We start from the raw sequence: 56,353 nt of genomic DNA, 5'->3' as shown, positions 1-56,353 counted from the left end.
CACAGAGGCTGGGAAGAGCAGTGGACGTCGCCCGAGCCGAGGAAGGAATACGACGTCATCATCGTCGGCGCCGGCGGACACGGCCTGGCGACGGCCTATTATCTGGCGAGCGAGCACGGCATCACCAACATCGCGGTGCTGGAAAAGGGCTGGCTCGGCGGCGGCAACACCGGCCGCAACACCACCATCATCCGCTCCAACTACCTCTATGACGAAAGCGCCGGCATCTACGACCATGCGCTGAAGCTGTGGGACGGGCTCAGTCAGGAACTCAACTACAACGTCATGTATTCGCCGCGCGGCGTCATGATGCTGGCGCACAACGTGCATGACGTCCAGGTGTTCAAGCGCCACATCCATGCCAACCGCCTCAACGGCATCGACAATGAATGGCTGACGCCGGAAGAGGCGAAGGAATTCTGTCCGCCGCTCAATATCTCCAGGGAGGCGCGCTATCCGGTGATGGGTGCCGCGCTGCAGCGTCGCGGCGGCACGGCGCGTCATGACGCGGTCGCCTGGGGCTATGCGCGCGGCGCTTCGGCGCGCGGCGTGCACATCATCCAGAATTGCGAGGTCACCGGTATCAAGCGCGCGGCCAATGGCGCTGTGAGCGGGGTAGAGACGACGCGCGGCTTCATCGGCGCCAAGAAGGTCGGCGTGGTCGCCGCCGGCCATTCCTCCGTCATCATGAGCATGGCGGGCGTGCGCATGCCGCTCGAAAGCTATCCGCTGCAGGCGCTGGTCTCGGAGCCGGTCAAGCCGGTGGTGCCCTGTGTGGTGATGTCGAACACGGTGCACGCCTATATCTCGCAGTCGGACAAAGGCGAGCTGGTGATCGGCGCAGGCACCGACCAGTATGTCTCCTATTCGCAAACCGGCGGCCTGCACATATTGCAGCACACGCTCGACGCCATCTGCGAGATGTTCCCGATCTTCACCCGCATGAAGATGCTGCGCTCCTGGGGCGGCATCGTCGACGTTACCCCCGACCGTTCGCCGATCCTGGCGAAGACACCGGTCCAGGGCCTCTACGTCAATTGCGGCTGGGGCACCGGTGGCTTCAAGGCGACGCCCGGCTCGGGCAATGTCTTCGCGCATACGATCGCGAGGGACGAGCCGCACCCGATCAACGCGCCCTTCACGCTTGAGCGCTTCCGCACGGGGCGTCTCATCGACGAGGCCGCCGCGGCGGCTGTGGCGCACTGACGATGGGCCAAATGACCCTTAAGCCGCTTTGCGATCAACCGGCCGGCGCCTGCGTCGGCCATGGCGAGTTGTAGGATCCACCGAAAATGCTTCTCATCCGCTGCCCCTATTGCGAGGAAGAGCGCCCGGAACTCGAGTTCCGCAATGCCGGCGAGGCGCATATTGCGCGCCCGACCAACATCGCCGCCGAGAGCGACGACGATTTCGAGAAATTCTTCTTCATCCGCGCCAACCCGAAGGGCGTCATCTATGAGCGCTGGCGGCACATCCATGGCTGCGCCCGCTTCTTCAACGCGGTGCGCGATACGGTCACCGACAGGTTCGTCATGACCTACAAGGCCGGCGAGCCGAAGCCCGCGAAGCTGCCGGGAGCCCCGAAATGAACGCCGCCTTCCGCATTTCCGGCGCCGGTCGCCTCAGCCAGGCGAAGACTGCCTCCTTCAGCTTCGACGACAAGCCGTATATCGGCATCGAGGGCGACACGCTGGCCTCGGCGCTGCTCGCCAACGGCGTGCACCTGGTCGGCCGCTCGTTCAAATATCACCGTCCGCGCGGCTTCCTGTCGGCCGGCGCGGAAGAACCCAACGCGCTGGTGCAGATCGTGCGCGACGATGCGCGCAAGACGCCGAATGTGCGGGCGACAGTGCAGGAGCTCTATGACGGGCTGACGGCCAACTCGCAGAACCGCTGGCCGTCGCTTGCCTTCGACGTCGGCGCCGTCAACGACATCGCATCACCGATGTTTTCGGCCGGCTTCTACTACAAGACCTTCATGTGGCCGAAATGGGCCTGGAAGGACCTCTACGAGCCGAAGATCCGCGCTGCCGCGGGCCTCGGCGTTTCGCCGGACAAGCCGGATCCCGACCACTATGCCGCGCGCTACGCGCATTGCGAGGTGCTGGTGCTGGGCGGCGGCGCCGCCGGCATCGCGGCCGCGCTCGCCGCGGCCGAAACGGGCGTGCGGGTGATCGTCGCCGACGAGCAAGCCGAATTCGGCGGCAGCCTGCGCTTCGAGAGCGGCGCCAGGATCGACGGCCAGGACGGCTATGCGTGGGCGCAAGCGGCGATCGCGAAGCTCAAGGTGATGGACAATGTGCGCGTGCTGTCGCGCACGACCGCCTTCGGCTATTACGCGCAGAATTTCGTCGGACTGGTCGAGCGAGTCAGCGACCATCTCAAGAGCCCGGGCCGGGAGCTTGCGCGAGAACGCCTGTGGCAGGTTCGCGCCAAGCGCGTCGTGATCGCCACTGGCGCCATCGAGCGCCACATGGTGTTTGCCAACAACGACCGTCCGGGTGTGATGCTCGCTTCGGCGGCGCGCACCTACCTCAACCATTACGGCGTCGCGGTCGGCAGGAATATCGGCGTCTATACGGCCAACGATTCCGCCTACGCCGCCGCGATCGACCTCAAGAAGGCCGGCATCAACATCGCGGCGATCGTCGACCTGCGCGACAACCCGGCCGGACCGGTGATCGACGAGGCGAGGGCGCTCGGCATCGAGATCAATTTTGGCCGTGCGGTGGTCAGCGCCGGCGGCAAATTGCGTGTGTCGTCAATGAGCGTGCAGCCGAAGAATGGTGGCGGCGAGCGGTCCATCCCGGTTGACGCGATCCTGATGTCGGCCGGCTGGACGCCATCGGTGCATCTGTTCTCGCAATCGCGCGGCAAGGTCGCCTTCAACGACGAGACCAAGCGCTTCGTGCCGGGCACCTACGCGCAGGACTGCGTCTCGGTCGGCGCCTGCAACGGTACCGACGGGCTGGCCGCCTCAGTTGACGAGGCTTACGCGGCGGGCGCCAAGGCGGCGAAGGAGGCCGACGGCAAGGTTGGCAAGGGCGCCAAGCCCAAGGTCGACGCCGGCGAGAACTGGTCGCGCGGTATGTTGGGCGCCGCGCCCGGTGCCGGCCCGGGCACGACGGTCAAGGCCTTTGTCGATTTCCAGAACGACGTCACTGCCAAGGACATCCGCCAGGCGGTGCATGAAGGCATGCACTCGATCGAGCACGTCAAGCGCTTCACCACCAACGGTATGGCGACCGACCAGGGCAAGACGTCGAACATGCACGGCCTGGCGATCGCCGCCGAGACGCTCGGCAAGCCGATCCCGCAGGTCGGCCTCACCACCTTCCGGGCACCTTACACGCCGGTGACGTTCGGCTCGATCGTCGGCCACGCGCGCGGCGCCTTGTTCGACCCGACCCGCCGCACGGCAACGCATGGCTGGGCCGCGTCGCAAGGTGCGGTGTTCGAGGATGTCGGCCACTGGAAGCGCGCCTGGTATTTCCCCAAAGCGGGAGAGGACATGCATGCCGCCGTCGACCGCGAATGCGTGACGGTGCGCAAGGCCGCCGGCCTGTTCGACGCCTCCACGCTCGGCAAGATCGAGGTGGTCGGGCCGGACGCGGCGAAGTTCATGGAACTGCTCTACACCAATCCCTGGGAGAAGCTGGAAACCGGCCGCTGCCGTTACGGCATCATGCTGCGCGAGGACGGCTTCATCTATGACGACGGCGTCGTCGGCAGGCTGGCGCCGGACCGCTTCCACGTGACGACGACCACCGGCGGCGCGCCGCGCGTCATGAACCACATGGAGGATTACCTCCAGACCGAGTTCCCGCATCTCAATGTGTGGCTGACCTCGATCACCGAGCAATGGGCTGTCATTGCCGTGCAGGGGCCCAAGTCGCGCGACATCATCGCGCCGCTGATCGAGGGCATCGACATGTCGGACGAAGCGATGCCGCATATGTCGGTGCGCGAGGGCAAGATCTGCGGCGTGCCGACGAGGCTGTTCCGCATGTCCTTCACCGGCGAGCGCGGCTTCGAGGTCAACGTGCCGGCCGATTACGGCGAGGCTGTGTGGGAAGCGCTGTGGGCCGAAGGCCAGAAGCATGGCGCGACTGCTTACGGCACCGAGACGATGCACGTGCTGCGCGCCGAAAAGGGCTACATCATCGTCGGCCAGGATACCGACGGCACGGTGACGCCGAACGATGCAGGGCTCGACTGGGCGGTCGGCAAGAAGAAGACCGATTTCGTCGGTATCCGCGGCCTGACCCGGCCGGACCTTGTAGCCAAGGGCCGCAAGCAGCTGGTCGGCCTGAAGACCAAGGACCCGAAGGTCGTGCTGGAAGAGGGCGCGCAGATCGTCGCCGACCCGAAGCAGGCGATCCCGATGAAGATGATCGGCCACGTCACCTCCAGCTATTGGTCGGAGAATTGCGGACGCTCGATCGCGCTGGCGCTCGTCGCCGGCGGCCGCGACCGCATGGGCCAGACGCTCTATGTGCCGATGCCGAACGGCACGATCGAGGTGGAAGTCACCGGCATGGTGTTCGTCGACGAGAAGGGAGAACGCCTCAATGGCTAAAGCCGCCGCCAAGACAAAAGTCGCTGCTGCTTCCACCTCCGTCGAGCGTCGGCCCGCGCTTGCCGGCCGCACGCTGTCGGCGCCGGGCGTCAAGGTCGAGATGATGCCGCCGGCTGAACGCATCTCGCTGCGCGCCCCGCAGGCGTCGCTTGCCGCGCTTTCCAAGGCGCTCGGCCTCACACTGCCGACAAAGCCCAAGACTTTGGCGACCAAGGACGGGCGCACGGCGCTTTGGCTCGGGCCCGACGAATGGATGATCATCGACGAGGCGGGCAAGGATCCGCTCGCCGACTGCGCCAAGGTGACAATGCTGCATTCGGCGGTCGGCATCTCGCACCGCAATGTCGGGATTTCCCTTGTCGGACCTGCCGCCGCGGCGACGGTCAATTCGGGTTGCCCGCAGGACCTGTCGCTCGAGGCTTTCCCGGTGGGTGCTGCCTCGCGCACCATCCTCGGCAAATCCGAGATCGTGCTGCTGCGCAGCGCGGCCGATGCGTTCCGGGTGGAATGCTGGCGTTCCTTCTCTGACTATGTCTTTACTCTGCTGTCGGAAGCGGCGGGCGACGCGGCGAACTGAGCTTCGCGGCGTCGGTTTCAAGGAACCATCGCCAGTCCATGCCGTTTCTGCGGCTTGCGAGGGAGATTGCCCGATGTCGTCCAAATCCGCGCCGAAGTCGTCCAAGAAGACAGCTGCAGTCCGCTCGCTGGAGCAGGAGCGGCGCCATGAGGTCGAGGAAGAGGAACTCGAGGAAGGCCTCGAGGACACATTTCCGGCCAGCGACCCGGTATCGATCACCAGCACTTCCATTCCCGGCGGACCGGCAAAGCAGAATAAGGCCAGGACCGCGGCAGGAACGAAACCGCGCAAGAAATAGTCTCGAGCAGGTCCTCAGGGGCGCGGGCAGAAACGAAAAAGGGCGGCCAAATGCCGCCCGTTTTCATTCGAAGTCTTGCCAATAGTGCTCAGAGGCCGGGCACGAACCAGGGGCTGACATCGATGCCGAGCCGCGGGCTCTTCGTCGTCTTGTTGGCGTCGGCCTTTTCCACCGAACCGGTCGGGGTGCAATCGAGCTTCACGCTGGCGTTGGTCTGAGCGCAAGCCGCGGGGGCATGCTTGGCCGGCTGGCTTGCGCCAGCGAAAGCGGTGCCCGAGAAAGCCAGCACGGTGGCGAGAGCAAGGATGGTGTTCTTCATTTTCCGGCTCCAGTCAATCTTTTCGTACATGTACGATACAGCGTACAAATACGGTTAATGAAGCCGGAATTCAAGGAGGAATCTGTACATGTACAACAAATTTTTTTGAACACAGGAATTCGGCGCCGCAAATCAAGCGAAGCGGTGCAAGCCGACGATCAAAGAGATTAGCAGTTGACGGGCGTTGCGGTCAGCGGCGGAATATCCTGCGCCTGCAACCCCGTCAGCGTGAAATCGCACATGCGCTTCACATAGGCCTGGGCGTCGCCGAATGGATAGAAGGGAAAGGTAATCAACAGCGAAATCGTGCCGTGGCCCACGGTCCACAGCATGGTGGCGATGGCGCGCGGGTCGCCCTTGAGCCTGCCGGCGGCCACGCACGCCTCGACGCGTTTGATCAGCACCTTCATGGCCGGATTGCCTTCTTCCATGTCCGCGTAGCTGCGTCCTTCAGGCAGCTTGGTCTTCTCGGTCATAAAGACGGTGCGGTATTCATTGGGATTGCCGAGCCCGAAGGCGGCATATTCGGTCATCACCGCCTTGAGCGCCTCGATCGGATCGTCGGCGGGGTGCTCCTCGATGCGGCGGGCGAGCGTTTCGAAGGCGTCCTCGGCGAGGGCGAACAGAATGTCCTGCTTGTCGGCGAAATAGGAATAGACCGACATCGGCGCATAGCCGACCCGCTTGGCCAGCTTTCGGATGGTCAGGCCCTCATAGCCTTCTTCCTGAACCAGCTTGTGAGCCGCCGCGACCAGTTCGGAGCGAAGCTCCGCCTTCTGTTTTTCGCGGCGCTTCTGAACGCTTAGCGCCAATATATGCTTGCCTTTGTGATTGGTTGCCTGACGAAATTATATACGCCGTACGGAAACGGACAAGGGCGCCTCCAGTTCCCTTGCGTGCGCTCTGCGTTTTAACGCAATTGCGGACGAAAAACCGCTAAGGCACTTTTCCTGAAATTGCTCAGATAGCGCCAATGCCGCCGTCGAGCGCCAGAGCGTGGCCGGTCATGAAGGAATTGGCCGGGTCGGCGAGGAACAGGATGCCGGTGGTGATCTCGTCGACCTCGCCGACACGCTTCATCGGCACGCCGCGCGTGAGCTCGGCCATCGCTTCGGCTTCGGGCGCTCCGGTGAAACGCACGAAGCCGTCGACCATCGCGGTGCGGGTGTGAGCCGGGCAGACCGCGTTGATGCGTATGCCCTTGCTGGCGTATTCCACGGCAGCCGAGCGCGTCAGCCCGACGACGCCGTGCTTGGCGGCGGCATAGACCGAAAGCTTCGGCGCGCCTGAGAGGCCGGCGACCGAGGCGATGTTGACGATGACGCCGCCCTTGCCGCTTTCCCTGAATTGCCGTTCCAACTGAGGAATCTGGTGTTTCATGGCATAGAAGACGCCGAGCAGGTCGACCTCCACCACGCGGCGCGCTTCCTCCGAGGTGACCTGCGGCAGGCGTACGAAGGAGTGGACGATGCCGGCATTGTTGACGGCGATGTCGAGCCGGCCGAACTTTTGAACGGCAAGCTCCACAAGATCCTCCGAGAGTTTTTCGTCGGCGATGTTGCCGGCAAGGTGAGCGGTCTCGGTGTCGAGCGTTGCGGCGAAACTTCCGAGCGCAGCCTCGTCGAGATCGGAGAGCACCAGCCGTGCCCCTTCCGCGGCGAAGGCCTTTGCCGCGCCGCTGCCGAGACCGCCGGTCGCGCCGGTGATCAGCACCGTCATCCCATCGAAACGGCCCATTGCTCGGCTTCTCCGCGTTCAGCTGTTCTCGTCAATCAGTTCCACCGCGAGCGCGGCGAGCAGTTTTACCGCCTGGCCGTAGGTCCTTGCCTTTTCCGGGTTGGAGGCGTTGCCGTCCAGCGCGCGGCGGTAGACGCCCTGGCAGATCGCCGCCAGCCGGAAGAAGGAGAAGGCGAGGAAGAAGGTCCAGTTGTCGATCTTCTCGATGCCGCGCCGTCTGCAGTAGGCCTCGACATAGGCTTGCTCGGAAGGCAGGCCGGCAGCGGCGCGGTCGATGCCACCGAGGCCGCGAAAGCCCGAGGCATGCGGCAGACGCCACTGCATGCATTGATAGGCAAGGTCGGCGAAGGGATGCCCGAGCGTCGACAGCTCCCAGTCGAGCAGCGCGATGATCTTCGGCGCGCCCGGCGCGAACATCATGTTGTCCAGCCGGTAATCGCCATGGACAAGCGAGACGCGGCCGTCATCGGCAGGCATATGCGTTTCGAGCCAGGCAATCAGCCTGTCCATGTCGGTTATGGTTTCGGTTTCGGAGGCCTTGTACTGGCTGGTCCAGCGCGCGAGCTGGCGCTCGAAATAGCTGCCGGGCCGGCCGAAATCGCCAAGTCCGACGGCGTCCACATCGATATCGTGCAAGGCGGCGAGCGTCGCATTCATGGCATCGTAGATCGCGGCGCGCTCGCCATTGCCGGATGCGTCCGGCAGTGACGGATCCCAGAAGATGCGGCCGTCGAGATATTCCATGACGTAGAACATGCGGCCGATCGGGGAGTCCTCGCCGGAAAGATGCAGCATGCGCGGCACCGGCACCGCCGTGCCGGCAAGCGCCTGCATCACCCGGAATTCCCGGTCGACCTGATGCGCGGATTTCAGCAACTGTCCCGGCGGCTTGGCGCGCAACACATAGCGGCCGCTGGCGGCTGTCAAAAAATAGGTCGGATTGGACTGCCCGGACTTGAATTTTTCAATCGCCGACAGGCCGGCAAAACCCGGGATATGCGCCTCGAGGTAGGGCGCAAGGGCCGCCTGGTCTATGGCGCCGGCCTCGCCGCTCATGCGTTCTCGGGTTGGCGCTCGATCAGCGTCAAGGTCAGCCAGCGCGCCGTCAGCGCCGGCTTCTTCGAGCCTTCGATCTCGATGGTCACGTCATGCGCCGTCTGCACCCAGCCGGACGGCCTGACCTTGACGTCAGCCAGCACGAAGCGGGTGCGGATGCGCGAGCCCGTCTTCACCGGCGCCAGGAAACGCAGCGTGTCGAAGCCGTGGTTGACGCCCATCTTGCTGTTTTCCAGTGGCGGCATGGTCTCGAAGGTCATTGCCGACAAAAGCGACAGCGACAGGAAGCCATGCGCGATGGTGCCGCCAAACGGCGTCTCGCGCGCGGCGCGCTCAGGATCGCAATGGATGAACTGGTGGTCGTCGGTCGCATCGGCGAACTGATCGATCATGCGCTGAGTCACCGTTCGCCAGGGCGAGACGCCGACCTCCTTGCCGACGCTTGCCAGAAGCGTATCGAGACTGATCGGTTCCACACTGATGTCCTCCGCAACCCGCCCGGATCGCGATTCCTCGAACCGGGCACCTTATTCCTTGAACAAAGTCATGCCATGCTGCACCGACTGGCCGCCGTCGATAGGCAGGATGGCGCCAGTGACATAGCTTCCGGCACGGCTGCACAAATAAAGCGTTGCGCCGGCAATGTCATCCGCCGCGCCGATGCGGCCGAGCGGAACATGGTTACCAACATGTTTCGCTTGCTCCTCGGTCGCGGTGGCAAAGGCCGTCATCCGGCTCTGGAAAGGACCGGGCGCAAAGGCGTTGACGGTGATGCGGCGGGCGGCGAACTCGATCGCCAGCGTGCGCGTCAAATGATGCACCGCCGCTTTCGAGGCGGCGTAGGAATAGGCGTCGTCGGCCAACGGCTGGGTGCCCATCACCGAGCCAAGATTGATGACGCGGGCAGGATCCTCGTCGCTCGCGGCGGCATCGAGAAGCGGCAAGAGCTCTCGCGTCAGGTGGAAGACGGCGGTGACGTTGACGCCGAACACCTTGGCCCAGGCGTGGTAGGGGAAATCCTGCAGCGGCGCGCCCCAGGAAATGCCGGCATTGTTGACAAGGATGTGCAGGCGTTCCGTGCGCGCCTTGACCTCGGCGACTAAAGCGGCGATGCCAGCTTCGCTGGACACGTCGCCGGCAAAGCCCTCGGCATGGCCGGAGCCGCCGAGCGCGTTCAATTCGTTGGCGACTTTTGCGCAATCCTCGCCCTTGCGCGAGGCGATCATCACCTGAGCGCCGGCGCGCACCAGCCCGGTCGCCACCATGCGGCCGATGCCGGTCGCCGCACCCGTCACCAGCGCAGTCTTGCCGGCGACCGAGAACAGCTTGTCCAGATAGCTCATCGTGTTTCTCCGCATCCGGCCGGCCGGGACTCGCCCAAGGACTCGCGTTGACAAGGCTAGCCGAAGTACGGTCATCCTTGCCACGGGTAAAGGTTTATCTTCGGAAAGGCCGGAAGCGATGGCGGACATGAATCTCGGCATGACCGAGCGGCTGAAGCCGCTCCATCAGCGCGTGGCGGCGATGGTGCGCGACGAGATCGCGCCGCTCGGCGAAGAGTTCCTCGCCGAAGTCGGCAGGAATGGCGACCGCTGGGCCTATACCGCTAGGCAGACGGAAATCCTGGACGGCTTGAAGAAGACGGCGCGCGAGCGCGGCCTGTGGAACTTTTGGCTCACCGATTCCAAGCGCGGCTACGGCCTTTCCACCGTCGAATACGCCTATCTGGCGGAGGAGATGGGCAAGGCGCATCTCGGCGCCGAGACCTTCAACTGCTCGGCGCCTGACACCGGCAACATGGAGGTGCTGGAGCGATACGGCTCGGAAGCGCACAAGCGCGACTGGCTGGAGCCGCTGCTCGAGGGGAAAATACGCTCGGCCTATCTGATGACCGAGCCGGACGTCGCTTCCTCGGACGCCACCAACATTTCGATGCGCTGCGAGCGGCAAGGCGAGGACTATGTGCTGAACGGCGAAAAATGGTGGGCTTCCGGAGCGGGAGATCCGCGCTGCGCCATCTATATCGTCATGGTCAGGACGGGATCGGACGAGGAGCCGCAACATCGCCGGCATTCGATGATCCTGGTGCCCTCCGACAGCAAGGGCATCGCCAAGCTGCGGCCCATGCAGGTCTATGGCGACGACGACGCGCCGCATGGCCACATGCATCTGACATTCGACAATGTACGGGTGCCGGCGACGAACCTGATCCTCGGCGAGGGCAGAGGGTTCGAGATCGCGCAGGGGCGGCTGGGGCCTGGCCGCATCCATCACTGCATGCGCGCGATCGGCCAGGCCGAGATGGCGCTGGAGATGCTCTGCCAACGCTCGGTGCGGCGCGAGGCCTTCGGCCAGCCGCTGGCAAAGCTCGGCGCCAATTTCGACATCATCGCCGAATGCCGGATGGAGATCGAGATGGCGCGGCTCTTATGCCTCAAGGCTGCCTGGATGATCGATCAGGGGGACGCTCGCGCGGCCGCGCCCTGGATCAGCCAGATCAAGGTGGTGGCGCCGCGCGTCGCGCTGAAGGTCACGGACGAGGCAGTCCAGATGTTCGGTGCGCAAGGCATCAGCCAGGACACGCCGCTCGCCCGCTCGTGGACGCATTTGAGGACATTGCGGCTGGCCGACGGGCCGGACGCGGTGCACCGGCGGCAGGTGGCGCGCACGGAACTGAAGAAATACACGCAGGAAAAGGTCTGACGGCCATGACGCTTCCTTCGCAAATGCGGGGTCTGCTGCTTGTCGGCGACGGTTACACCAGGACGCCCTCGGCGGCCGCGCTGGAGGCGATGGAGCCTTACCTCCAGCCCGGCAGCATCGAGGTGCCGGCGCCCGGTCCCTCGCAGGCGCTGATCAAGGTCAGCCTCGCCTCGATCAACCCGTCCGACATCGCCTTCATCAAGGGCCAGTACGGCCAGCCGCGGGTCAAGGGCCGGCCGGCGGGCTTCGAAGGCGTCGGCATCGTCGTCGCCACGGGCGACGATCCCCATGCAAGGAGCCTTGGAGGGAAACGCGTCGCCTTCGCCACCGGCGTGTCGAACTGGGGCGCATGGGCGGATTATGCGGTTGCCGAGGCCGCGTCCTGCATTCCGCTTCTCGACACCGTGCGCGACGAGGACGGCGCCGCGATGATCGTCAATCCGCTGACGGCCTTGGCCATGTTCGACATCGTCAGAGAGGAGGGCGAAAAATCCTTCATCATGACCGCGGGCGCCAGCCAGCTCAGCAAGCTGATCATCGGGCTGGCGAAGGAGGAAGGTTTCCGCCCGATCATCACCGTGCGTCGCGACGAGCAGATTCTCCAGCTGACGGAGGCCGGCGCCGCCCATGTGCTCAACGAGAAAGCGGCGGATTTCGAGACGGCGTTGCGCGAGGCGATGAAGGCCGAGCAGCCGCGCATCTTCCTCGACGCGGTCACCGGCCCGCTGGCTTCGACCATCTTCAATGCCATGCCGAAACGCGCGCGCTGGATCGTCTATGGAAGGCTCGACGCCGAGCCGACGGTGATACGCGAGCCCGGCCAACTGATCTTCCAGCACAAACGCGTCGAAGGGTTCTGGCTGGCCGAATGGATGCGCCAGTTCCGCGACAGGCTGGGCCCGGCGGTGCTGGAAGCGCAGAAGCGCTTTTCCGATGGACGCTGGTCGACCGATGTCACCGCGGTCGTGCCGCTCGACGAAGCGATGGCGAGGCTGCCGGCCGAGCTCGCCAAGCCAAATGGAAAGGTGTTCATCAGGCCGTGAGGCAATCCGAGCGCCGATCGCAGCTGTTCAGACCAGACCAAAGCCTTGAACACAAAGCTGTGATCGACCCGACAGCGGCGGAAAAAAGCCTCTGTTGCGCCGTCATTGCCTCGCGCCGGTACAGCCACGTTCGGATGTTTTATCCCATTCGATGTGATATCTCGCCGGCGGTAAAAAACCAGGCGGCGATGGGAAAGCCGTCCTGGTCGGAATGCGGGGTGCGCTATGATGGTAACCAAGCCGGTTTTTGACCGTTTGGGGCTTTGCCTTTGGGGCGGGTCGTTTCTGCTTGTGCTTGGTCTGGCGCTATGGTCGCCCGATGCGCGTTCGGTGGTCCATATCTACAGGCATGGCAGTGAAGGTTTTCTGGATCGCCAACCGCTGTATCAGGTCGAAGTTGCCATGGGGTATCTATACGCTCCCGCCTTCGCCGTCCTCTATGTTCCCCTGCTGAAGCTCGGGCCCTATCTGGGCAATATTTTGTGGCACATGCTGGGCTTTTCGGTGCTGACCTTTGCCGCAATGCGTCAGGTGCGCAAGCTTGGCGGCCAGGAGCAGACATGGCTGCTGTCCTTGGGTCTTTTTCTTGCCTTGCCGGTGGCGCTGGCAGCGCTTCGCAATGGCCAGGCGACGATCCTGCTCACGGGGGCGTGCTGGTTCCTTACACTGTCGACACTCGAGGGGCGCCGGGCCGAAAGCTTCTTCTGGGCCATGCTTGCGATCATCGCCAAGCCGACCGCGATCATCATGCTGCTTCTGACGGGGGCGCTGCGTCCCCGGCTGATACCGGTGCTGGTGCTGGCGGTGCTGGTCGCGCTCGCGATGCCCTATGGCTTTGCGTCGAGCGACTACGTCAACGCGCAATATCATGATTTCTTCCGGCTTCTGACTTCGATGACGGTGGACCCGACCGGCCCCTTCGTTCCGGCCGACTTCACGGCGCCTTTCATGCGATTTGGCATCCCGATTTCCGAGTTTGACGCGACGATCGTGCGCGTCGTCGCGGGTTTGCTCACGCTTTGGCTGGTGCTCCAGCTCGATCGCAGGCTGGAGGCCAACATCAGCGGACTCGCCATCTTCCTCGCCGCGGCATTCTACATGTGCGTCTTCAATCCGCGGGTCGAGCAGAACACTTACGCCATGGTGGCGGTGCCTGCCGGTCTCTCCATCGCCTTGCTTTGGCGGGAGAAGGGAGCCGGGGCCATGTGCTGGTTCTTGGCGGCGTTCCTCTTCGTCACCGGACTGACCAGTGCCAACCTGCAACTGCACGATCTTTTCCACCCGTGGCTCCGGCCGATCAGCATCACCATAATTGGCTGCGTGCTCGTCGGCTGGTTCTGGACGCAAGACAGACAGAAGGCGCCTGCCGCCGGAGCCGTCGCGCATGGCTGAGATGCTCGACATCATCGCGCCGTTCTTCAACGAGGCCGAATCCGCCATCGCGTTTGTCGGGCTGCTCGACAAGCTGGAAGTGGCCGTGGCGGAGCGCTTCGGCATGACGGTCCGCAAGATACTCGTCGACGACGGCAGCCGCGACGGCAGCGCCGAGACGTTCGCGGCCGCGCTCTCCGGCTCCTGGGAGATCGTGCGGCTCAGCCGTAATTTCGGCAAGGAAGCGGCGGTGCTAGCCGGGCTCGATCATTCCCGTGGCGACATGGTCCTGATCATGGACTCGGACCTCCAGCATTCCATGGATATCAGCCTGAGGATGATCGGCGAGCTGGTCGAGCATCCGCAGATCGATGTCGTCTACGCGCAGAACGACCGGCGCGAGGGGAGCTGGCGGCGCAGCCAGCTGGCGCGGCTCTTCTACAGGCTGATCAACAGCAGCCAGCGCTTCGATATTCCCGAGAATGCCGGAGATTTCCGTGTCATGCGTGGCGCGGTGGCGCGTGCCTTGACCAGCGTGCGCGACAAGCGCCGCTTCAACAAGGGTCTGTTCGCCTGGGCCGGCTTCCGCCAGAAGGCTGTGCTTTACTCGCCGGAAAACCGCGGCGGCGGCACGTCGAAATGGACAAGGTTCAACCTGATCGCGTTCTCGCTTGAAGGGTTCACCTCGTTTTCCGTGATCCCGCTGCGCGTCATCAGCCTCATCGGATTGCTCGCGGCATTCGCAGGCCTGGCCTATGGCGTGAAGGTGCTGTTCGAAGTGCTGTTCTACGGCATCGCCGTGCCTGGCTACCCCAGCATCATGGTCGCCGTCGTGCTTTTTGGAGGCCTCAACCTGGCGCTGCTCGGCCTGATCGGCGAGTATGTCTGGGTCACGCTCAGCGAAAGCAAGGACCGGCCCGTCTATATCGTGCGCGACGTGCTGCATGGCAATGCCGCCGAGCAGGTCGCTCCCGGCAAATGACCCGGCCGATCCGCCTGATCGCCGATGATTACGGGCTTGCGCCGGGGGTATCGAGCGCGATCCTCGACCTCATCGAGCGCGGCCGCCTGACCGGGACCAGTTGCATGACCGGGTTTGCCGAATGGGAAGAGGCGGCGGCGCGCATCAGGCCGTTGCGTCAACAGGCCGCCATCGGGCTGCACCTGACCCTCACCGATCAGACCGCCGCAACCGGCTCGTCCAGCCTGGCGCCAGACGGCAAATTGCCTGGGCTCGCCTCTCTTGCGCTGCCCGTGCGGCGCGGGCGCATCGACGAGCGGGACGTTCATGCCGAGCTCGACGCCCAGTACGACCGCTTCACCGAAGCGCTGGCCGGCCCGCCCGATCACATCGACGGGCACCAGCACGTGCATTTTCTTCCCGTGGTACGGAATTGGTTGCTCGCCCGGTTTGGGGAGAGCGCACACAAGCCGGCGCTGCGCGGCGCGCCCAGCCTTGGCGGCCTGGACGCGGCGGCAAAGATCGCGGCGATCGCCACGCTGGCCGCGGGTTTCAACAGGTCGATGCAGCGGGCCGGCTTTAATGTGATGACGCCGCTCTGCGGCATCTATGACTGGCGGCAGCCGCAAAAATTCGCTCCGACGCTGCGCGCGGCGGTCGACACCTTGCCCGAACAAGGGGTGTTCATGTGTCATCCGGGTCAAGTCGATGACATTTTACGGGCGCGAGACCCGATGCAGGGCGCGCGTGAGGTCGAGTTCACGATTCTCAGTTCTGAGGATTTCGGCGCCAGCCTCGAACGGGCCGGAGTGCGCGTCATGGACGGCAAAGCATGAGCGCCGGTCAGCCGCGGCGTTCGACCGGCAACAAGATCGTCCGCTTCGCCTTGGTCGGGCTGGTCAACACCGGCATCGATCTCACCGCATTCTTCCTGTTGCTCAAGCTCGTGGTGCCGGCTCTGGCCGCCAATGTCGGTGCCTGGTTCGTCGCGGTGCTCTTCTCCTTCGTAGCGAACCGCTTCTGGTCGTTCGAGCGGGACCCGGACATCCGGCTGCATCGGTCCTTCCTGCGTTTCGTCTCGCTCGGGGCGCTGATTTCGCTCGGTGTTTCGAGCCTGTCGATCGCTGTACTGGCGGGGGTTGTCGGCGTCTGGCCGGCCAAGATCGTCGGCGTCATCGTGGCCGCCGTCCTGAATTTCCTGGCGGCGCGCTGGTCGATCGAGGGCAGGATCGTAAAGTAGCTGCTCGGCCGGCTCCGCGTTGATATAGGCGGCTTGGAGTCGGATTCAGATTTCAGGTCTGTCCGACCTGAAATCATTCGGCTCTATCGCAAGCTCTCCAGGTCTCGCATGCGCTTGGCGCCGGCGGCTTCCAATTGCCTCGTCACGGCGGCGATCAGCGTTTCTGCGACGACGAAGAGTGCGGCGGACGAATCCCACGCCGAGGGCACGGCGGTGCGCCCGGCGATCACGTGGCGGGCGAAGCGGGCGATCGGCGAAAGCCACTGGTCGGTAAAGAGAATGATCTGCACGCCGCGGTGGTGAGCCTTCTCGGCAAAGCGCACGAGACTTTCCTGATAGCGGCGGATGTCGAAGATCACCAGGACGTCGCGCTTGCCCATGTCGATCAGCCGGTCGCGCCAGATGCTCTCCTGGCCGGCGAGGTGATAGACATCCGGCTGGATGATGGCCAGGTGAGCGGCCATGTAGCGCGCCAGCGGATCGGTGAAACGGCCGCCGATGAGGAAGGTCTTGCCGCGCCGCTCGGCAAGTCTCGTGGCAATGTCTGCCAGCTGTCTGTCGGTGAGGTGCCGGAAGGTCTCGCGCATGTTGTCGAGCGTTGCCTCAAGCATCGGCGAGACGGCGCCGCCGGCCGAGCTTGGATCGAGCGTGCGCGAAGCGGGCGACTGCAATTGCGCCGCCAGCTCATCCTGCAGCGCCGACTGGAATTCAGGGTAGTTCTGGAAGCCGAGCCTGGCGACGAAGCGCAGGATCGTCGGCGAGGACACACCGGCTGCGGCCGAGAATTCGGCGACCGTCTTCAGCCCGGTCAAGGGATAGTTGGCAATCAGCGTCTGGGCGGCGCGGCGCTCGCCGGCCGGCATCGTCCCGATGCGGTCCGAGATCAGTTCGGCAATGCTGGAAATCATGGTTTTCCCCCGCCCGTTGGCCGCCCGCCGCCGTTTTCCCGAATTCGCGTTTGACAAAGCCGGTCAAACTGTATGAAATCATTCACAGGGACGCAATGAGACAAAATACGTAACATACGATACAGCGCTCCCCAGGGGACGGCAGTATGGAGAGAGCACGGCCCGCCAGCCTTGCACCGTCTGAAACCGTGAGGGTGACGAACCCCGGCGGCTCAAGCCCCTTTGTCTTCACCTGCGACCATGCCTCCAACGTCCTCCCCGCCGAGTTCGGGACGCTCGGCCTGCCGGCCGAGGACCTTTCGCGCCACATCGCCTGGGACCCCGGCGCGCTTCCCGTCGCCCGCCGCATGGCCGAGACGCTCGATGCCACCTTGATCGAGACCCGCGTGTCGCGGCTCGTCATCGATTGCAACCGGCCGCTCGACGCGCCGGACCTCGTGCCGCCGATTAGCGAGACGACGGCCATCCCGGGCAACACAGATCTTTCCGACAAGCAGCGCGCCGCGCGCGTCGACCTTGCCTGGCGCCCGTTCCACGACACAATCGCCCAGATCATCGACGAGCGGCTGGCGCGCGGCCAGGAGACGCGGCTGGTGTCGGTGCACTCCTTCACGCCGGTCTACAAGGGCAAGAGCCGGCCATGGCATATAGGCATCATCCATGACGAGGATCGCCGGTTGGCGGCGCCGCTGATATCGGCGCTGCAGCGGCTCTCCGGCGTCACCGTCGGCGTCAACGAACCCTATTCGCCGGCCGACCGCGTCTATTTCACGCTGGAACGGCACGCGCGTTCGCGCGGCCTTGCCTGCGCGATGATCGAAATCCGCAACGACGAAATCTCCGGCGAGACCGGGCAGCGGAAATGGGCGGACCTGCTCACCGGCATATTCTCGAATCTGGAGCCTGACGAGGCCAGGGGCTCCCGACAACGCGCAATGGGAAAGTCAGTAGGAACGGCCAGCCAAGAACGATAGGGGAACTCCAACATGACAACAGACCACGCAGAGAAATCGGAGGATGTAAAAATCCTTCACAGCATGGGCTATGCCCAGGAATTGGCTCGCCGCATGAGCGGCTTCTCCAACTTCGCCATTTCCTTCTCGATCATTTGCATCCTGGCGGGCGGCATCACGTCGTTCCCGCTGGCCATGGGCACCGGCAGCGGTTTCGAAGCGACCATCGGCTGGGTTATAGGCGGTCTGTTCGCTCTTGTGGTCGCGGCTTCGCTCGGCCAGATCGGTTCGGCCTATCCGACCGCCGGCGGGCTTTACCATTGGTCGTCGATCTTGGGCGGGCGCGGCTGGGGCTGGGCGACGGCCTGGATCAATCTGCTCGGCCTGATCTTCGTCGTCGCTTCGGTCAATGTCGGCGTCTACCTGTTGTTTTCCGGGCTCGTCGCGGGACCGATCCTTGGCCTCGACACATCGACCTGGGGTTTCTGGCAACAGACGACGGCGGTTGTCATCATCACCGTCACCCAAGGCCTGTTCAACCACCTCGGCATCAAGACGACGACGATGTTGACCGACTTTTCAGGTTACCTCATCCTCGTTGTTGCGGTCGTGCTGACGCTGACCTTCCTGATCTGGGGCGCGCATGGCTTCGAGCTGTCGCGGTTCACGACCTTCGTCAACACGACCGGCGATCCCGGCGGCGGCTATGTTCCGACAGCCCGCACGGCGTTCGTGGCCTTCCTGATCGGCCTGCTTTACCCGCTTTACACGATCACCGGCTTTGACGCCTCCGCGCACACTGCCGAGGAGACGCACAATGCCCGCGTCGCAGTGCCCAGGGGCATGATCCACGCGGTTCTGTGGTCTCTCGTCTTCGGTTTCGTCATGGCGGTCTCCTTCGTTGTCGCGAGTCCCGATCTCGTGGCGACAGCCAAGGACGGCGGCAATGCCTGGTTCAACCTCTTCAACAACCTGCCCGCGCCGACCTGGCTGAAGGATCTGCTCGGCATCTGCATCGTGGTGTCGAATTATCTGTGCGCGCTGGCCGGACTCACGTCGACCTCGCGTATGATCTTCGCCTTCTCGCGTGACGGAGGTCTGCCGGGGTCGTCTTTGTGGAAGCAGGTTTCGCCGACCTGGCGCACGCCCGTTCCGGCCATCTGGCTCGGCGTCGTGCTGTCGATCGCGGCCACGCTCTATTCGCCGGCCTTCGCGGCGTTGGCAGCAGGCTGCGCTCTCTTCCTCTACGTCTCCTATGCGATGCCGGTGGCGGCTGGCTTGCTTGCGGAAGGCAAGACCTGGACGGAGTTCGGCCCGTTCCGTCTCGGCGTATGGTCAAAGCCTTTCGCCATCGTCACCGTGCTCGGCGTTCTGGTGCTGATGTATGCCGGCATCCAGCCGCCCTTCGACATCCTGATCAACTATGCCATCGGTTTGATCATTCTGCTGGTGGTTCTGTGGTTCGGTATCGAATCGCGGCGCTTCAAGGGGCCGCCGATCGGTGCAGACATTGCTCGTCGCGCGGCGGAGATCGCGGCCGCGGAAAAAGCAGTCGGCCAGACAGCGGGCTAACGGCAAACACAATATCGCCCGGTCGGCTCAGGTCGATCGGGCATCAAGGCGCAGGACCGGCCAGCCAAGAACCATAGGGGAATTCCAAATGACGACACCGGGTTATACAGACGTCGACAAGGCGGAGGACGTGAAAGCCCTCCACAGCATGGGCTATGCCCAGGAACTGGAGCGGCGGCTCAGCCGCTTCTCGAATTTCGCGGTTTCCTTCTCGATTATCTGCATCCTGTCCGGCGGCATCAATTCGCTGGCCCAGGCAACGTCGGGCGCCGGCGGCATCGGCATCGGCATCGGCTGGCTGGTCGGCTGTTTCGTGTCGCTCACCTTCGCGGTTGCCATGTCGCAGATCAGCTCGGCCTATCCGACGGCCGGCGGCCTCTATCACTGGGGCTCGATCCTCGGCAATCGCGGCACCGGCTGGGTGACGGCATGGCTCAACCTGCTTGGCCTGATCACCGTGCTGGGAGCCATTAATGTCGGCACCTGGACCTTCTTCGTCGGCGCCTTCGGACCGGCTCTCGGCATCGAGGGCACGCTGACCAACCAGATGATCTTCCTGGTCGTCATCACCGGCGCCCAGGCGCTGATCAACCATCTCGGCATCAAGCTGACAGCGAAACTGACCGATTTCTCGGGCTATCTCATCTTCTTCGGCTCGATCCTGATCGCAGTGGTCTGCCTGCTTTCGGCCGAGACCTGGGATTTCAGCCGCCTCTTCACCTTCCATAACTACTCCGGCGACGCCGGCGGCGGTGTGTGGCCATCGGTTTCGAACGCCTGGGTGTTCGCGCTCGGCCTCCTGCTGCCGATCTACACGATCACCGGCTATGACGCCTCGGCGCATACGTCGGAAGAGACCATCAAGGCGGCCTCTTCGGTGCCGCGCGCGATGGTGATGTCGGTCGTCTGGTCGGCGCTGTTCGGCTACCTGTTCCTGGCTGCCTTCGTGCTGATGATCCCGAACATGGACGACGCCGCCAAGCAGGGCTGGAACGTGTTCTTCTGGGCTTTCGACCAGCGCGTCAGCCCCGGCCTCAAGGAGTTCGTCTACCTCGTGGTGTTCATCGCGCAACTGCTGTGCGGTCTTGCCACCGTCACCTCGGCCTCGCGCATGATCTTCGCCTTCTCGCGTGACGGCGGCCTGCCGGGCTCGGCAGCGCTTGCCAAGGTCAGCCCGACCTACCGCACGCCGGTGGCGGCGATCTGGACGGCCTCGATCCTGTCGGTGCTGTTCGTGTGGGGTTCGACCCTGGTTTCGGTCGCCGGCACCTCGGCCTATACGATCGTTGTGTCCTGCACGGTCATCTTCCTGTTTCTGTCCTTCATTGTGCCTATCGTGCTCGGCATGATGGCCTGGGGAACGCCGAAGTGGGACAAGATGGGCCCGTGGAACATGGGGCGCGCCGTGTTCATGCTGTTCGGCGTTCTCTCGATCGTGTCGATGATGCTGATCTTCGTCATCGGCATCCAGCCGCCGAACGACTGGGCGCTCTACATAACCGTCAGTTTCTTCATCCTGACGGCGATCGTCTGGTTCGCCTTCGAGCGCAACCGCTTCCAAGGCCCGCCGCTTGGCGACATCATCGCGGCGCGCCAGGCAGCGATCAAGGCGGCCGAACAGGCGGTCGGCGAGACCGGCCACTGATACTTCGCTTCATGACCATGGCCGGCGCAACGCCGGCCATGGTTTGTTCTCCCTTTCAATCGACAAGCGCTGGAGTGCCAAAGGAATGGCCGGGAATTTTTCGTTCGATCAGTTGAAGAAAGCGGTCTCTAACGGCGAGATCGACACGGTGCTGGCCTGCATCGTCGATATGCAGGGCCGGCTCTCGGGCAAACGCTTCCTGGCTCAGTATTTCGTCGATTCCGCGCATGGCGAGACGCATGGCTGCAACTATCTCTTGGCCTGCGACATCGATATGGAGCCGGTGCCGGGCTACAAAGCGGCGAGCTGGTCAAAGGGCTATGGCGACTTCGTCATGAAGCCGGACCTGTCGACGCTGCGGCGCATTCCCTGGCTGGAGAAGACGGCGCTGGTCATCTGCGACGTGCTCGACCATCACGACCATGAGGATTTGGCACACTCACCCCGCGCGATCCTGAAGAAGCAGGTCAAGCGCCTGCAGGAGCGCGGCTATATCGGCTATTTCGCCTCCGAGCTCGAATTCTATTTGTTCAGCGAAACCTACGATTCCGCGCGCAAGAAGCACTGGCAGGGGCTCGACAGCGCCTCGCCCTATATCGGCGACTACCAGATCGGCATCACCAGCAAGGAAGAGGGCGTCATGCGCCGGCTTCGCAACGAGATGGAAGCCGCCGGCATTCCGATCGAGAATTCCAAGGGCGAGTGGGGTCCCGGCCAGGAAGAGATCAACGTGCGCTATGCCGAAGCGCTCGAGATGGCCGACCGCCACGTCATCCTGAAGAACGGCGCCAAGGAGATCGCCGATTCCGAGGGCAAGGCGATCTCCTTCATGGCAAAGTACAATTACGGGCTGGCCGGCAATTCCAGCCATATCCACAATTCGCTGTGGAGCGCGGACGGCAAGACGCCGCTGTTCTTCGACAAGACGGCCGACTGGACGCTGTCGAGCCTCGGCCAACAATGGGCGGCCGGGCAGCTCAAATACGCCAAGGAATTCACCTGGTTCCTGGCGCCCTACATCAACTCCTATAAGCGCTTCCAGGCCGGCACCTTCGCGCCGACCAAGATCATGTGGAGCGAAGACAACCGCACCGCCGGCTTCCGGCTGTGCGGCGAAGGCACCAAGGGCATCCGCATGGAATGCCGCATCGGCGGCGCCGATCTCAATCCGTATCTCGCCTTCGCCGCCCTGATCGCGTCCGGCCTTGCCGGCATCGACGAGAAGCTGGAGCTGCAGAAGCCGTTCGTCGGCGACGCCTATCAGGCCTCGCGTCTGCCCGAGATCCCGAAGACGCTGCGCGACGCCACCGAGACACTTTCGAAGTCGAAGATGCTGAAGCAGGCCTTCGGCGACGACGTGATCGAGCACTATGTGCACACCGCCCGCTGGGAGCAGTTCGAATATGACCGCCGCATCACGGATTGGGAGCTGCACAGGGGCTTTGAGAGGTACTAGGAGGCTGGGTTAGCGTCGGCGCCGCCCTCACCCTTACCCTTCCCCCGTGAAGAACGGGGAGAGGGGGTCGCCCGCGCAGGAGCTTCTCCCTTCTCTCCGTCACTATACGGGGAGAAGGTGCCGGCAGGCGCATGAGGGGCGGCGCCAAGCCAAGTGATTTTCGATTGTTGTAAAACTGCGAGGAAGAAATGACCGAAACGGTCAAACTCAAATCCCCCATCGACGGCTCGATCTATGCCGAGCGGCCGGTCGCGAGTGATCAGGCGATCAACGCGGCGGTCGAACGCGCCAGGGCGGCGCAAGAAAAATGGGGCGAGACGCCGGTCGTCGAGCGCGGCAAATACGTGTTGGCAATGCTGGAAGCCCTGGTTGCGATGACTGACGAGATCGTGCCCGAGATCGCCTGGCAGATGGGTCGGCCGGTGCGTTATGGCGGCGAGTTCGGCGGCGTCAAGGAACGCACCAACTATATGGTCGAGATCGCCGAAGCCGCGCTGAAGCCGGTGCTGGCCTCCAACCCGAAGGACGGCTTCCGCCGCTATGTGAAGAAGGTGCCGCTCGGGGTCGTGCTGGTGATCGCGCCTTGGAACTATCCGTATCTCACCGCGGTCAATACGATCGTGCCGGCGTTGATGGCGGGCAGTGCCGTTATCCTAAAGCATGCCGCGCAGACGTTGCTGGTCGGCGAGCGCTTCCAGCAGGCTTTCGACAAGGCCGGCCTGCCAAAGGGGCTGTTCCAGAACCTGGTCATGAACCACGCCCAGACCGAGAAGCTGCTCGGCTCCGGCAAGATCGACCATGCCAATTTCACCGGCTCGGTCGGCGGCGGCCGCGCCATCGAGAAGGCCGCGGCCGGCACCTTCATGACGCTCGGCCTCGAGCTCGGCGGCAAGGACCCCGCCTATGTGTTGCCCGACGCCAAGATGGATCATGCGGTCGCCAATCTGGTCGACGGCGCTTTCTTCAATTCCGGCCAGTGCTGCTGCGGCATCGAGCGCGTCTATGTGCACGAAAAGGTCTATGACGAGTTCGTCGAGGGTTTTGTCGCAGAGACCAGGAATTATGTCGTCGGCAATCCGCTGGAGCAGGCGACGACCATGGGACCGATGGCGCAGGCGCGTTTCGCCGATCTGATCCGCGAGCAAAAGGCCGAGGCGCTGCGCAAGGGCGCCAAGGCGCACATCGGCACGAAGGTCGAGAACGACAGGCCAGGCTCGCCCTATCTGGCGCCGGAAGTGCTGACCGGGGTGGACCACCAGATGAGCGTCATGCGCGAGGAAAGTTTTGGGCCGATCGTCGGCATCATGAAGGTGCGCAATGACGAGGAGGCGATCGCGCTGATGAACGACAGCCCCTACGGACTGACGGCGTCGATCTGGACGCGCGACACGGAGCGCGCGGTGGCCATCGGCGACCGCGTCGAGACCGGCACGGTGTTCATGAACCGCTGCGACTATCTCGACCCGGCGCTGGTCTGGACCGGCGTCAAGGACACCGGCAAGGGCGCCGCGCTCTCGGCCATCGGCTATGACAATCTGACCCGGCCGAAATCCTATCACCTGCGCGAAGCAATCTGACTTTTTGAAAGACAAGACATGTCCAAGCTGATCTCCAAATGGAACTACCCCACCACCGTCCGTTTCGGCGCCGGACGTATCAAGGAACTGCCGGACGTGCTGGCTGCCGCGGGCATCAAGCGCCCGCTCTTCGTCACCGACCCGGGCCTGGCAAAACTCCCGGTCGTCGCATCGACGCTGAAGATCCTTGACGACGCCAAGGTCCCTTACGGCGTTTTTTCGGAGGTGAAGCCGAACCCGGTCGAGTCCAACCTCACCGCCGGCATCGCCGTGTTCAAGAAGGGCAAGCATGACGGCGTCATCGCCTTCGGCGGCGGCTCGGCGCTCGACCTCGGCAAGCTGATCGCCTTCCAGGCCGGGCAAACGCGCCCAGTATGGGATTTCGAGGATGTCGGCGACTGGTGGACCAGGGCCAATTCGGACGCGATCGCGCCGATCATCGCGGTGCCGACCACGGCGGGAACCGGCTCCGAGGTCGGCCGCGCCGGCGTCATCACCAATGAGGAGACCCACACCAAGAAGGTCATCTTCCATCCGAAGCTTCTGCCGGCGATCGTCATTGCCGATCCGGAGCTGTCGGTCGGCATGCCGGCCTTCATCACTGCCGGCACCGGCATGGACGCGCTTGCGCATTGCCTGGAGGCCTATTGCGCGCCGGGCTACCACCCGATGGCCGACGGCATCGCGGTGGAAGGCATCCGTCTGGTGTTCGAGAACCTGCCCAAGGCCTTTGCCAACGGCAAGGATCTGGTCGCCCGCGCCCATATGATGAGCGCCGCCGCCATGGGCGCCGCCGCCTTCCAGAAGGGGCTGGGCGCAATCCATTCGCTGTCGCACCCGATCGGCGCGCTCTACGACACCCATCATGGCATGACCAATGCCGTGTTCATGCCTTATGTGCTGGCCTTCAACCGCGAGGCGATCGACGAGCGTATCGCCAGGCTCGCCGCCTATTGCGGCATCAAGGGCGGCTTCGACGGCTTCGCCAAGGCGATCGTCAAGCTGCGCAAGGAGCTCAAGGTGCCGCATGCGTTGCCCGGCCTGATCAAGGGCCTCGACATGGACAAGAAGCGCAAGACGCTGATCGCCGACATGGCGGTAGTCGACCCGACCGCCGGCGGCAACCCGGTCAAGCTCACCAAGAAGGCGGCGCTGACGCTGCTCGAAAATGCGATCGCCGGCTCCGTCTGAGAGCCGGCTTTCAATGCCGAAGAGTTGACTGAAGAGGCGTTCCAAAGGGGAAGGGAGAGGGCAAAGGGCAAGGTGAATAACCATTAGCCGGAAAATTAAGCGCGGGCTAATTGCTACAGTCCGTTAAAAAGAGTTAACTTTTTTTGCCGCGGGGATCGGGTTTCAAAAAGCCTTCATCCGGCTGTCACACGAAAACGATACCCGCATCGCAGGCGCTTAAACGCGCCAGTTCAACGGAGAGAACACATGTTCAAGTTCACGGGGAAAGTGCTTTCCCTCTCGGCCGCGGCGCTCTTTGCGTCGACGGTGATTTCGTCCGCGGATTCGCTGGACGATCTCGTCAAGGCCGCGAAGGCTGAAGGCCAGCTCACCACCATCGCGCTTCCGCATGACTGGTGTGGCTACGGGGCAGTGATCGACGGTTTCAAGGCTAAGTATCCGGGGATCACCATCAACGAGCTCAATCCCGACGCCGGCTCGGGCGACGAGGTCGAGGCGATCAAGGCCAACAAGGACAACAAGGGCCCGCAGGCGCCCGACGTCATCGACGTCGGCCTGTCCTTCGGCCCGACCGCCAAGGCCGACGGCCTGCTGATGCCTTACAAGGTGTCGACCTGGGACTCGATCCCGGACAGCGCCAAGGATGCCGATGGTGCCTGGTATGGCGATTATTACGGCGTGCTGTCGTTCATGGTGAACAAGGACCTGGTCAAGGAATCGCCGACCGACTGGGCCGACCTGCAGAAGCCGGAATTCGCCAATTCGGTCGCGCTCGCCGGTGACCCGCGCGCGTCGAACCAGGCCATCCAGGCGGTCTATGCCTCCGGCCTGTCGTCGGGTGCCGCCGCTGGCGAAGCTGCCGGGAAAGCCGGCCTCGAGTTCTTCAAGAAGCTCAACGCCGCCGGCAACTTCGTTCCGGTCGTCGGCAAGCCGGCGACGCTGGCCCAGGGCCAGACGCCGATCCTGATCAACTGGGACTACAACGCGCTCGCCGGCCGCGACACGCTGAAGGGCAACCCGCCCGTCGACGTGATCGTGCCGAAGACCGGCGTCGTCGCCGGCGTCTATGTGCAGGCGATCAGCGCCTTCGCGCCGCATCCGAATGCCGCGAAGCTGTGGATGGAATACCTCTATTCCGACGAAGGCCAGATCGGCTGGCTGAAGGGCTATTGCCACCCGATCCGTTTCAACGATCTCGCCAAGAACGGCAAGATCCCGGCGGACGTGCTGGCCAAGCTGCCGCCGGCTGAGTCCTATGCCTCGGCGGCTTTCCCGACGCTCGACGAGCAGGGCAAGGCCAAGGAAGCCATCAGCAAGAACTGGGACGCCACTGTCGGCGCCAACGTCAAGTAAGACTTGAAATGCACCGGGCGGCCGTCTGGCCGCCCGGCTTTCCCTCGAAGACGGTGCCGGGCACATGACCGATCTATCGCTTTCAAATCAGTCTATTGCCACCAAGCCCGCGCCGCCGACCGAAGCGACTGCTTTCCGCCTGCCGACGCAATGGATCGGCGTGGCGCCGTTCTTCGTCTTCGCCCTTATGTTCCTGATCATGCCGACGCTTTATCTCGTCATCGGCGCGTTTCAGACCGGGGAAGGCGGGTTTACGCTCGACAACGTCCTGCAGTTGGTCAGCGATCCTTCGATCGCCAATTCCTATTGGGTTTCGATCAAGATCAGCTTCTGGTCGGCCATCGTCGGCGCTTTTGCCGGACTGGCGATTGCCGTGGCCATCGTGCGCGGCGGCCTGCCCAGCTGGGTTCGCTCCGCGACGCTGACCTTCTCGGGCGTCGCCTCGAATTTTGCCGGCTTGCCGCTTGCCTTTGCGTTCATCGCAACGCTCGGCCGCGTCGGCATCGTGACGGTGCTGCTGCGCGACATATTCAACCTCAACATCTATGCCCTGGGGTTCAATTTCCTGACCACGTGGGGGCTGATCGTCGTCTATCTCTTCTTTCAGATCCCGCTGATGGTGGTGATCATCGTGCCGGCGATCGACGGCTTGAAGAAGGAATGGAACGAGGCGGCCGCCACGCTTGGCGCCACCCAGTGGCAGTACTGGCGCATGGTGGTGATACCGGTGCTGTTTCCGAGTTTCCTCGGCACCGTTATCCTTCTGTTCGCCAACGCCTTCGGCGCCATCGCAACGGCCTATGCGTTCGCCGGCCCGCAGCTCAACATCGTTCCCATCAAGCTCTATTCGCAGATCAACGGCGACGTGCTGCACAACCCGCAACTCGGTTACGCGATCGCCTTCGGCATGATCGTCATCACCGGACTGGCGAATGTCTTCTACATCTGGTTCCGGACCCGTTCCGAGAGGTGGCTGAAATGAAGTCGGGCAAATTCTGGGCCTGGGTCGTCTTCGGTATTGGCACGGCCTATTTCTTCATTCCGCTGCTGGCAACGTTCGAGTTTTCGTTGCGCATGCGGCGCGGCGTCCATTCCTTCGACGCCTATCAAGTCGTGCTCGGCGATCCGCGCTTCCAAGCGACGTTCCTGTATTCGGTGGTCGCCGCGATCTTCACCATCATTCTCGGCGTGCTGATCGTGGTGCCGGCCGCCTACTGGATCCGTCTCCGATTGCCTCAAATCAGGCCGATCGTCGAATTCATCACGCTGCTGCCGCTGGTCATTCCGGCGATCGTCATCGTCTTCGGCTATATCCGTATGTATGGCTCGAATTCGCCGCTGCCGTTCCTGGCCAGCGATCTCGGCGCCAGCGCCTTGCTGGTGATCGGCTATGCGACGCTGGCGCTACCCTACATGTACCGCGCCGTCGACACCGGCCTTCGTACCATCGATGTCAGAACGCTGACGGAAGCAGCCCAAATCCTCGGCGCCGGCTGGGGCACGATCATCACCCGCGTCATCCTGCCCAATGTGCTGATCGCGGTGCTGTCGGGTGCCTTCCTGACCTTCGCCATCGTCATCGGCGAATTCACCATGGCAAGCCTGCTCAATCGGCCGGCATTCGGCCCTTACCTGCAGAATATCGGCGCCAATCGTGCCTATGAGCCGGCTGCACTTGCGATCATCGCCTTCGTCATCACCTGGGGCTGCATGTCGCTGATCCAGATCCTGTCCCGCTTCGCGCCGAAATCGGCGAACCGCCCAAATTGATCGAGAGAACCACGCCATGGCCGACCCATTCCTCTCCATCCAGCACGTTCGAAAATCCTTCGGTGCCACCACCGTGGTGGAGGACTTCAATCTCGACGTCGAGCCGGGCGAATTCGTCTCCTTCCTGGGGCCGTCCGGCTGCGGCAAAACCACGGTGTTGCGTATGGTCGCCGGCTTCGAGGAGCCCTCGGCCGGCAAGATCGTCGTCGGCGGCAAGGACATAACCAGGCTGAAGCCCAATCAGCGCAATGTCGGCATGGTGTTCCAGGCCTACGCGCTGTTCCCGAACCTGACGGTGGCGCAGAACATCGCCTTCGGGTTGAAGGTCGGTGGCATGCCGAAGGCCGATGCCGACAGGCGGGTCGCCGAGATGCTCGATATCATCAAGCTGCCGCAGATGGCCGACCGCTATCCCTACCAGCTTTCCGGCGGCCAGCAGCAGCGCATCGCGCTCGCGCGGGCGATTGCGCCGAAGCCGAAGCTGCTTCTGCTCGACGAGCCGCTGTCGGCGCTCGACGCCAAGGTGCGCGTGTCGCTGCGCGAGGAAATCCGCTCGATCCAGAAGAAGCTCGGCATCACCACCATCTTCGTCACGCATGACCAGGAAGAGGCGCTGTCGATCTCCGACCGCATCGCGGTGATGTATGGCGGCAGGGCCGAGCAGGTGGGCACGCCGTTCGAGATCTACAATCGGCCGGCGACCAAATTCGTCGCCAATTTCGTCGGCACGCTCAACGTGCTGGAGGGCAAGGTCACCGACGCCGCTTCCGGCAAGGTGCAAGTCAACTCGCAGGAAGTCTCGCTGAAAGGCAAGCTCAACGGTTCGAAGTCAGGCGACACGCTGTCGCTGGCGCTGCGGCCTGAAGCCATCTCGCTGGGGCGCCAGCCCGGCCACGACACCAGCCTGTCGGGCGAAATCGCCGAAGTGCATTTCCTTGGCTCAGTCATCCGCGTGCGCGTCGGCATCGGCGGCAACACGGTATCGCTCGATACCTTCAACAACTCGGCGACACCGCCCCCTGCCGTAGGCGACAAGGCGGACATCTCCTTCTCATCGGGCGACATGCTGGTTCTGCATTGACGGCTCTGGCCCGTCCTGATGCCGATAAGACATGCCAGACGGTTCTCGGTGATATACGGCCGTCATCGGCATGTCCTGCGAGCACCCCTATGAGGCGGCGCGGGTTTGCCGGATAAATCAACAGTATCCTGTCTCCGGGTACTGACAAGCTTCGCGCTTCGCCGCTACGATGAGCCATGGCGCTGTTCGAACTCACCCTTGTCCTGCTGCTCATCGCCGTCGCGCTGACGGCGGTATCGCGATGGCTGGAGGTACCTTACCCGTCGCTGCTGGCGCTTGCCGGCGTTGGGCTTGCCTTCGTGCCGGGCGCGCCGATGATCGAGATCGATCCGGAACTGGCGCTGGCGCTGTTCATCGCGCCGGTGCTGCTCGATGCCGCCTATGACACTTCACTGCGCGACCTGAAGCGCTACCGGCTGTCGCTTGCCCTGCTGGCGCTTGGCGCGGTCGTCTTCACCGCGGTGGTCGTTGCCTTTGTCGGCTGGAAGATGGCCGGGCTGCCGATCGCGGCGGCGATCGCGCTCGGCGCCATCGTCGCGCCGCCGGACGCAGTCGCCGCAAGCGCGGTGCTCAATCAGTTCAAGGTGCCGCACCGTCTGACTGCGATCCTGCAGGGCGAGAGCCTGCTCAACGATGCTACGGCGCTGCTGATCTACCGGATATCGGTTTCAGCCGCCATCGGCACACTCATGCTCAAAGACGCAGTGCCCGTCATCCTGCTTGCAACGGTCGGCAGCGTTATCGCCGGCTATCTGTTCGGCCGAGTGTCGCGGCTCACGCTGACACGCATCGAGGACGCGGCAAGCAGCACCGTGGTGCAGTTCGCCGGAACTTTCGCCGTCTGGATCATTGCCGACAAGCTCGGCCTCTCCGCCATCATCACCATCGTCGTCTATGCCATCACCATCGCGCGCACCACGCCGCGCCGCATGTCGGCCAGACGCCGCGTCAGCGCCTATTCGGTCTGGGAATCGGCGGTGTTCGTGCTCAACGTGCTGGCGTTCGTGCTGATGGGCCTGCAGGCACGGTCGATCATCGGCCGGCTGGCCGACGATGGGCAGGGCAAGGCATTCGTCTTCGCCGCGACGGTTCTTACCGTCGTCATCGTGGCGCGCCTCGTCTGGGTGGCGGGGTATGTCGCGATCATCCGATGGTTTGCCCGCAACGACAGCGAGGAAGAAAAGCAGGATGCGCCGACATTTGCCGGTGCCGCGCTTGTCGGCTGGTGCGGCATGCGCGGGCTGGTGACGCTGGTCGCCGCCATTGCCTTGCCGGCCGGCTTTCCCGGGCGTGACCCGATTGTGCTTGCCGCTTTCGCGGTCGTGCTCGGCACGCTGGTGCTGCAAGGCATGAGCCTGAAGGTTCTGCTGCGCTGGCTCAATTTCCCGCGCGATACGACGATCGATCGCGAGGTGGCCGAAGCGCGCGTCGCCATCATGCAGGCCGCGCTCGATGTGCTGAGCCGCAAGACCTCGTCGGCTGCCGCCGTCGTGCGCGAGCAGTACGAGGCGCAGCGGCGGATCGCCGAAAATCCCGACGACGCGCAGGCCGCGACGGAATACGACCGGTTGCGCCTCTACGCCATCAAGCGGCAGCGCGACACGCTGGAGGAACTGCGCAGCAACGGCACGATTGGCGACGAAGCCTATCACCGGCTGGAGGAGGAGATCGACTGGTCGGAACTTGCCGCGTCGCCCGCCGGAAGCTTCCAGCCGCTGACGACTTATTAGAGCGCCGGTTCGCCGATTTGCACTGGACTATTCCGCTTGCCCCGCCGGTCCATTGCAACGCAAGGGGCGGGGCGTTACTGCGATCACCAGAAGTGAGCCGGTTAATCAATGAAGCTGATCAGCTACAATATCCAGTATGGCTACGGCAGCGACGGGCGCTACGATCTCAGCCGCTGCGCCAGGCTGGTGGACGGCGCCGACATCGTCGCGCTGCAGGAGGTGGAGCGGCATTGGCAACGCAGCAACGAGGACGACCAGCCCGAGATCCTGTCCAGCTTGCTGCCCGGCTATTACTGGGCTTACGGCCCGGCCTTCGACATGGATGCCAGCGAGAAGCGTGATGGCCGCGTCGTCAACCGCCGGCGGCAATTCGGCACGATGGTGCTGTCGAAGCTGCCGATCGTCTGGTCGCGGCTGCACACTTTGCCGCAGCGGCGGACGCTGAGGCCGCTCAACACCCGCAATGCGGCGCTCGAATGCATGATCCGCACGCCGGCGGGACCGTTGCGGGTGCTTTCGTTGCATCTGGCGCATATCGCGGCTGAAGAGCGGCTGGAGCAGATCGACTACCTGCTTGCCGAACATCGCCGCGCGCCGTCCGACGGCGGCCCCTGGAGCGGCGTCGACGACGAGCCGCAGCGCAACTGGTCGAACGGCCAGCCGGAACCGGAAAACCCGTTGGCGGCGATCTGGCTGGGCGACTTCAACATGGAGCCGGGCAGCGCCGAATACCGGCGCATCGTCGGCAATACGCCCTACCATCGCGGCGCTGCCTATATCGACGGATTCGTCGATGCCGCGGCCTTCGCCAGCGGGTCGGGGCCGGACTTCCATACGCACGAAAAGATCATCGACGGCAGGCTGGCGAAACGACGGCTCGATCATTGCTTCGTCGGCGGCATGCTGGCCGACCGGGTGCGTTCTGTGAGCGCCGATATCGGCGAGGTGAGTTCCGACCATTTCCCGCTCAGGATCGATATCGATCTGGAAATGCCGGGCATCGCGTCAGGCCTGGCGGGCAGGTGAGGCAGGCATGACGCTGTTCGTCGTCCTGGCGGTGCTTTCGGCGGCGGCCATGCATGCGATCTGGAACGCGCTGGTCAAGGTGCATCTCGACCGCTTCCTGTCGATCACACTGATGACGCTCGGCATGGGCTTTGCGGCGCTGGTCGCGCTTCCCTTCGTCGAGGTGCCAAAGGCCGAAGTTTGGCCTTACATCTTCGCCTCGATGATCTTCCACATGGGCTACCGCACTTTCTTGATCGGCGCCTACAAGGCCGGCGATTTCGCTCAGACCTATCCGCTGGCGCGCGGCACCGCACCATTGCTCTCGGCGCTCGGCGGCATCGTCCTGATCGGCGAGGTCCCGGCGCCATTCGCCATCCTCGGCATCGTGCTTCTGTCGGCGGGCACGCTGGTCATGTCGTTCCGGGGCGGGGCGCATCTGGAGAAGCTCAATCTGCGCGCGGTCGGCTTCGCGCTCGGCACATCGATCTTCATCGCCAGCTACACACTCTCCGACGGCAGCGGCGCGCGGCTGGCGGCAACCGCGCAAAGCTATGCGGCCTGGCTGTTCGTCTGCGATGCGACGTGGGCGCTTTTGCTGTGCATCTTCTTTCGCGGGCCGCGGTCGCTGCCTGTGCTGGCGCGCGACTGGAAGGCCGGGCTGTTCACCGGCGTGCTCAGCGGCGCGGCCTATTGGATCGTGATGTGGGCAATGACCAAGGCGCCGATCGCCTCGGTCGCGTCGCTGCGCGAGACCTCGATCCTGTTTGCCATGCTGATCTCGGTGCTGGCGCTGGGCGAGAAGATGACCGTCTGGCGCGCGGCCGCGGCGCTCGGCATCGTTGCCGGTGTCGCGGCGCTCAGAATGGGTTGAAGACAGACCCTCAGCCGAGCACGGTCATCACCTGGCCACGCCTTTCCGGACTGAAGCGGATGACGACGATGATGCAGACGGCGACCACGCCGGCAAACAGGGCCAGCGCATAGCCGTAGCTGCCTCCCGGCGCTTCGGCAATGCCGGCCTGATAGGGACCGCCATAGGAAGCGGCGAGATTGCCGGCCTGGTAGATGAAGCCGGGCAAGGTCGCCCGCACCGAGCCTGGCGACAATTCGTTGAGATGCACCGGGATGACGCCCCAGGCTCCCTGCACCGCGACCTGCATGATGAATGCGCCGATTGCCAGCATGAAGGGCGTGGTCGTGTAAGCCCAGAGCGGGATTGCCGGCATGGCGATCACGCAAGCGAGCGTGATGGCGTTGATGCGGCCAATCTTCTCGGACAGCGCGCCGAAGGCCAGGCCGCCGACGATCGCGCCGATATTGGCGACGATGGTGATCCAGCTCACCGTGTGCGTGTCGAAGCCGTGCTGCTTCTTCAGGAAGGTCGGATAGAGGTCCTGCGTGCCATGGCTGAAGAAGTTGAAGAACATCATCAGCACCACGGCGTAGAGCGCGATCCGCCAGTGCTTCCGCAACGTTTCTAAAAGGCCGGGCCGCGTCTGGGCGCGGCCTTCGACGAAGGCCGGCGATTCCGGCACATGCGAGCGGATGAAGAGCACGATCAGCGCCGGCAGGAAGCTCAGGAGGAACATGGCGCGCCAACCGAAGGTGAAGTCGCCGATCTTCTGCCCGTAGAGCAGCCCGTAGACGACCGCGGCCAGCAGATAGCCGGCCGGATAGCCGCATTGCAGAATGCCCGAGACCGTGCCGCGCGCGCTTGGCGGAATGGATTCCATGGCGAGCGAGCTGCCCAGACCCCATTCGCCTCCCATGGCTATGCCGAACAGGGCACGCAGCGCCAGGAATATGCCGAGATTGGGCGAGAAGGCGGCCAAGGCGCCGATCACCGAATAGCTGACGATATTGAGCATCAGAATGGGCTTGCGGCCGTATCTGTCGGCAAGCACGCCGAAGAAGAACGCGCCGATGAAACGCGTCGCCAGTGTCAGGAACAGTGCTTTGGAGACCGCCGGCACGTCGGTCTGGAATTCAGCGGCAATATCGGTGAGCAGGAATGTCAGAAGGAAGAAATCAAAAGCGTCGAGCGTCCAGCCGAGGAACGATGCGGTTACGGTTTTCTTCTGCTCGGGGGTGAGGTTCAAGGCAGTGCTCCTTTTGCATCCCCCGAAAGCACGATATGTTCCAGGGCGGGCAAAAGAGAACGGGACGGCCGCCGGATTTGAGCCGGCGAGCGGTCACATTTGCGTCACCTCCAGATCAATGACCATCAGCCCGTCGGTGCCGCCTTCGAGCGCGGCGACCAGGCGCGCGCCGGCGCGCTGATGCGCCTCGTGAACGAGGTAGGCGTCGCGGGCGTTGGCATCGCGGAAGTCGATGGTGAAACCGTGACCGAAGCCGCGCCCGAACGGCTCCGGGCTGACATTGGCGCTGAATTGGACCCTGTCCATGCCGGCGATAACGGCGCGCAAGGCTTCGAGATCAGCGTGAATCGCCGCGCGCTCGATTTCAGGGACGTCGTCGCGAAAGCGGACAAAGACGCAATGCCGGATCATCGTTGATGCCTCATGCCGCCTGGTTGCCCTTGAACACGGCCGGCGGCAGCGGCTCGCGGCCGAGGATGAGATCGGCGCCTTTTTCCCCGACCATGATCGTCGGCGCATTCGTGTTGGAGGAGGGAACGCGCGGCATCACCGACGCATCGCAGACGCGCAGACCTTCGATGCCGCGCAGCCTCAAATCCGGCGTCACCACGGCCATCGCATCATGCCCCATGCGGCAGGTGCCGACGGGGTGGTGGTCGGTCTTCGACGTGCGGCAGGCGTAGTCGAAAAGGTCCGCGTCGCTTTGCAGGGCAGGGCCGGGCAGCACCTCGCGCAGCACATAGGGCTGCAGCGCCTTCTGCCGCATGATCTCGCGAGCCAGCCGCAGGCCCTTGATCGACATGTCGCGGTCGTAAGGATCGGACCAGTAGTTCGGATCGATCAGCGGGTGGTCGGCGGGGTCGGCGCTCTTCAATCGCACCGTGCCGCGCGAGCGCGGGCGCAGGAAGGCGGAGTTCAGCGTCACGCCCGGATTCTTCAGCTTCTCGACGCCTGCCTCGATGCCGGAGCCGAGGCCGAGATGGAACTGGATGTCGGGCGAGGCGGCGGTCGGGTCGGCGTACCAGAAGCCGCCGGTCTCGAACAGGCTTGAGGCGACGGGGCCCTTCTTGAGCAGCAGATATTGCAAGCCGGCCCACATCGTGCGGTGCAGCTTGGCGTAATTGTCATAGGTATGGTCGCCGGTGCATTCGGCGATGACGAAAAGGTCGAGATGATCCTGCATGTTGGAGCCGACGCCGGGCAGGTCATGCACGGGCGTGACGCCAACCGACTTCAGATGATCGGCCGGGCCGATGCCTGATTGCAGCAGAAGTTTCGGCGAGCCGATGGCGCCCGACGAGACGATCACCTCGCGTTCGACGCGCAATATGGTCTTCTCGCCGCCCGGCTTGTCGACGATCTCGACGCCGACGGCGCGGCCCTTCTCGACGACGACGCGGGTGACGAGCACATCGGTCCTGACCGTCAGGTTCTTGCGGCTGCGGATCGGCTTCAGATAGGCCACGGAGGCTGATGAACGCCGCGCATCCTTCTGGGTCAGCTGATAGTAGCCGACGCCTTCCTGGCTGGCGCCGTTGAAGTCGGGGTTGAACGGAATGCCCATTTCCTGCCCGGCGCGAAAATAGGCCTCGCAGATCGGCAGCGGCGAGATCGGGTTGGAGACGCCGAGCGGTCCCTGGTCGCCATGGAAATCGTTCGCGAAGCGCTGGTTGTTCTCGGCGCGCTTGAAATAGGGCAGCACATCGCGATAGCCCCAGCCGGCCAGTCCCTCTTCCTTCTCCCAGGCGTCATAGTCGCGGGCATTGCCGCGCGTGTAGATCTGGGCGTTGATCGATGAGCCGCCGCCGACGACCTTGGCCTGCGTGTACCAGAAGACGCGGTCCTTCATGTGCCTCTGCGGCACTGTCGACCAGCCCCAGGAGGCGATACCCTTGGTCATCTTGGCAAAGCCCGCCGGCATGTGGATCAGCGGATGCCAGTCCTTGCCGCCGGCCTCCAGAAGCAGGACGGAATTCGACGGATCCTCGGTCAGCCGGTTGGCGAGAACGCAGCCGGCCGGACCGGCGCCGACGATGATGTAGTCAGCCATGGTTCCTCACAAGCGTGGCACGGAGAGCGCGCCGTCGACATCGATGACCGATCCGGTCGAAAAGGCGAACTTTCCGGAGGCAAGCGCGGCCACGACAGTGCCGATATCGCCTGCCTCGCCCCAGCGTTTTGCCGGCACCAGCCCACCCTCGATCAGCGCGTCATATTTGGCGGAAACGCCAGCCGTCATATCGGTTCGGATGATGCCCGGCCGGACCTCGAACACGCCGATATTTTCTGGTGCAAGCCGCAGCGCCAGGTTTTTCACCCACATCGAAAGCCCGGCCTTGGAGATGCAGTAGTCGGCGCGTTCCGGCGAAGCCATGGCGGCGCTGACCGAGGTGATGGTGATGATCGATCGGACGGCGTTTGCGGATGCCGCAAGCATGACCTTGGCGACGGCCTGGCTGAGGAACACTGTACCGCGCAGGTTGATATCCAGAGCGCGGTCGAAATTCTCCGGCTTCAGCTCCAACAGATCGCCGCGCACCACGGCGCCGACGCCGGCGTTGTTGACCAGGCAATCGATGCGGCCGAAGGCGTTGGTTGCAGCATCAACGAGCGCAGGGTGGCGTGCGAGATCAGCGATGTCGCATTGGGCGTAAGCGAACTTCGCGCCACGCCCGGCGATGTTTTCGGCGAGACCGCCGACGGGTTTGTTGGCAAGGTCGGCGACGAGGAGGTCGAAGCCGGCGTCCGCCAGCGCCTCGGCGCAGGCGAGGCCAATACCCCGAGCGCCGCCGGTGACGATGGCTGCCGGGCGGGTCATTGGAGACTAGCCTTTTGAACGTTCGCGCTGCCCCTCATCGCCCTGCCGGGCACTTCTCCCCGTATAGTGACGGGGAGAAGGAAGCCTTTGTCGCCGGCTTCGCCAGTCGCAAGCGTTGCAGAATGGGTGCCGGCGTTGCGGCCAGCCTTCTTCTCCCCGTTTACGGGGAGAAGGTGCCGGCAGGCGGATGAGGGGCGGCGCCGGCCTATCATGAAGAAAGCTCCGTCTTGCGGATATGGTCGGCAACGCGCAGCGCCTGCGCGGCGATCGACAGCGCCGGGTTGACGGCGGCCGATGTCGGCAGGAAGCCGCCGTCGACGACGAACAGGTTTTGATGATCCCAGGCGCGGCAGAAGGGGTCGAGCGGCGATGTTGCCGGGTCGTTGCCGATCTTCACGGTGCCGCATTGGTGCGACGGCGTGCGCTTGTCGAAGGGCCGCGACAGCACGATCGGATAGCCGCAGGCGCGAAGGTTCTCGCGCATGACCTTGGTCAGGCCATCCAGCGACTGCATGTTGGAGCGCCGCCATTGCATGATGATCTCCTTGCCGTCGACCATGATGCGGCTTTCGGGATCGGGCAGGTCCTCGCACATCAGGTACCAATCGACGGCGTGGCCGGCCATGAAGTCGAGCACGAATTTCGGCATCCTCTTCACATTGGCCTTCAGCATGTTGCCGTCGATCTTGCCGAGCAGCTGCACATTGCCGAGCGGCTTGCCGTCCTTGCCGTCGGACAGGTAGTAATCGTTGAGCATCAGCGTCTTCTGGTAGACGCTATCGTTGCGGCGGCGCGGGTCGATCGCCAGCATCGCACTCGAATTGTGGTTCATGAAATTGCGCCCGACCTGGTCGGAGCTGTTGGCGAGGCCGTTGCCGGTAGCGGAGGGCGAGCGCAGCAGGATGGCGGCCGAATTGATCGCGCCGGCGGACAGGATGACGAGCTTCGGCGACAGCGTCTTGTGCTCGCCGTTCTGGGTGTAGTGGATGGCGGCGATCGACTTGCCGTCCGGCGCGGTTTCGAGCCAGTCGACATGCGCGCCGGTCTCGAGCCGGATGTTCTTGTCGGTGAGCGCCGCCGTCAGCGGTCCAGTCTGGGCGTCGATCTTGCCCTGGCCGGTGTTGGGGAAGGCGTCCCAGCCCGTCCTGCCGTCCTTCAGCCAGGCCTTGATGTCGACGCCGAGCGGTAGCGAGGCAGGATGGAGTCCAAGGCTCTTCAGCTCGGCGCGGGCGCGCGCGATCGGCGGCTCGTCCGGCACCGGCTTGAAGGCGTAGGGGATCGAATGGAACGGCTCGGTCGGGTCTTCACCCAGCGTGCCGCGCACGCGAAAAAGCTGCTCGGCCTTCGAATACCACGGCTCGAATTCGTCATAGGAAAACGGCCAGGCCGGCGAGACGCCGCCGAAATGCTCGAGCTCGGAAAAATCCTCCTTGCGGTAGCGGATCAGGACGGCGCCGAAGAACTTCGAATTGCCGCCGACATAGTAATAGTTGCCTGGGTTGAAGGCGGCACCGCCGGCCTCGCGCCACATCTCCTTCGGCCGGTAGTGCTCGTCGATGAAGATGGAGCGCGTCGAGCGCGCATGCGGCGTCGCGGGCAGCGGCTCGCCACGCTCCAGGATCAGGATCGAGGCGCCGCTGCCGGCCAAGCCGGAGGCGATCGTGGCGCCGCCGATGCCGGAGCCGATGATGACGATATCCGGGTTTGCCATAGCTTTTTAAAGGATGCGCTTCTCGGTCGCCGGGTCGAAGAACACCGCCTTGCTGAGGTTGAAGGCCAAGGGCGTGCTGGTGCCGGGCTGGATATTCGCATCAGCTCTCAGCCGCGCCACCACGCCCTTGCCGCCCAGATTGGTGACGGCAAAAGTATCCGATCCCGCCGGCTCCACCACTTCGATATGGCAGTCTGCGGTGGCGATGTTCGAACCGTTGCGTTCCGCACCTTCCGGGTCGGTCAGCGCTTCGGGGCGCACGCCGAAGATCACCGGCTTGTCCTTGAAGGCCGCAAGGCCGGTGGGCGCGCCGGGCATCGGCAGCACGATCGGCTGGCGCGCTTCGCGGTCCAGAACCACCGACAGCCCGCTGCCGTTAGCATCGATCTTGGCCGGGATCAGGTTCATCGCCGGCGAGCCCATGAAGTCGGCGACAAAGATGTTGGTCGGGTTGTTGTAGATTTCGGCCGGCGTGCCGAATTGCTGCACCTCGCCGTCGCGCATGACGGCGATCTTGGTCGCCAGCGTCATCGCCTCGATCTGGTCATGCGTGACATAGACGATGGTCGTGCCGGTCGTGGCGTGCAGGCGCTTGATCTCGATGCGCATGTCGACGCGCAGCTTGGCGTCGAGATTGGAGAGCGGCTCGTCGAATAGGAAGAGTTTCGGGTCGCGCACCAGCGCCCGGCCCATGGCGACGCGCTGCCGCTGGCCGCCGGAAAGCTGGCTGGGCTTGCGGTTGAGGAGATGGCCGATCTGCAGGATCTTCGCCACCTTGTCGATCGCCGCCTGGCGTTCCGCCGCCGGCACGCCGCGCATCTCCATGCCGAAGGCGATGTTGCCGGCAACCGTCATATTCGGGTAGAGCGCATAGCTCTGGAACACCATGGCGATGTCGCGCTTCGAAGGATGCAGGTCGTTGATCGCGCGGCCGTCGACGCGGATCTCGCCCTCGGTGATCTGCTCCAGCCCGGCGATCGTGTTGAGCAGCGTAGACTTGCCGCAGCCGGAAGGGCCGACGAGCACCAGAAAGCCGCCCTTTTCGAGCTCGACATTGATGCCCTTCAGGATCTCGACATTCCCGAAGCGCTTCTTCAGCCCATCAATTTCCAGAAAAGCCATGGTCGTTCCTTCCGAATGTGGTCAGCCCTTGACCGCGCCGGCCATCAGCCCGCGCACGAAATAGCGGCCGGCGACGACATAGACGATCAGGGTGGGGAGCGCGGCAATCATCGCCGCCGCCATGTTGACGTTGTATTCGACGACGCCGGTCGAGGTGTTGACAACGTTGTTCAGCGCCACCGTCATCGGCATCACGTCGCCGGAGCCGGCATAGGCGGAGGCGAACAGGAAGTCGTTCCAGATGTTGGTGAACTGGTAGATCACCGTCACGACGATGATCGGCAGCGAATTGGGCAGCATGATGCGCCGAAATATCTGGAAGAAGGACGCGCCGTCGACCTGTGCCGCCTTCACCAACTCGGTCGGAAAGGCCTCGTAATAATTGCGGAAGAACAGCGTTGTGAAGCCGAGGCCGTAGACCACATGGACGAAGACCAGGTTCACGGTCGAATTGCCGAGACCGAAGTTGAACCCGGTCGCGTTCTGCAGGGTGACGCCGAAGCGGCCGAGGCTGCCGAGGATCGTCGCCATCGGCAACAGCACCGACTGGAACGGGATGAAGCAGGCGAACAACATCATGGCGAAGACTAGCGTGTGGCCGCGGAAGCGCCATTTGGTCAGCACATAGCCGTTGAGCGCACCGAGCAGCGTCGAGATCAGCACTGCCGGCACGACCATCTTGATGGAGTTCCAGAAATAGCCCTTCATGCCGACGCAGGTCAGGCCCGAGCAGACTTCGCTCCACGCCTTTATCCATGGCGCGAAAGTCGGCGCATGCGGCAGCGACAGCATGTTGCCGTTCTGGATCTCGTCCATGGTCTTGAACGAGGTGACCAGCATGACGAAGAGCGGCATCAGATAGAAGATCGCGAACAGCCCAAGCAGCCCGTAGATGACGATGCGGTTGAAGGTCCTCGCACGGGCGCCGCTTGCGGCCTGGCTGGCGGGTGAAGCGACGGCGCTCATCGCGACTTCTCCCTGAGCTCGGAATAGAGATACGGAACGATGATGGCGGTGATGGTCATCAGCATGATCACCGCGCTTGCCGAGCCGACCGCCATTTCGTTGCGCTTGAAGGTGAACTCATACATGAAGTTGGACGGCAGCCAGGCCGAGCCGCCGGGCCCGCCGCTGGTCAGCGCCACGACAAGGTCATAGGACTTGATGGCCAGATGCGCGAGCACGATGAAGGCCGACAGGAAGACGGGCCTGAGCAGCGGAATGACGATGCGGCGATAGAGCTGGAAGCTAGACGCGCCGTCGATCTGCGCGGCCTTCATGATCTCGCCGTCGATGCCGCGCAGGCCGGCCAGGAACATCGCCATGACGAAGCCGGACGCCTGCCAGACGCCGGCGATCACCACGGTGTAGATGACGAAATCCTTGTTCTTGATCCAGTCGAAATGAAAGCTCGTCCAGCCCCACTGATGCAGCGTCTGTTCCAGTCCGAGGCCGGGATCGAGGAACCATTTCCAGGCGACGCCGGTGACGATGAAGGAGAGCGCCATCGGGTAGAGGTAGATCGGCCTGAGCACGCCTTCGCCGCGGATCTTCTGGTCGAGCAGGATGGCCAGGAACAGCCCGAGCGCCAGGCAGATCAGGATGTAGAGGAAGCCGAATATGCCCATATTGGTGATCGAGGTGTACCAGCTCGACGGCGGGTCGCTCTCGAAGGTCCAGCGCCACAGCCGCTGATAGGCGCGGGCTCCGGTGACGGCATAGGACGGGAATGTCTTGGAATTGGTGAAGGACAGATAGATCGTCCACAGGATGAAGCCATAGACGAAGACGATCGTCGCCGCGAAGCTCGGCGCCAAAACGATCTTCGGCAGCAGGTCCTGCAGCCGCGACCGGACCGTCGCGCCGGGACGAGCGTCGTGCTCCGGTGTCAGCTTGATCTGGGTTTCGGCAACTGTGCTCATCGGCTCATCCAGTACCGGTTGGTTGGAACCCGCCCGGCGCGAAAAAGCGCCAGGGTCTGTCCCGCACCTTTTGTCGACAGGAGACCTCCCCCGCCGAAGCGGGGGAGGGTTGTTTCAAGTGAACCTTACTTGGCGTCGTCGATCGCCTTGACCAGCTCGGTCACGGCCTCGTCGGAGGTCTTGATCTGACCATGGACGAACTTCGACACGACATCCTTGTAGGCGTTGGCGACGGCCGGCGGGGCGCCGTAGCCCTGGGCCAGCGAGCCGAACAGCGTGCCGCCTTCATTGGCCTTCTTCAGGTCGGCGATGCCCTTCTTGCCGCAAGCGTCGAAGTCGGTGTCCGGCACGTCGGTGCGGGCCGGGACAGAACCCTTCACCACGTTGAAGGCCGACTGGAAGCTCTTCGACAAAGTGGCGGTGGCCAGAGCGACCTGGGCAGCCTTGCGGTCTTCAGGAACGTTGAACATGCCGAACATGTCGGAGTTGTAGATCACCGAGCCGTCGGTGCCCGGGAAGCGGTAGCACAGGAAGTCGGTGCCCGGGGTCTTGTTGGCGGCGTGGAATTCGCCCTTGGCCCAGTCGCCCATGACCTGAACCAGCGCATCGCCCTTGATGACCATGGCGGTGGCGAGGTTCCAGTCGCGACCCGAGAAGTTCGGATCGACATATTTGACGAGCTTGGCAAGGTTGTCGAACGACTTCTTCATCGTGTCGGACTTGAGCGACTCCTCATCGAGGTCGTTCATTGCCTTCTTGTAGAACTCCGGCCCGCCGGTCGACAGCACGACGGAGTCGAACATGGTCGCCTCTTGCCAGTTCTGGCCGCCGAGCGCGAGCGGGATGACGCCGGCCGCCTTGGCCTTGTCGAGCAATGCCACGAAGTCGTCGAAGGTCTTCGGCTCGGTGCCGCCGATCTTGTCCATCACCGCCTTGTTGATCCACAGCCAGTTGACGGAGTGGACGTTGACCGGAGCGGCGACCCACTTGCCGTCATAGACGGAGAATTTCTGCAGGGCAGCCGGAACCGACTTGTCCCAGCCTTCCTTCTTGGCGGTCTCGGTGAGATCGCCCATGACGCCGGCGGCGGCATAGTCGAGCACGGTGTAGCCGAGCATCTGCGATGCGGTCGGGTAGTTGCCGGCCGCGACCATCGCCTTCAGCGCGGTCATGGCGGCGTCGCCGCCGCCGCCGGCCACCGGCACGTCCTTCCAGGCATAGCCTTCCTTGGCCAGATCCTGCTTCAGCACGTTCAGAGCAGCCGCTTCGCCGCCCGACGTCCACCAATGCAGCATCTGCACTTCCTTGACGTCCGCGGCATGCGCCGAGAACGCAAAGCTCGTCGCAAGAGCCGTTCCGATAAGCAGTTTGCGCAACATGTACTACCTCCCTTGTTGCATTCACAGAACCGGCGGGGTGGCCGCCGGGGCCTCCCAACTCAGCCGACCCACCATCCGGTGCGCTGGCCGCGATGAAACTGGATAGTCTTTTCCTCGGTATAATCCTCGACGGCGCGTTTGCCGAGTTCGCGTCCGAGACCGGACTGCTTGTACCCCCCGAAGGGCAGCTCGGGGTAACCTTCCATGAACGTGTTCACCCAAACCGTCCCCGAACGCACACCGCGCCCCACCGACATGCACGTGTCCATGCCGGCGCTCCATACCCCTGCTGACAGACCATAGGGCGTGTTGTTGGCAATGTGCAATGCCTTTTCAATCGTTTCAAAAGTGAGCACGGACAGCACCGGCCCGAACACTTCCTCACGGGCGATCGCCATATCCTCCGTGACGTTACGGATGATGGTCGGATCGAGATATTGACCGGCATTGGACGCAAGCCGGGCGCCGCCGGTGAAAACGTTGCCGCCATCGGTTTTCGCCGCCCTCACATAGCCGGCTACCTTTTCCATATGGTCGGCCGAGATCATGGCGCCGACCTTGGTTTGGTCGTCGAGCGGATCGCCGACACGGACCTTCTGGGACAGCGCCTTCACCATATTGAGAAAGTCGTCGGCGATCGCCTCATGCACGATCAGGCGGCTGCCGGCATTGCAGCATTCGCCGGCGTTGAAGAAGCCGCCGAACACCGCGGCATCCGCCGCCGCCTCGAGATCGGCGTCCGGGAAGACGATCTGGCCGTTCTTGCCGCCGAGCTCCATCGAGACCTTCTTCAAGGAATCGGAAGCGGCCGCCATGGTTATCTTGCCGACGCGGGTCGAGCCGGTGAAAGAGACCATCTCGACCAGCGGGTGGCTGACCATCGGCGCGCCGACATCGGCGCCGAAACCGGCGAGGATGTTGACGACGCCGGCCGGCAACCCAGCCTCCAGCAGGATGTCGCCGAGCACGAAAGTCGACGCCGACGTCATTTCGCTGGGCTTCACCACCGCCGTGCAGCCGGCGGCGAGCGCGAAAGGCAGCTTCTGGCTGACGATCAGGAAGGGGAAATTCCACGGCGTGATGATCGAGACGATGCCGATCGGTTCGCGCAGCACCACGCCCAGTATGGAATCGCCGAGATTGGCGTAGCTCTCGCCATGCAGCGTGCGGGCAAGCGAGGCGGCATAGCGCCAGATGTCGATCGCGCCACCGATCTCGCCGCGCGCCTGGGCGATCGGCTTGCCGGATTCCAGCGCGTCGAGGCGGGCGATCTCTTCCAGCCGGGTCTCGATCAGGTCGGACGCCTTCAGCAGAACCGCCGCGCGTTCCGACGCCTTCATGCGCGGCCACGGGCCGGTCTCGAAAGCCTTGTGCGCGGCCTGCACCGCCGCCTCGACTTCCGTCGCGCCCGCTTGCGCGTAACGGGACACGACAAAACCGTGGCCGGGGCTGGCGCGTTCGATGCTGCGGCCGTCGCGGGCATCGACATGCTTGCCGTCGATCAGCAGCTTGTAGGCCTTCGGCGCTTGGGATGCCTCAGCCGGCATGGCAATGTTGAGCGGTGCGTTCATCATCTTTTCTCTAGGATCTCGAAAAGGCTGGCTTCTGCTTGGCCTTGAAGGCGCCGACGCCGGCTTTGAGGTCGGCCGTCAGCGCGATGAAGCCGCTGGCCAGCGCCTCGGTCGCGGCGGCATTTTCCTCGCCCTCGGCGATGCCGATCATTAGCTTGGCGGCCTCGGTCGCCAGCGGACCGCGCTCGGCGATCTTTTCGGCCCAGGCCCTCGCTTCCTCGAAGGCCTTGCCTGTTTCGACCAGCCGGTCGACGACGCCGTGCGCGAGCGCCTCGGTTGCTAGGAAAATCTCGCCGCCGATTGCCATCCGGCGCACCATCTGTGCGCCGAAGCGGCGTACCGCGCGCTGCGTGCCCGACCAACCGGGAACGACGCCGATCGAGGTTTCGGGGAAGCCGAGCTTGACCTGCATTTCGGCGACGCGGAAATCGCAGGCCGCCGCCAGTTCCAGCCCACCGCCCAGCGCATGACCGGAGAGCACGGCGATGGTCGGCTGCCTGAGCCGCGCCAGCCGATCGAAGACGCGGTGGCCGTAGCGCACCCATTGCACCTGGAAGTCGGCGGCGCTCATGGCACCCCAGGCCTCGACGTCGCCGCCGGCGCAGAAGCCCTTGCCTTCGCCGCGGATGAGCACGGCGCGAACGCCCTCGGCCAGTTCCGCTTCGTCGAGCGCCGCTTCGAGCGCACGCAGCATCGGGATGTCGAGCGCGTTGAACTTTTCCGGCCGGCGCAGCGTGACGATGCCTATGGCGTCGTCCCGCTCGAAGGTGACAAGCTCAGCCATGCGCGCCTCCGAGCGAAGCGCCGCCATTGAGCGACAGGCCGATCGGCCGGTCCTGATAAAGCGCCACAGGAGTGACCTTGAGGTCGTTCGCCACAGCGAGCGGGATCTCGGCCTGCGCCAAGACATCGCGTTCGAGATCGACGCCGGGTGCCAGTTCCGTCACCATCAGCCCGTCCGGCGTCAGCTTCATCACGCAGCGCTCGGTGACATAGGTGATGTCCTGCCCCTGGGTGACCGCCCGCTTGCCGGAGAAGGAGATATGCTCGACCTCCGCGACCACCTTCTTGATCTTGCCTTCCTGGTCGATGCGGATCGCGCCTCCAGCCAGCGACAGCTTGGCGCCGGCATTGAAGAAGCCGGAGAAGACGATCTTCTTCGCGCGCGCGGTGATGTCGACGAAGCCGCCGGCGCCGGCCGTCACATGCGGCCGCGCCGAGAGCTTGGAGACGTTGACCGAGCCATGGCGGTCGATCTGCAGGAAGGAGAGCAGCGAGGCGTCGAAGCCGCCGGCCTGGAAATAGATGAACTGGTGCGGCGAGGGCATGATCGCCTCGGCGTTGGAGGCACAGCCGAACTTGAAGTCGAGCAGCGGCACGCCGCCGACCGCGCCCTGCTCGATCACCCAGGTGACCTTGCCGTGCTGGCCTTCCTCGAGAAGGATGCGCGGCACATTGGCCGAGATGCCGAAGCCGATGTTGACGGCCATGCCGTCGCGCAATTCCATGGCGACGCGCCGCGCGATGACCTTCTGGATGTTCATCTCCGGCGTGCGGAAGGTCGACAGCGGCCGGAAGATCTCGCCCGAGATCGCCGGGTCGTAAGGCGTCTGCGTCGTCTGCAACTGGTCGGGCGCCACGACGATATGGTCGACCAGCACGCCGGGCACCCGCACATCGTGCGGCTTCAGGGTGCCGTTCTCGACGACGCGCTTGACCTGCGCAATGACGATGCCGCCATTGTTGCGGGCAGCCAGCGCCTGCTCCAGCCCGCCGAGATAGGCGCCCTCATGCTCGTAGGTGAGGTTGCCGCGCTCGTCGGCCGTCGTGGCGCGGATGATCGAGACGTTGGGCACGATGGCGCGGAAATAGAGCCATTCCTCGTCGTCGAACTGCTCGACCGAGACGATCGGCTCGCTGGCCGCGGCGTTCATGGCGCAACCCTGGTGGCGCGGATCGGCAAATGTGTCGAGGCCGACCTTGGTCAGCACGCCGGGACGTTTGGCGGCGGCCTCGCGATGCATGTCGAACAGGATGCCGGATGGCACGTTGTAGGCGGCGATCGAATTGTCGCCGATCATCTTCCAGATTTGCGGCGGCTCGGCAGAGGAGGGGCCGGACGGATAGGAGCCGCAGAGCGTGCGCTTGAGCAGGCCTGGCTTGGCGAGATGGTCGATGCCCTTGATGCCGTACATGTCGCCGGCGGCGATCGGATGCAGCGTGGTGATCGCTTGCGGATGGCCTTCCGCGTCGAAACGCTCACCGATCGCGGCAAGCACGGAGTCGGGGCAGCCGAGCCCGCTCGACGACGACACCGAGACGACCATGCCATCCTTGATCAGGCTGGCGGCATAAGCCGCCGAGACGAGCTTGCTCACGCGATGCCCCCAAGTTGCGGGTCGATGGCGACGGCCTTGCCGGTGTTCGACGATTGCAGTGCTGCTTCGGCCGATGCCAGCGACCAGACGCCGTCCTCGCCGGTGGCGGCAGGCCGCCCTTCGCCGCGGATCGCGGCATGGAAGTGGCGCAGCGAGCGGGTGTATAGATCCTCGCGGTCGAAGCTCAGCTCTTCTTCTCCGCTCGAGCTGCGCAGATGCACCGAGCCGACCGGCTTCTGCGTCATCACATTGGCGGCGATCAGCGAGCCTTCCGAGCCATGCACCTCGAAGCCGGTGCCGGCGAATTTCGTGGTGAAGCCCTCATGCGACTGCGCGATGACGCCGGACTTGAAGCGCCAGATGCACATGGCGCCGTCCTCCAGTCCGCCGCCGGCCATGCCGGCGGCTTGCGTGAAGGCCGAAATCTCGACGGGGTCGTCGTCCAGCACGAAGCGCAGCGTGTCGGCATCATGCACGGTTATGTCGAGCACAACGCCGCCGCCGGCCTCAGGCTTGGCGATGCGCCAACCCTGCAGGTTTTCCGGCAGATAGACGGAATGAAAGACGCGCACCGCGATCGGCTTGCCGATGCGGCCGGCGGCGATCGCCTCGCGCATGGCGCGGTGCGCGCCGGCATTGCGCAGATGGTGATTGGTGCCGAAGACGATACCGGCAGCTTTCGCGGCGACAACCATCTCACGCGCATCGGCGCTGGTCAGCGCCAGCGGCTTCTCGCACAGCACATGCTTGCCGGCCTTGATCGCGGCAAGCCCCTGCTCGAGATGCAATTCGTTGGTGGTCGAGATGTAGACGGCGTCGATATTCGAGTTGAGCAGCGCGTCGAGAGACGAGACGGCGCGTGCGATGCCGTTTTCCCTTGCATAGGTCTCGGCCCGTTCCGGGCTGGAGCTCATCACAGCGGCGACCTCGCCGTCGGCCTGCGCGCGGATGGCATCGATCATGAACTGTCTGGCGATCGTGCTGGCGCCGATCAGTCCCCATCGCACGCTCACGCCGCGTCTCCCACTTGGCTGTTGCGGTCCGGGCCGCTGCTTTCCCGCACGACCAGGCTGACGGCACCGATATGGTTCTCGGCGCGCGTGGTGCGCGACTGGATCATCTTCAGCATGACGTGCGCCGCGCGCTCGCCGAGGCCTGCGGTGTCGACGGCGACGCTGGTCAGCGCCGGGCTGTAGTGCTCGGCCTCGGCGACGTCGTCGAAGCCGACGACGGCAAAGTCTGCGCCCGCCTCGAGACCGCGTTTGCGCAATGCCAGCATGACGCCGAAGGCTACCGCATCGTTGAAGCACAGCGCCGCGGTCGGTGGCTGCGGCACGGCAAGGGCCGTCTCCAGGCAGGCCATGCCGCCCTTGCGGCTGGTCTCGCCCTCGACGATCAGCCGGTCGGAAGCTGGGATGCCGAGCGTTTCGCAGGCTTCGAGGAAGCCGCCCAGGCGCTCCTGATAGACAACGAGATCGGATGAACCGCCGAAGAAGGCCAGGCGGCGATGGCCCCTGCGGATCAGATGTTCGGCGGCAAGCACCGCGCCGCGATGATTGTCCGGCGCGATCACCGGAATGCGGCTGTCCGGCAGCCTGCGCATGGTGAAGACGATCGGGACGCCGGCCGTCTCGATGCGGCGGAAGGTACCGGGCGTGGTGCCGCGCGCCGGCGAGACGATCAGGCCGGCGACGCCCTGTTCCATCAGCGACTTCAGCACCTCTTCCTGACGTACCGGGTTTTCCGCCGTGTTGGCGATGAAGGGGACGACGCCCGCCGCCTGGAAGACGCGCTCCATGCCGACCGCCAACTCGGCAAAAAAGGGGTTGGTGAGATCGTTGATCACCATGCCGATGACATTGGAATGGGCCTTGCGCAGATTGGCGGCGCCGCGGTTGTAGACATAGCCGACATCCTCGATCGCCTTGCGCACCTTGACCGCGGTTTCAGGCCGGATCAACCCGCTGCCCTGCAGCACGAGCGACACCGTCGATTTGGACACGCCGGCCTCGCGAGCGATGTCCAGGATCGTCGCCTTGGGCCGGCTGGCCATCCTCGTCATGTCCTCCAAGTTTCGAGAAAATCTATTGGAACGTTCTAGTCATCGATCCGAATCCGAGTCAATCACGATTCCGCTGAGATTCGAAAAATTGATTGGAGCGGTTCAAAAGGTCAATGAATGTAAGGGATATCCCAAAGGAGACACGATGTCTTCCGGCTTGGATGCCGTGAATCATAAAGGTTCTTGATTTATTGGAACGTTCCATTTATAGCGACCGCAAGGGAGAGTTCCATGGACATCACCTTGCCTGCGGCAAACGGCGACCGCGTCAGCTACCGGCTTGTCGGCAAACCGGTCGAACCGATCGAGGGCGCACGCTTTTCGCGCATCGCCTATGCCGCCGCCCATGTCGTTGCCGATCCCATCGCCATGACCGATCCGTGGTCGCGGCCGGCGGTCGACTGGAACAGGACGATCGCGTTCCGTCATCATCTGTGGCGGCTCGGCTTTCGCATCGCCGAAGCCATGGATACCTCCCAGCGCGGGATGGGTTTCGACTGGGCGAGCGCGAAGGAGCTGATCCGCCGCTCGATCGCGGAAGCCAAAACGGTGCCGGGCGCCGACCTCGCCTCGGGGGCGGGGACCGATCACCTGGCGCCGGCTGCGGCCAAGACGCTCGATGACGTCATCGGCGCCTATGAAGAGCAATTCGCCTTCATCGAAGGCGAGGGCGGCAAGGCGATCATGATGGCGAGCCGCGCGCTCGCGGCGGTGGCCAAAGGGCCGGACGATTATGCCCGCGTCTATGACCGCATGCTGTCCCAGGCATCGGGCAAGGTCATCCTGCACTGGCTTGGCGACATGTTCGATCCGGCGCTCAAGAATTATTGGGGCAGCAACGATTTCGACGCGGCGCTCGACACGGTCGTCGCCATCATCGAGCGGCATGCGGGCAAGGTCGAAGGCATCAAGATATCGCTGCTCGACGCGGAGAAGGAAGTGCGGCTGCGCGATAGGCTGCCCGACGGGGTGGTGATGTTCACCGGCGACGATTTCAACTATCCCGCACTGATTGCCGGCGACGGCAGGAAACACTCGCATGCGCTGCTCGGCATCTTCGACGCCATCGCGCCGGTGGCAAATGCCGCGCTGGCGAAGCTGGCGGAGGGCGATAAGGCCGGCTATGACGCGCTGATGGCGCCGACCGTGCCGCTGTCGCGAAAAATCTTCGAGGCGCCGACCGAATACTACAAGGCCGGCATCGTCTTCATGGCCTGGCTGAACGGGCATCAGGACCACTTCACGATGGTGGGCGGCATGCAATCGGCGCGCGGCATATGCCACTACGCGGATGTCTTCCGGCTCTCCGACCAGGCCGGGCTGCTGGCCGACCCCGATCTTGCCATCGCCAGGATGAAGACCCTGCTGGCGGTCGCGGGCGTTTAAGCAGGTTCCCCGTGCGGGGATTTGCGTTTCGGCGATAAATCGTATTCGCTTGCCGAAAATAGGCGCGGGCGCACATGGCAATGGCGGACAAAGTCGCCCCGGCAGACAAGGTCGCCCTGGCAAACAGGGTTGCGCTTGTCACCGGGGTTACCGGGCAGGACGGGGCTTATCTGGCCGAGCTGCTGCTCGGCAAGGGCTATGTTGTCCACGGCGTCAAACGCCGGTCGTCTTCCTTCAACACCGAGCGCGTCGACGACATCTATGTCGATCCGCATGAGAGCGGCACGCGCTTCTTTCTGCATCATGGCGATCTGACCGACGCGACCAATCTGATCCGCCTCGTGCAGGAGACGAAGCCCAGCGAGATCTATAATCTCGGCGCGCAAAGCCATGTCCAGGTGAGCTTCGAGACGCCGGAATACACCGCCAATGCCGATGCGCTGGGGACGCTCAGGCTTCTCGAAGCGATCCGCATTCTCGGCCTCGAGAAATCGGTGCGCTTCTACCAGGCCTCGACCTCGGAGCTCTATGGCGATGCGGTCGAAACTCCGCAGAACGAGAGCACGCCGTTCCGGCCGCGCTCACCCTATGCGGCAGCCAAGCTTTATGCTTACTGGATCACGGTCAATTACCGCCAGGCCTATGGCATGTTCGCCGCCAACGGCATCCTGTTCAATCACGAGAGCCCGACGCGTGGCGAAACCTTCGTCACCCGCAAGATCACCCGCGCCGTTGCCGCGATCCATCACGGCCTGCAGGAGACGCTCTATCTCGGCAATATCGACGCACGTCGCGACTGGGGCCATGCGCGCGACTATGTCGAGGGCATGTGGCGCATCCTGCAGCATGACGAGCCGGACGATTTCGTGCTCGCGACCGGCGAGGCGCATTCGGTGCGCGAATTCGTGGAACTCGCCTTCGCCGAGGCCGGACACCGCATTCGCTGGCAGGGCAGCGGTGCCGATGAAGTCGGCATCGACGCAGCCACCGGCGCCGCGCTTGTGCGGATCGATCCGCGCTACTTCCGGCCGACCGAAGTGGATACGCTGGTCGGCGATGCCGCCAAGGCAAGAAAGGTTTTGGGCTGGTCGCACACCATCGGCTTCAAGGACCTGGTGGCGGAAATGGTTCGGGCCGACCTGGTGCGCACCGCCGGCGCTACTTGGCGCAACGGCAGTTCAACCTAGGACTCCGCGCTTATGGACAAGAGTTTCGATCTCAAAGGAAAGCGCATTTTCATTGCCGGCCACCGCGGCATGGTCGGCTCGGCCCTGGTGCGCCGCCTGGCCGGCGAGGATTGCGAGATCGTGACCGTGGCGCGCAGCGAGCTCGACCTTCTCGACCAGGCCGGCGTGCGCCGCTGGATGGAGGCCCGGCGGCCGGACGCCGTGATCATGGCGGCCGCCAAGGTCGGCGGCATCCTGGCCAATGACAGCTTCCCGGTGGATTTCCTTTACGAAAACCTCGTCGTGCAGACCAATGTCGTCGAGGCCGCCTTTCGCAGCGGGGTGCAGAAGCTTCTGTTCCTGGGCTCGTCCTGCATCTATCCGAAGCTTGCGCCGCAGCCGATCCCGGAAGACGCGCTGCTCACCGGCCCGCTCGAACCCACAAACGAATGGTACGCCGTCGCCAAGATCGCCGGGTTGAAACTTTGCCAGGCCTACCGGCGGCAACATGGCGTCGATTACATCTCGGCCATGCCGACAAATCTCTACGGTCCGGGCGACAATTTCGACCTCGACAGCAGTCATGTCGTGCCTGCGCTGATGCGCAAGGCGCATATGGCGAAGCTAACCGGTCAAAAGACCCTGCAGGTGTGGGGTTCGGGCCGGCCGATGCGAGAATTCCTGCATGTCGACGACGCCGCCGACGCCTTTGTCTGGCTTTTGAAGACTTATTCCGGCGACGGCCACGTCAATGTCGGTAGCGGTGAGGACATCACCATCGCGGAGCTTGCCGGCACCGTCGTATCGGTCGTCGGCGCCGGCGCCGAGATCGCGTTCGATCCGACGAAGCCGGACGGGATGCCGCGCAAGCTGATGGACGTCTCGCGCCTGTTCAAGACCGGCTGGAGGCCGGCCTATTCGCTTCGAGATGGATTGGAACAGACCTATGCCTGGTTCCTCGACCATGTCGAGAAAGGCGATATCCGTCTTGGCACTGCATGATTCTCAATCGAAACTCATCGCGGCGACCAGGGAGGACGGTTTGGGCGGCCGGCTTTTGGCTATGGTCAACGCCAAGGCGTTTGCCGACTCGCTCGGCTATCGCTTTGGCTTTGCCTGGAAGCCTATCCATGACGACAAATTTCACTCGGTTGAGAAAGTCGACAAGATATTCTCCGCCGATTTCATCGAGAAGCACTGGCTGGGGGAGACGGTCGAACCATTGGGTTTCGATGTTCTCGGAGAGGTAGCCTTTAGCCGTGCCAGTCTCGATGCCGCGGCGGCACGGCGAAGGTTTCGCGGCTGGATCTGCAACGAGTTTGAGATACTGGATCATTTTCGTGGCGGACCCCAACTCGTCCAACGATCGGAGACATTGCGAGGTTTCGGGTTTTCCAAGACCGTGAATCAGGCGCTCGACGCCGCCGACAAGTGCCCGTTTCCGGGGCCGATCGCCGCTTTGCATCTTCGCAGCGGCGACATCGTGCGCGGCAAGTATCGCTTCATGCTGCATTTCAGCGACAAGGTAGTGGCCTCGACCTTGGTCAAGGCTGTCGCGTCAGAGCTTTCGTCAAAAGGCCTGACAACTCTTCTGATCGGTCAGGATCGTGAAACGCTCGAATATCTGCGGTCGGAAACGGGAGCCTTGCTGGGCGACGATCTGGGATCGGCGGAATTCGCAGATGAGACGCTCAAGGCATTTTTCGAGATGAGGCTGATGGCGCGGTGCCAGAAAATCTATGCAGGCGGCAGCGTCTATGCGTCCGTCGCATCGATGATGGGCGATGTCGGTCTCGTCCATCCGAAAACCTTGTTCGACGGTTCGAGAGCCGCGGAAATGATTCTGGCCGAACTCAGCCGACATCAGGGCGATTACCACCCGCTCGAGGCGGCCTTCGGCTATCAAACCGCGTTTCTCGATCTCGAGGATCAAATCAATCCCGCGCGAGCAAGAGACATCAGACATCCTGGAAAAGGCTCACGCGCTGGATCCGCACAACGACGTCTATCCGCTCAAAATCGCGGCGGCCTTTTTTCGCGAACGCGACTATCGGTCCGGCGAAGCCGTTTTGAAGGCGCTCATGACAGGACAGTTCGAAGCCTCTCCCGCAATGCCGTTGCGCGCGATTGGCGTGCTGGTCTGCCGAACATGGCGCGGTGATGTCATGTCGAAGGATTTCGAGTCCTTCTTCGCGGCGGCCGCAGAGGGGCATCCCTACGCCGCGGCGTGTTCGGCGCATATTCTCCATGCAACATTCGGGAAGGTGAAGCCGGCTCTGCGGATGATTGCGAAGTCGCTGGAGGCGGAACCGGCCAATGCCTTGTTCAAGAGAATCAAACGGCACATACGGCCATTGACGACGCCTCAGTCCGGTCCTCTGGCGAAGGCGCGGCTGCGACTCTGGAAGGCGGGGATTCGAATATAGGGACCGCCGCTGCGGTCTTTGCCGCGGCTGCATTAGGGAGATCAAAAGCGGTAGTTCAGACTCAGAGAAACCGTATGGGTGCTGGGCTTGACGAATGTTGGACCAACCAACGCGCTGTCGTCTTGGAAATTATGATCCGAGAAATGCGCGTAGGCGTAATCAAGGCCGACAACCCATTTGTCATTGAGCGCGTAGTCGGCGCCGACACCGATCGTCCAGCCGGTATAAGTCCTGTCAAACTTGGTATCGCCAAAACCGAGAACGCTATATCCGGTATCGTGCAGGTGCAGGAAGGCCACGCCGCCCTTAACGTAGGGTAGGAAATTGCCCATCGCATATCCGGCCTTCGCAACGATATCGCCTTGCCAATCGGCAGCGGTCTCGAACGTTTCAGCGTCGATTGTCGGCACCGTCTTCTTGTTGAACACCGCAACCAGGCGGGCCTCCGCTCCGAGAACGAAATTGTTGTCGAACTGGTATTGATAGCCTACTTGGCCGCCAACCGATGCCGAGGTGCTATCACCATCGTATTCGCTAGGATCGTTATTGGGGATCGTCACATCGCCCTGGAGAAAATTGACGCCGGCCACTGCGCCGATATAGGCGCCAGTCCAATTGTAGGACGTGGGCTCGACCGACAATGCATCCGCAGCAAAGACTGGCGAACAAAACCCAACAAGCATTGCCGACGTGAGTAGAACTTTCCTCATAATTCGCCTGTGGCTCCCGATCCGCCATTGCACCTAAGGGTTGATAGCATGGCTTTCAGGGTTGCGCTGTAACACAGCGGCAACAGTGGCGCTGGAGGAGCTTAGCCCTGACGTGCCCCGCGCGACCAGAGCCGGGCGGAGGCTGCAATATACCTAGCCGGTGTGCTCGGGGTCCACTGGCGGAGATCGGCTAATTTAGTGGTAGGATGGTGGGCGTGACAAGGATTGAACTTGTGACCCCTGCAATGTCAATGCAGTGCTCTCCCGCTGAGCTACACGCCCATCCGAAGCCGCGCATACACCACTTTTGATCCGGCGCGTCAATAGCGGGAATGTGGAAAGACGGCTTCCGTTTGTCGCATCGGCGCGGCGCGTCGTCGATGCCTGCCGAAGTGGCTCAGGCCGCCTGCAGCATCTTCTCGACCTCGTTGACGAGATCGCGCAGGTGGAAGGGCTTCGACAGCACCTTGGCGTCCTTGGGCGCCTTGGAATCCGGATTGAGCGCGACTGCGGCAAAGCCGGTGATGAACATCACTTTGAGGTCCGGATCGATCTCGGTGGCGCGGCGGGCAAGCTCGATGCCGTCCATCTCCGGCATGACGATGTCGGTCAGGAGCAGCGAGAAAGGCTCTTCGCGCAGCCGCTCATAGGCGCTGGCGCCATTGTCGAAATCGCTTACCTGGTAGCCGGCGCGTTCCAGCGCCTTGACGAGGAAGCGGCGCATATCGTCGTCGTCTTCCGCCAGCAGAATGCGTGCCATCATATCCCGTCCGAATCACCCGCCCCAAGCCTGCCGCCGGGCAAGGCTGTTAACCATGCTGTATATGAGGATGTGTCGGTAAACATCAAGTGAATGAAGGGCGTCCCGCATCCGGTTCAAGCTGCGGTTTCGTCGCCCGAAATGCTGGACATGCCGCACGCAAGGTGGCAAGTTTTACGTCATGATGCAGTGCTGTTTCCTGGTTCGTGCAAATTGAAAACGGCAGCCGAGGATTTTTCGGTCGTCCCACCCTTCGAAATCCGATCGGGCGCCGAGCAGCGCGTCCCTTTCCTGTTCAACTCACCGCATAGCGGCCGCCACTATCCGGAGCGCTTCCTGGCCATGGCGCGGCTTGACCGCAACGCCATCCGCCGGTCGGAGGACTGCTATGTCGAGGAGCTTTTCGGCGGCGCCGTGCCGCTCGGCGCGCCACTGCTGGCGGCCAATTTTCCGCGCGCCTATCTCGACGTCAACCGCGAGCCGTGGGAACTCGATCCGCGCATGTTCGCAGAGCCGGTCCCGTCCTTCTGCAACATCCGTTCGGCGCGTGTCGCCGGCGGGCTGGGCACGGTGCCGAAGCTTGTCGGCGAAGGCCTCGATATCTATCCCGGCCGCCTGCCGCTGGCCGAGGCGGTGGCGCGCATCGAAGCGGTGTACAAGCCTTATCACGAGACGCTGAAGCGGCTCCTGACCAGAACACATGCCAGGTTCGGCT

The 56,353-nt window shown here is 63.6% G+C and carries 53 protein-coding genes and 1 tRNA gene (2 of these 54 cut by a window edge); 30 read left to right on the top strand and 24 right to left on the bottom strand.

The window, feature by feature from the left end; genetic code table 11:
- From LB525_RS03565 to LB525_RS03545, 5 genes are all read left to right on the top strand, one after another.
- Positions 1-1,206, top strand: partial view of a sarcosine oxidase subunit beta gene (locus LB525_RS03565; protein WP_224543448.1) — the 3' portion only. It extends 48 nt beyond the left edge of the window; only the last 1,206 of its 1,254 coding nucleotides appear in the window; its start codon lies beyond the left edge, outside the window; the stop codon is at positions 1,204-1,206.
- Positions 1,207-1,292: 86 nt separating this feature from the next.
- Positions 1,293-1,589 (top strand): sarcosine oxidase subunit delta, encoded by a 297-nt coding sequence (locus LB525_RS03560; protein ID WP_224543447.1) that lies wholly within the window; start codon positions 1,293-1,295, stop codon positions 1,587-1,589.
- Positions 1,586-4,579 carry a sarcosine oxidase subunit alpha gene (locus LB525_RS03555; protein ID WP_224543445.1) on the top strand — a complete coding sequence of 998 codons (2,994 nt, stop codon included), beginning with the start codon at positions 1,586-1,588 and terminating at the stop codon, positions 4,577-4,579. Before LB525_RS03560 ends, LB525_RS03555 begins: the two co-directional genes overlap by 4 nt.
- Positions 4,572-5,156, top strand: coding sequence for a sarcosine oxidase subunit gamma (locus LB525_RS03550; protein ID WP_224543444.1), 585 nt, complete (start codon positions 4,572-4,574; stop codon positions 5,154-5,156). The genes LB525_RS03555 and LB525_RS03550 overlap by 8 nt, the downstream gene beginning before the upstream one ends.
- Positions 5,157-5,229: 73 nt before the next feature.
- Positions 5,230-5,454, top strand: coding sequence for a hypothetical protein (locus LB525_RS03545; RefSeq protein WP_224543443.1), 225 nt, complete (start codon positions 5,230-5,232; stop codon positions 5,452-5,454).
- 88 nt (positions 5,455-5,542) lie between these two features.
- On the opposite strand, the gene LB525_RS03540 is transcribed toward LB525_RS03545, so the two are convergent.
- From LB525_RS03540 to LB525_RS03515, 6 genes are all read right to left on the bottom strand, one after another.
- The gene (locus LB525_RS03540) at positions 5,543-5,773 is read right to left on the bottom strand and encodes a DUF680 domain-containing protein (protein WP_224524049.1); all 231 of its coding nucleotides are present in this window, start codon (positions 5,771-5,773) and stop codon (positions 5,543-5,545) included.
- Positions 5,774-5,940: 167 nt separating this feature from the next.
- A complete protein-coding gene (locus tag LB525_RS03535) occupies positions 5,941-6,585 on the bottom strand; it encodes a TetR/AcrR family transcriptional regulator (RefSeq protein WP_224543442.1) in 645 nt (214 codons plus the stop codon).
- A 148-nt stretch (positions 6,586-6,733) separates the two neighbouring features.
- Complete coding sequence (locus tag LB525_RS03530) at positions 6,734-7,510, bottom strand: SDR family NAD(P)-dependent oxidoreductase (RefSeq protein WP_224543441.1); 777 nt, start codon at positions 7,508-7,510, stop codon at positions 6,734-6,736.
- 18 nt (positions 7,511-7,528) lie between these two features.
- Positions 7,529-8,566 (bottom strand): phosphotransferase family protein, encoded by a 1,038-nt coding sequence (locus LB525_RS03525; protein ID WP_224543440.1) that lies wholly within the window; start codon positions 8,564-8,566, stop codon positions 7,529-7,531.
- A complete protein-coding gene (locus LB525_RS03520; RefSeq protein WP_095766281.1) occupies positions 8,563-9,042 on the bottom strand; it encodes a MaoC family dehydratase in 480 nt (159 codons plus the stop codon). Before LB525_RS03520 ends, LB525_RS03525 begins: the two co-directional genes overlap by 4 nt.
- Before the next feature lie 51 nt (positions 9,043-9,093).
- On the bottom strand, positions 9,094-9,909 hold the full coding sequence (locus tag LB525_RS03515) for an SDR family oxidoreductase (RefSeq protein WP_224543437.1): 816 nt from the start codon (positions 9,907-9,909) through the stop codon (positions 9,094-9,096).
- Positions 9,910-10,027: 118 nt separating this feature from the next.
- On the opposite strand from LB525_RS03515, the gene LB525_RS03510 reads away from it, so the two are divergent.
- The 6 genes from LB525_RS03510 (at position 10,028) to LB525_RS03485 (ending at position 15,884) form a co-directional block, all read left to right on the top strand.
- Positions 10,028-11,269: an acyl-CoA dehydrogenase family protein gene (locus LB525_RS03510; RefSeq protein WP_224543435.1), complete on the top strand. Its 1,242-nt coding sequence runs from the start codon at positions 10,028-10,030 to the stop codon at positions 11,267-11,269.
- Between the two features lie 5 nt (positions 11,270-11,274).
- Positions 11,275-12,312, top strand: a complete 1,038-nt coding sequence (locus tag LB525_RS03505; RefSeq protein ID WP_224543432.1) for a zinc-binding dehydrogenase — start codon at positions 11,275-11,277, stop codon at positions 12,310-12,312.
- 402 nt (positions 12,313-12,714) lie between these two features.
- Positions 12,715-13,704 carry a glycosyltransferase 87 family protein gene (locus LB525_RS03500; protein ID WP_224543430.1) on the top strand — a complete coding sequence of 330 codons (990 nt, stop codon included), beginning with the start codon at positions 12,715-12,717 and terminating at the stop codon, positions 13,702-13,704.
- On the top strand, positions 13,697-14,665 hold the full coding sequence (locus LB525_RS03495; RefSeq protein WP_095766286.1) for a glycosyltransferase family 2 protein: 969 nt from the start codon (positions 13,697-13,699) through the stop codon (positions 14,663-14,665). The genes LB525_RS03500 and LB525_RS03495 overlap by 8 nt, the downstream gene beginning before the upstream one ends.
- Positions 14,662-15,480: a ChbG/HpnK family deacetylase gene (locus tag LB525_RS03490; protein WP_224543429.1), complete on the top strand. Its 819-nt coding sequence runs from the start codon at positions 14,662-14,664 to the stop codon at positions 15,478-15,480. The genes LB525_RS03495 and LB525_RS03490 overlap by 4 nt, the downstream gene beginning before the upstream one ends.
- On the top strand, positions 15,477-15,884 hold the full coding sequence (locus LB525_RS03485; protein WP_224543427.1) for a GtrA family protein: 408 nt from the start codon (positions 15,477-15,479) through the stop codon (positions 15,882-15,884). The genes LB525_RS03490 and LB525_RS03485 overlap by 4 nt, the downstream gene beginning before the upstream one ends.
- Before the next feature lie 83 nt (positions 15,885-15,967).
- Here LB525_RS03485 and LB525_RS03480 read toward each other — a convergent pair whose 3' ends face one another.
- Positions 15,968-16,792: a MurR/RpiR family transcriptional regulator gene (locus tag LB525_RS03480; RefSeq protein ID WP_140842219.1), complete on the bottom strand. Its 825-nt coding sequence runs from the start codon at positions 16,790-16,792 to the stop codon at positions 15,968-15,970.
- A 146-nt stretch (positions 16,793-16,938) separates the two neighbouring features.
- Between LB525_RS03480 and LB525_RS03475 the strand changes: the two genes are divergently transcribed.
- The 13 genes from LB525_RS03475 (at position 16,939) to LB525_RS03415 (ending at position 32,999) form a co-directional block, all read left to right on the top strand.
- Positions 16,939-17,766 carry an N-formylglutamate amidohydrolase gene (locus tag LB525_RS03475; RefSeq protein ID WP_224543425.1) on the top strand — a complete coding sequence of 276 codons (828 nt, stop codon included), beginning with the start codon at positions 16,939-16,941 and terminating at the stop codon, positions 17,764-17,766.
- 12 nt (positions 17,767-17,778) lie between these two features.
- The gene (locus LB525_RS03470) at positions 17,779-19,317 is read left to right on the top strand and encodes an amino acid permease (protein ID WP_224543424.1); all 1,539 of its coding nucleotides are present in this window, start codon (positions 17,779-17,781) and stop codon (positions 19,315-19,317) included.
- Positions 19,318-19,405: 88 nt separating this feature from the next.
- Positions 19,406-20,962, top strand: coding sequence for an amino acid permease (locus LB525_RS03465; protein ID WP_224543422.1), 1,557 nt, complete (start codon positions 19,406-19,408; stop codon positions 20,960-20,962).
- A gap of 85 nt (positions 20,963-21,047) precedes the next feature.
- Complete coding sequence (locus tag LB525_RS03460; protein ID WP_140842215.1) at positions 21,048-22,418, top strand: glutamine synthetase family protein; 1,371 nt, start codon at positions 21,048-21,050, stop codon at positions 22,416-22,418.
- 188 nt (positions 22,419-22,606) lie between these two features.
- On the top strand, positions 22,607-23,995 hold the full coding sequence (locus LB525_RS03455) for an aldehyde dehydrogenase family protein (protein ID WP_224543420.1): 1,389 nt from the start codon (positions 22,607-22,609) through the stop codon (positions 23,993-23,995).
- Positions 23,996-24,013: 18 nt separating this feature from the next.
- On the top strand, positions 24,014-25,186 hold the full coding sequence (locus tag LB525_RS03450) for an iron-containing alcohol dehydrogenase (RefSeq protein ID WP_224524080.1): 1,173 nt from the start codon (positions 24,014-24,016) through the stop codon (positions 25,184-25,186).
- A 246-nt stretch (positions 25,187-25,432) separates the two neighbouring features.
- Positions 25,433-26,539: an ABC transporter substrate-binding protein gene (locus tag LB525_RS03445; protein ID WP_095766294.1), complete on the top strand. Its 1,107-nt coding sequence runs from the start codon at positions 25,433-25,435 to the stop codon at positions 26,537-26,539.
- A 64-nt stretch (positions 26,540-26,603) separates the two neighbouring features.
- Positions 26,604-27,521: an ABC transporter permease gene (locus tag LB525_RS03440; RefSeq protein WP_095766295.1), complete on the top strand. Its 918-nt coding sequence runs from the start codon at positions 26,604-26,606 to the stop codon at positions 27,519-27,521.
- A complete protein-coding gene (locus tag LB525_RS03435) occupies positions 27,518-28,309 on the top strand; it encodes an ABC transporter permease (protein WP_224524083.1) in 792 nt (263 codons plus the stop codon). Before LB525_RS03440 ends, LB525_RS03435 begins: the two co-directional genes overlap by 4 nt.
- A 16-nt stretch (positions 28,310-28,325) precedes the next feature.
- The gene (locus LB525_RS03430; RefSeq protein WP_095766297.1) at positions 28,326-29,390 is read left to right on the top strand and encodes an ABC transporter ATP-binding protein; all 1,065 of its coding nucleotides are present in this window, start codon (positions 28,326-28,328) and stop codon (positions 29,388-29,390) included.
- 176 nt (positions 29,391-29,566) lie between these two features.
- Positions 29,567-31,120 (top strand): cation:proton antiporter, encoded by a 1,554-nt coding sequence (locus tag LB525_RS03425; protein ID WP_224524086.1) that lies wholly within the window; start codon positions 29,567-29,569, stop codon positions 31,118-31,120.
- 108 nt (positions 31,121-31,228) lie between these two features.
- Positions 31,229-32,146 carry an endonuclease/exonuclease/phosphatase family protein gene (locus LB525_RS03420; protein WP_224524088.1) on the top strand — a complete coding sequence of 306 codons (918 nt, stop codon included), beginning with the start codon at positions 31,229-31,231 and terminating at the stop codon, positions 32,144-32,146.
- 7 nt (positions 32,147-32,153) lie between these two features.
- Complete coding sequence (locus tag LB525_RS03415) at positions 32,154-32,999, top strand: EamA family transporter (protein WP_224524090.1); 846 nt, start codon at positions 32,154-32,156, stop codon at positions 32,997-32,999.
- Positions 33,000-33,009: 10 nt separating this feature from the next.
- Here LB525_RS03415 and LB525_RS03410 read toward each other — a convergent pair whose 3' ends face one another.
- The 14 genes from LB525_RS03410 to LB525_RS03345 form a co-directional block, all read right to left on the bottom strand.
- Positions 33,010-34,227 carry an MFS transporter gene (locus LB525_RS03410; protein ID WP_224524102.1) on the bottom strand — a complete coding sequence of 406 codons (1,218 nt, stop codon included), beginning with the start codon at positions 34,225-34,227 and terminating at the stop codon, positions 33,010-33,012.
- Positions 34,228-34,320: 93 nt separating this feature from the next.
- Positions 34,321-34,638 (bottom strand): Dabb family protein, encoded by a 318-nt coding sequence (locus LB525_RS03405; RefSeq protein WP_224524104.1) that lies wholly within the window; start codon positions 34,636-34,638, stop codon positions 34,321-34,323.
- A gap of 10 nt (positions 34,639-34,648) precedes the next feature.
- Positions 34,649-36,277: a GMC family oxidoreductase gene (locus LB525_RS03400; protein WP_224543419.1), complete on the bottom strand. Its 1,629-nt coding sequence runs from the start codon at positions 36,275-36,277 to the stop codon at positions 34,649-34,651.
- 6 nt (positions 36,278-36,283) lie between these two features.
- Positions 36,284-37,045 carry a 3-ketoacyl-ACP reductase gene (locus LB525_RS03395; protein WP_224524109.1) on the bottom strand — a complete coding sequence of 254 codons (762 nt, stop codon included), beginning with the start codon at positions 37,043-37,045 and terminating at the stop codon, positions 36,284-36,286.
- A 208-nt stretch (positions 37,046-37,253) separates the two neighbouring features.
- Positions 37,254-38,756, bottom strand: a complete 1,503-nt coding sequence (locus tag LB525_RS03390; protein ID WP_224543418.1) for a GMC oxidoreductase — start codon at positions 38,754-38,756, stop codon at positions 37,254-37,256.
- A gap of 6 nt (positions 38,757-38,762) precedes the next feature.
- Entirely contained in the window at positions 38,763-39,878 is a 1,116-nt protein-coding gene (locus tag LB525_RS03385) for an ABC transporter ATP-binding protein (protein WP_224524121.1), read from the bottom strand.
- A 21-nt stretch (positions 39,879-39,899) separates the two neighbouring features.
- Positions 39,900-40,844: a carbohydrate ABC transporter permease gene (locus tag LB525_RS03380; RefSeq protein WP_224524124.1), complete on the bottom strand. Its 945-nt coding sequence runs from the start codon at positions 40,842-40,844 to the stop codon at positions 39,900-39,902.
- A complete protein-coding gene (locus LB525_RS03375) occupies positions 40,841-41,800 on the bottom strand; it encodes a carbohydrate ABC transporter permease (protein ID WP_224543417.1) in 960 nt (319 codons plus the stop codon). Before LB525_RS03375 ends, LB525_RS03380 begins: the two co-directional genes overlap by 4 nt.
- Positions 41,801-41,925: 125 nt before the next feature.
- Positions 41,926-43,179, bottom strand: coding sequence for an ABC transporter substrate-binding protein (locus LB525_RS03370; protein WP_140632473.1), 1,254 nt, complete (start codon positions 43,177-43,179; stop codon positions 41,926-41,928).
- Between the two features lie 59 nt (positions 43,180-43,238).
- The gene (locus LB525_RS03365) at positions 43,239-44,750 is read right to left on the bottom strand and encodes an aldehyde dehydrogenase family protein (protein ID WP_224524638.1); all 1,512 of its coding nucleotides are present in this window, start codon (positions 44,748-44,750) and stop codon (positions 43,239-43,241) included.
- A 10-nt stretch (positions 44,751-44,760) separates the two neighbouring features.
- Entirely contained in the window at positions 44,761-45,534 is a 774-nt protein-coding gene (locus LB525_RS03360) for an enoyl-CoA hydratase/isomerase family protein (RefSeq protein WP_224524133.1), read from the bottom strand.
- Positions 45,527-47,128 (bottom strand): acyl CoA:acetate/3-ketoacid CoA transferase, encoded by a 1,602-nt coding sequence (locus tag LB525_RS03355; RefSeq protein ID WP_224524135.1) that lies wholly within the window; start codon positions 47,126-47,128, stop codon positions 45,527-45,529. The genes LB525_RS03360 and LB525_RS03355 overlap by 8 nt, the downstream gene beginning before the upstream one ends.
- Positions 47,125-48,141 carry a Gfo/Idh/MocA family protein gene (locus tag LB525_RS03350; RefSeq protein WP_224543416.1) on the bottom strand — a complete coding sequence of 339 codons (1,017 nt, stop codon included), beginning with the start codon at positions 48,139-48,141 and terminating at the stop codon, positions 47,125-47,127. Before LB525_RS03350 ends, LB525_RS03355 begins: the two co-directional genes overlap by 4 nt.
- On the bottom strand, positions 48,138-49,181 hold the full coding sequence (locus tag LB525_RS03345) for a LacI family DNA-binding transcriptional regulator (RefSeq protein ID WP_224524139.1): 1,044 nt from the start codon (positions 49,179-49,181) through the stop codon (positions 48,138-48,140). The genes LB525_RS03350 and LB525_RS03345 overlap by 4 nt, the downstream gene beginning before the upstream one ends.
- Before the next feature lie 240 nt (positions 49,182-49,421).
- On the opposite strand from LB525_RS03345, the gene LB525_RS03340 reads away from it, so the two are divergent.
- From LB525_RS03340 to LB525_RS03320, 5 genes are all read left to right on the top strand, one after another.
- A complete protein-coding gene (locus LB525_RS03340; RefSeq protein ID WP_224543415.1) occupies positions 49,422-50,576 on the top strand; it encodes a dihydrodipicolinate synthase family protein in 1,155 nt (384 codons plus the stop codon).
- Positions 50,577-50,656: 80 nt separating this feature from the next.
- A complete protein-coding gene (gene gmd, locus LB525_RS03335; protein ID WP_224524143.1) occupies positions 50,657-51,763 on the top strand; it encodes a GDP-mannose 4,6-dehydratase in 1,107 nt (368 codons plus the stop codon).
- Positions 51,764-51,775: 12 nt separating this feature from the next.
- On the top strand, positions 51,776-52,744 hold the full coding sequence (gene fcl, locus LB525_RS03330; protein ID WP_140842164.1) for a GDP-L-fucose synthase: 969 nt from the start codon (positions 51,776-51,778) through the stop codon (positions 52,742-52,744).
- Positions 52,731-53,903 (top strand): hypothetical protein, encoded by a 1,173-nt coding sequence (locus tag LB525_RS03325; RefSeq protein ID WP_224543414.1) that lies wholly within the window; start codon positions 52,731-52,733, stop codon positions 53,901-53,903. Before fcl ends, LB525_RS03325 begins: the two co-directional genes overlap by 14 nt.
- Before the next feature lie 4 nt (positions 53,904-53,907).
- Positions 53,908-54,168: a hypothetical protein gene (locus LB525_RS03320; protein ID WP_224543413.1), complete on the top strand. Its 261-nt coding sequence runs from the start codon at positions 53,908-53,910 to the stop codon at positions 54,166-54,168.
- Positions 54,169-54,209: 41 nt separating this feature from the next.
- Here the strand turns inward: LB525_RS03320 and LB525_RS03315 are convergent, their stop codons facing one another.
- The 3 genes from LB525_RS03315 to cpdR form a co-directional block, all read right to left on the bottom strand.
- The gene (locus LB525_RS03315; RefSeq protein WP_224543545.1) at positions 54,210-54,851 is read right to left on the bottom strand and encodes an outer membrane protein; all 642 of its coding nucleotides are present in this window, start codon (positions 54,849-54,851) and stop codon (positions 54,210-54,212) included.
- Between the two features lie 234 nt (positions 54,852-55,085).
- Positions 55,086-55,160: transfer RNA gene (locus LB525_RS03310), tRNA-Val, on the bottom strand.
- A gap of 115 nt (positions 55,161-55,275) precedes the next feature.
- Positions 55,276-55,638, bottom strand: a complete 363-nt coding sequence (cpdR, locus tag LB525_RS03305) for a cell cycle two-component system response regulator CpdR (RefSeq protein WP_006199474.1) — start codon at positions 55,636-55,638, stop codon at positions 55,276-55,278.
- Positions 55,639-55,788: 150 nt separating this feature from the next.
- Between cpdR and LB525_RS03300 the strand changes: the two genes are divergently transcribed.
- On the top strand, positions 55,789-56,353 hold the 5' portion of the coding sequence (locus LB525_RS03300) for an N-formylglutamate amidohydrolase (RefSeq protein WP_095766700.1). The gene runs 392 nt beyond the window's last position; only the first 565 of its 957 coding nucleotides appear in the window; the start codon lies at positions 55,789-55,791; its stop codon lies beyond the right edge, outside the window.

Origin of the sequence: Mesorhizobium sp. CA16, from assembly GCF_020165175.1 — a bacterium.
Classification (GTDB): Bacteria; Pseudomonadota; Alphaproteobacteria; order Rhizobiales; family Rhizobiaceae; genus Mesorhizobium.
Note: the sequence above shows the minus strand (reverse complement) of the source record. Positions and strands in the feature narration are given on the sequence as shown.

Coding starts and splice junctions, on each gene's coding strand:
- LB525_RS03560 (WP_224543447.1), top strand. CDS start 1,293: ATGCTTCTCATCCGCTGCCCCTATTGCGAGGAAGAGCGCCCGGAACTC.
- LB525_RS03555 (WP_224543445.1), top strand. CDS start 1,586: ATGAACGCCGCCTTCCGCATTTCCGGCGCCGGTCGCCTCAGCCAGGCG.
- LB525_RS03550 (WP_224543444.1), top strand. CDS start 4,572: ATGGCTAAAGCCGCCGCCAAGACAAAAGTCGCTGCTGCTTCCACCTCC.
- LB525_RS03545 (WP_224543443.1), top strand. CDS start 5,230: ATGTCGTCCAAATCCGCGCCGAAGTCGTCCAAGAAGACAGCTGCAGTC.
- LB525_RS03540 (WP_224524049.1), bottom strand. CDS start 5,773: ATGAAGAACACCATCCTTGCTCTCGCCACCGTGCTGGCTTTCTCGGGC.
- LB525_RS03530 (WP_224543441.1), bottom strand. CDS start 7,510: ATGGGCCGTTTCGATGGGATGACGGTGCTGATCACCGGCGCGACCGGC.
- LB525_RS03525 (WP_224543440.1), bottom strand. CDS start 8,566: ATGAGCGGCGAGGCCGGCGCCATAGACCAGGCGGCCCTTGCGCCCTAC.
- LB525_RS03515 (WP_224543437.1), bottom strand. CDS start 9,909: ATGAGCTATCTGGACAAGCTGTTCTCGGTCGCCGGCAAGACTGCGCTG.
- LB525_RS03510 (WP_224543435.1), top strand. CDS start 10,028: ATGGCGGACATGAATCTCGGCATGACCGAGCGGCTGAAGCCGCTCCAT.
- LB525_RS03505 (WP_224543432.1), top strand. CDS start 11,275: ATGACGCTTCCTTCGCAAATGCGGGGTCTGCTGCTTGTCGGCGACGGT.
- LB525_RS03500 (WP_224543430.1), top strand. CDS start 12,715: ATGGGGTATCTATACGCTCCCGCCTTCGCCGTCCTCTATGTTCCCCTG.
- LB525_RS03495 (WP_095766286.1), top strand. CDS start 13,697: ATGGCTGAGATGCTCGACATCATCGCGCCGTTCTTCAACGAGGCCGAA.
- LB525_RS03490 (WP_224543429.1), top strand. CDS start 14,662: ATGACCCGGCCGATCCGCCTGATCGCCGATGATTACGGGCTTGCGCCG.
- LB525_RS03485 (WP_224543427.1), top strand. CDS start 15,477: ATGAGCGCCGGTCAGCCGCGGCGTTCGACCGGCAACAAGATCGTCCGC.
- LB525_RS03480 (WP_140842219.1), bottom strand. CDS start 16,792: ATGATTTCCAGCATTGCCGAACTGATCTCGGACCGCATCGGGACGATG.
- LB525_RS03475 (WP_224543425.1), top strand. CDS start 16,939: ATGGAGAGAGCACGGCCCGCCAGCCTTGCACCGTCTGAAACCGTGAGG.
- LB525_RS03470 (WP_224543424.1), top strand. CDS start 17,779: ATGACAACAGACCACGCAGAGAAATCGGAGGATGTAAAAATCCTTCAC.
- LB525_RS03465 (WP_224543422.1), top strand. CDS start 19,406: ATGACGACACCGGGTTATACAGACGTCGACAAGGCGGAGGACGTGAAA.
- LB525_RS03460 (WP_140842215.1), top strand. CDS start 21,048: ATGGCCGGGAATTTTTCGTTCGATCAGTTGAAGAAAGCGGTCTCTAAC.
- LB525_RS03455 (WP_224543420.1), top strand. CDS start 22,607: ATGACCGAAACGGTCAAACTCAAATCCCCCATCGACGGCTCGATCTAT.
- LB525_RS03450 (WP_224524080.1), top strand. CDS start 24,014: ATGTCCAAGCTGATCTCCAAATGGAACTACCCCACCACCGTCCGTTTC.
- LB525_RS03445 (WP_095766294.1), top strand. CDS start 25,433: ATGTTCAAGTTCACGGGGAAAGTGCTTTCCCTCTCGGCCGCGGCGCTC.
- LB525_RS03440 (WP_095766295.1), top strand. CDS start 26,604: ATGACCGATCTATCGCTTTCAAATCAGTCTATTGCCACCAAGCCCGCG.
- LB525_RS03435 (WP_224524083.1), top strand. CDS start 27,518: ATGAAGTCGGGCAAATTCTGGGCCTGGGTCGTCTTCGGTATTGGCACG.
- LB525_RS03430 (WP_095766297.1), top strand. CDS start 28,326: ATGGCCGACCCATTCCTCTCCATCCAGCACGTTCGAAAATCCTTCGGT.
- LB525_RS03425 (WP_224524086.1), top strand. CDS start 29,567: ATGGCGCTGTTCGAACTCACCCTTGTCCTGCTGCTCATCGCCGTCGCG.
- LB525_RS03420 (WP_224524088.1), top strand. CDS start 31,229: ATGAAGCTGATCAGCTACAATATCCAGTATGGCTACGGCAGCGACGGG.
- LB525_RS03415 (WP_224524090.1), top strand. CDS start 32,154: ATGACGCTGTTCGTCGTCCTGGCGGTGCTTTCGGCGGCGGCCATGCAT.
- LB525_RS03405 (WP_224524104.1), bottom strand. CDS start 34,638: ATGATCCGGCATTGCGTCTTTGTCCGCTTTCGCGACGACGTCCCTGAA.
- LB525_RS03400 (WP_224543419.1), bottom strand. CDS start 36,277: ATGGCTGACTACATCATCGTCGGCGCCGGTCCGGCCGGCTGCGTTCTC.
- LB525_RS03395 (WP_224524109.1), bottom strand. CDS start 37,045: ATGACCCGCCCGGCAGCCATCGTCACCGGCGGCGCTCGGGGTATTGGC.
- LB525_RS03390 (WP_224543418.1), bottom strand. CDS start 38,756: ATGGCAAACCCGGATATCGTCATCATCGGCTCCGGCATCGGCGGCGCC.
- LB525_RS03385 (WP_224524121.1), bottom strand. CDS start 39,878: ATGGCTTTTCTGGAAATTGATGGGCTGAAGAAGCGCTTCGGGAATGTC.
- LB525_RS03380 (WP_224524124.1), bottom strand. CDS start 40,844: ATGAGCGCCGTCGCTTCACCCGCCAGCCAGGCCGCAAGCGGCGCCCGT.
- LB525_RS03375 (WP_224543417.1), bottom strand. CDS start 41,800: ATGAGCACAGTTGCCGAAACCCAGATCAAGCTGACACCGGAGCACGAC.
- LB525_RS03370 (WP_140632473.1), bottom strand. CDS start 43,179: ATGTTGCGCAAACTGCTTATCGGAACGGCTCTTGCGACGAGCTTTGCG.
- LB525_RS03365 (WP_224524638.1), bottom strand. CDS start 44,750: ATGAACGCACCGCTCAACATTGCCATGCCGGCTGAGGCATCCCAAGCG.
- LB525_RS03360 (WP_224524133.1), bottom strand. CDS start 45,534: ATGGCTGAGCTTGTCACCTTCGAGCGGGACGACGCCATAGGCATCGTC.
- LB525_RS03345 (WP_224524139.1), bottom strand. CDS start 49,181: ATGGCCAGCCGGCCCAAGGCGACGATCCTGGACATCGCTCGCGAGGCC.
- LB525_RS03340 (WP_224543415.1), top strand. CDS start 49,422: ATGGACATCACCTTGCCTGCGGCAAACGGCGACCGCGTCAGCTACCGG.
- gmd (WP_224524143.1), top strand. CDS start 50,657: ATGGCGGACAAAGTCGCCCCGGCAGACAAGGTCGCCCTGGCAAACAGG.
- fcl (WP_140842164.1), top strand. CDS start 51,776: ATGGACAAGAGTTTCGATCTCAAAGGAAAGCGCATTTTCATTGCCGGC.
- LB525_RS03320 (WP_224543413.1), top strand. CDS start 53,908: ATGTCGAAGGATTTCGAGTCCTTCTTCGCGGCGGCCGCAGAGGGGCAT.
- LB525_RS03315 (WP_224543545.1), bottom strand. CDS start 54,851: ATGCTTGTTGGGTTTTGTTCGCCAGTCTTTGCTGCGGATGCATTGTCG.
- cpdR (WP_006199474.1), bottom strand. CDS start 55,638: ATGGCACGCATTCTGCTGGCGGAAGACGACGACGATATGCGCCGCTTC.